At 64.8% G+C, this 57,671-nt stretch carries 38 protein-coding genes and 1 pseudogene (2 of these 39 running past the window's edge); 25 read left to right on the top strand and 14 right to left on the bottom strand.

All coding sequences use genetic code 11. The annotated features are described in order from the left end of the window. Positions 1-278, bottom strand: partial view of a FadR/GntR family transcriptional regulator gene (locus tag MTR66_RS02665; RefSeq protein ID WP_243917664.1) — the 5' portion only. The gene continues 436 nt to the left of window position 1, outside the view; the window shows 278 of its 714 coding nt (coding positions 1-278); it begins with the start codon at positions 276-278; its stop codon lies off the left edge, out of view. Between the two features lie 153 nt (positions 279-431). Here MTR66_RS02665 and MTR66_RS02670 point away from each other — a divergent pair, with 153 nt between their 5' ends. The 6 genes from MTR66_RS02670 (at position 432) to MTR66_RS02695 (ending at position 6,562) form a co-directional block, all read left to right on the top strand. After that, a complete protein-coding gene (locus MTR66_RS02670; RefSeq protein ID WP_243917665.1) occupies positions 432-1,904 on the top strand; it encodes an aldehyde dehydrogenase family protein in 1,473 nt (490 codons plus the stop codon). A gap of 12 nt (positions 1,905-1,916) precedes the next feature. Continuing rightward, the gene (locus tag MTR66_RS02675; protein WP_243917666.1) at positions 1,917-2,702 is read left to right on the top strand and encodes a carboxymuconolactone decarboxylase family protein; all 786 of its coding nucleotides are present in this window, start codon (positions 1,917-1,919) and stop codon (positions 2,700-2,702) included. A 13-nt stretch (positions 2,703-2,715) separates the two neighbouring features. Further along, complete coding sequence (locus tag MTR66_RS02680; protein ID WP_243917667.1) at positions 2,716-3,471, top strand: SDR family NAD(P)-dependent oxidoreductase; 756 nt, start codon at positions 2,716-2,718, stop codon at positions 3,469-3,471. Between the two features lie 13 nt (positions 3,472-3,484). Further along, positions 3,485-4,270: an SDR family oxidoreductase gene (locus tag MTR66_RS02685; protein ID WP_243917668.1), complete on the top strand. Its 786-nt coding sequence runs from the start codon at positions 3,485-3,487 to the stop codon at positions 4,268-4,270. 121 nt (positions 4,271-4,391) lie between these two features. Next, on the top strand, positions 4,392-5,978 hold the full coding sequence (locus MTR66_RS02690) for an ATP-binding protein (protein ID WP_243917670.1): 1,587 nt from the start codon (positions 4,392-4,394) through the stop codon (positions 5,976-5,978). After that, a complete protein-coding gene (locus tag MTR66_RS02695) occupies positions 5,975-6,562 on the top strand; it encodes a response regulator transcription factor (protein WP_243917672.1) in 588 nt (195 codons plus the stop codon). The genes MTR66_RS02690 and MTR66_RS02695 overlap by 4 nt, the downstream gene beginning before the upstream one ends. Before the next feature lie 403 nt (positions 6,563-6,965). Here the strand turns inward: MTR66_RS02695 and MTR66_RS02700 are convergent. The 3 genes and pseudogenes from MTR66_RS02700 to MTR66_RS02710 form a co-directional block, all read right to left on the bottom strand. Beyond that, a pseudogene (locus MTR66_RS02700) lies at positions 6,966-7,221 on the bottom strand (transposase); the annotation flags it as partial. A 4-nt stretch (positions 7,222-7,225) separates the two neighbouring features. Continuing rightward, positions 7,226-8,410 carry an acetate/propionate family kinase gene (locus MTR66_RS02705; RefSeq protein WP_243917675.1) on the bottom strand — a complete coding sequence of 395 codons (1,185 nt, stop codon included), beginning with the start codon at positions 8,408-8,410 and terminating at the stop codon, positions 7,226-7,228. Further along, a complete protein-coding gene (locus tag MTR66_RS02710) occupies positions 8,407-9,774 on the bottom strand; it encodes a bifunctional enoyl-CoA hydratase/phosphate acetyltransferase (RefSeq protein ID WP_243917676.1) in 1,368 nt (455 codons plus the stop codon). Before MTR66_RS02710 ends, MTR66_RS02705 begins: the two co-directional genes overlap by 4 nt. Before the next feature lie 379 nt (positions 9,775-10,153). On the opposite strand from MTR66_RS02710, the gene MTR66_RS02715 reads away from it, so the two are divergent. Then, on the top strand, positions 10,154-10,855 hold the full coding sequence (locus tag MTR66_RS02715) for a 2OG-Fe dioxygenase family protein (RefSeq protein ID WP_243917677.1): 702 nt from the start codon (positions 10,154-10,156) through the stop codon (positions 10,853-10,855). Positions 10,856-10,924: 69 nt separating this feature from the next. On the opposite strand, the gene MTR66_RS02720 is transcribed toward MTR66_RS02715, so the two are convergent. Then, positions 10,925-11,764: a PhzF family phenazine biosynthesis protein gene (locus tag MTR66_RS02720; RefSeq protein ID WP_243917678.1), complete on the bottom strand. Its 840-nt coding sequence runs from the start codon at positions 11,762-11,764 to the stop codon at positions 10,925-10,927. Between the two features lie 15 nt (positions 11,765-11,779). Next, positions 11,780-12,109 (bottom strand): UrcA family protein, encoded by a 330-nt coding sequence (locus MTR66_RS02725; protein WP_243917679.1) that lies wholly within the window; start codon positions 12,107-12,109, stop codon positions 11,780-11,782. Between the two features lie 100 nt (positions 12,110-12,209). Here MTR66_RS02725 and MTR66_RS02730 point away from each other — a divergent pair, with 100 nt between their 5' ends. From MTR66_RS02730 to MTR66_RS02760, 7 genes are all read left to right on the top strand, one after another. After that, complete coding sequence (locus MTR66_RS02730) at positions 12,210-13,619, top strand: aminotransferase-like domain-containing protein (RefSeq protein WP_327194469.1); 1,410 nt, start codon at positions 12,210-12,212, stop codon at positions 13,617-13,619. Positions 13,620-13,722: 103 nt separating this feature from the next. Continuing rightward, the gene (locus MTR66_RS02735) at positions 13,723-15,588 is read left to right on the top strand and encodes a putative bifunctional diguanylate cyclase/phosphodiesterase (RefSeq protein ID WP_243917681.1); all 1,866 of its coding nucleotides are present in this window, start codon (positions 13,723-13,725) and stop codon (positions 15,586-15,588) included. A 1-nt stretch (position 15,589) separates the two neighbouring features. After that, the gene (locus MTR66_RS02740; RefSeq protein ID WP_243917683.1) at positions 15,590-17,458 is read left to right on the top strand and encodes a sensor histidine kinase; all 1,869 of its coding nucleotides are present in this window, start codon (positions 15,590-15,592) and stop codon (positions 17,456-17,458) included. A gap of 261 nt (positions 17,459-17,719) precedes the next feature. After that, positions 17,720-19,234 (top strand): efflux transporter outer membrane subunit, encoded by a 1,515-nt coding sequence (locus MTR66_RS02745; protein WP_327194470.1) that lies wholly within the window; start codon positions 17,720-17,722, stop codon positions 19,232-19,234. Further along, positions 19,231-20,307 (top strand): HlyD family secretion protein, encoded by a 1,077-nt coding sequence (locus tag MTR66_RS02750; protein ID WP_243917685.1) that lies wholly within the window; start codon positions 19,231-19,233, stop codon positions 20,305-20,307. Before MTR66_RS02745 ends, MTR66_RS02750 begins: the two co-directional genes overlap by 4 nt. 4 nt (positions 20,308-20,311) lie before the next feature. Continuing rightward, the gene (rbbA, locus tag MTR66_RS02755) at positions 20,312-23,077 is read left to right on the top strand and encodes a ribosome-associated ATPase/putative transporter RbbA (RefSeq protein ID WP_243917687.1); all 2,766 of its coding nucleotides are present in this window, start codon (positions 20,312-20,314) and stop codon (positions 23,075-23,077) included. A 2-nt stretch (positions 23,078-23,079) separates the two neighbouring features. Then, entirely contained in the window at positions 23,080-24,207 is a 1,128-nt protein-coding gene (locus MTR66_RS02760) for an ABC transporter permease (RefSeq protein WP_243917689.1), read from the top strand. Positions 24,208-24,255: 48 nt separating this feature from the next. Here MTR66_RS02760 and MTR66_RS02765 read toward each other — a convergent pair whose 3' ends face one another. Then, complete coding sequence (locus MTR66_RS02765; protein WP_243917690.1) at positions 24,256-25,293, bottom strand: AraC family transcriptional regulator; 1,038 nt, start codon at positions 25,291-25,293, stop codon at positions 24,256-24,258. A 241-nt stretch (positions 25,294-25,534) separates the two neighbouring features. Here MTR66_RS02765 and MTR66_RS02770 point away from each other — a divergent pair, with 241 nt between their 5' ends. Genes MTR66_RS02770 through MTR66_RS02780 form a run of 3 tightly spaced genes read left to right on the top strand, consistent with a single transcriptional unit; the run spans position 25,535 to position 29,346 of the window. Then, positions 25,535-27,871, top strand: a complete 2,337-nt coding sequence (locus MTR66_RS02770; protein ID WP_243917691.1) for a TonB-dependent receptor — start codon at positions 25,535-25,537, stop codon at positions 27,869-27,871. Positions 27,872-27,920: 49 nt separating this feature from the next. Further along, positions 27,921-28,319, top strand: a complete 399-nt coding sequence (locus MTR66_RS02775) for a nuclear transport factor 2 family protein (protein WP_243917692.1) — start codon at positions 27,921-27,923, stop codon at positions 28,317-28,319. Between the two features lie 40 nt (positions 28,320-28,359). Further along, entirely contained in the window at positions 28,360-29,346 is a 987-nt protein-coding gene (locus tag MTR66_RS02780; protein ID WP_243917693.1) for a phosphotriesterase family protein, read from the top strand. Between the two features lie 8 nt (positions 29,347-29,354). Here MTR66_RS02780 and soxR read toward each other — a convergent pair whose 3' ends face one another. Then, a complete protein-coding gene (soxR, locus tag MTR66_RS02785) occupies positions 29,355-29,741 on the bottom strand; it encodes a redox-sensitive transcriptional activator SoxR (protein ID WP_407673020.1) in 387 nt (128 codons plus the stop codon). Positions 29,742-30,050: 309 nt separating this feature from the next. On the opposite strand from soxR, the gene MTR66_RS02790 reads away from it, so the two are divergent. Genes MTR66_RS02790 through MTR66_RS02800 form a run of 3 tightly spaced genes read left to right on the top strand, consistent with a single transcriptional unit; the run spans position 30,051 to position 35,722 of the window. Further along, positions 30,051-31,184, top strand: a complete 1,134-nt coding sequence (locus MTR66_RS02790; RefSeq protein WP_243917695.1) for an efflux RND transporter periplasmic adaptor subunit — start codon at positions 30,051-30,053, stop codon at positions 31,182-31,184. A 1-nt stretch (position 31,185) separates the two neighbouring features. After that, positions 31,186-34,269 (top strand): efflux RND transporter permease subunit, encoded by a 3,084-nt coding sequence (locus MTR66_RS02795; protein WP_243917698.1) that lies wholly within the window; start codon positions 31,186-31,188, stop codon positions 34,267-34,269. Next, on the top strand, positions 34,262-35,722 hold the full coding sequence (locus MTR66_RS02800; RefSeq protein ID WP_243917700.1) for an efflux transporter outer membrane subunit: 1,461 nt from the start codon (positions 34,262-34,264) through the stop codon (positions 35,720-35,722). The genes MTR66_RS02795 and MTR66_RS02800 overlap by 8 nt, the downstream gene beginning before the upstream one ends. A gap of 98 nt (positions 35,723-35,820) precedes the next feature. On the opposite strand, the gene MTR66_RS02805 is transcribed toward MTR66_RS02800, so the two are convergent. From MTR66_RS02805 to MTR66_RS02830, 6 genes are all read right to left on the bottom strand, one after another. Beyond that, complete coding sequence (locus MTR66_RS02805; protein WP_243917701.1) at positions 35,821-38,607, bottom strand: M14 family metallopeptidase; 2,787 nt, start codon at positions 38,605-38,607, stop codon at positions 35,821-35,823. 60 nt (positions 38,608-38,667) lie between these two features. Continuing rightward, complete coding sequence (locus MTR66_RS02810; protein WP_243917702.1) at positions 38,668-40,476, bottom strand: CIA30 family protein; 1,809 nt, start codon at positions 40,474-40,476, stop codon at positions 38,668-38,670. Beyond that, entirely contained in the window at positions 40,476-42,995 is a 2,520-nt protein-coding gene (locus tag MTR66_RS02815; protein ID WP_243917703.1) for a zinc-dependent metalloprotease, read from the bottom strand. Before MTR66_RS02815 ends, MTR66_RS02810 begins: the two co-directional genes overlap by 1 nt. 229 nt (positions 42,996-43,224) lie before the next feature. Next, a complete protein-coding gene (locus MTR66_RS02820; protein ID WP_243917704.1) occupies positions 43,225-44,547 on the bottom strand; it encodes an MFS transporter in 1,323 nt (440 codons plus the stop codon). Positions 44,548-44,604: 57 nt separating this feature from the next. Continuing rightward, the gene (locus MTR66_RS02825; RefSeq protein WP_243917705.1) at positions 44,605-45,624 is read right to left on the bottom strand and encodes a FecR family protein; all 1,020 of its coding nucleotides are present in this window, start codon (positions 45,622-45,624) and stop codon (positions 44,605-44,607) included. Further along, on the bottom strand, positions 45,554-46,141 hold the full coding sequence (locus MTR66_RS02830; RefSeq protein ID WP_243917706.1) for a sigma-70 family RNA polymerase sigma factor: 588 nt from the start codon (positions 46,139-46,141) through the stop codon (positions 45,554-45,556). The genes MTR66_RS02825 and MTR66_RS02830 overlap by 71 nt, the downstream gene beginning before the upstream one ends. Before the next feature lie 195 nt (positions 46,142-46,336). Here MTR66_RS02830 and MTR66_RS02835 point away from each other — a divergent pair, with 195 nt between their 5' ends. The 5 genes from MTR66_RS02835 to MTR66_RS02855 all read left to right on the top strand — a co-directional run. Further along, positions 46,337-49,174 carry a TonB-dependent receptor gene (locus tag MTR66_RS02835; RefSeq protein ID WP_243917707.1) on the top strand — a complete coding sequence of 946 codons (2,838 nt, stop codon included), beginning with the start codon at positions 46,337-46,339 and terminating at the stop codon, positions 49,172-49,174. Between the two features lie 58 nt (positions 49,175-49,232). Next, positions 49,233-51,353 carry an acylase gene (locus MTR66_RS02840; protein ID WP_243917709.1) on the top strand — a complete coding sequence of 707 codons (2,121 nt, stop codon included), beginning with the start codon at positions 49,233-49,235 and terminating at the stop codon, positions 51,351-51,353. A gap of 35 nt (positions 51,354-51,388) precedes the next feature. After that, on the top strand, positions 51,389-52,894 hold the full coding sequence (locus MTR66_RS02845; protein ID WP_243917711.1) for a CRTAC1 family protein: 1,506 nt from the start codon (positions 51,389-51,391) through the stop codon (positions 52,892-52,894). Positions 52,895-53,144: 250 nt separating this feature from the next. Further along, positions 53,145-56,228 carry a TonB-dependent receptor plug domain-containing protein gene (locus MTR66_RS02850; protein WP_243917713.1) on the top strand — a complete coding sequence of 1,028 codons (3,084 nt, stop codon included), beginning with the start codon at positions 53,145-53,147 and terminating at the stop codon, positions 56,226-56,228. Between the two features lie 113 nt (positions 56,229-56,341). Beyond that, a protein-coding gene (locus tag MTR66_RS02855; RefSeq protein WP_243917714.1) for an amidohydrolase crosses the window boundary here: on the top strand, positions 56,342-57,671 show its 5' portion. 116 nt of this gene lie beyond the right edge of the window; the window shows 1,330 of its 1,446 coding nt (coding positions 1-1,330); its start codon is at positions 56,342-56,344; its stop codon lies beyond the right edge, outside the window.

The following is a 57,671-nucleotide window of genomic DNA, read 5'->3' on the forward strand; positions in this document are numbered from 1 at the left end:
TAGGCATCGAACGCACGCTCCAGCGCGGCATCGTCGGGCCGCGCGCCGTAGTAGCCGCCGCCGGGGCCGCGCCGCACTTCCAGCAGGCCTTCGTGTTCGAGCACGCGCGCGGCCTGCTGCAAGGTGACGATGCCCACTTCCAGCCGGTACGCCAGATCGTGCAGCGAACCGATCAGCGCCCCGGGCTCCAGCGCGAAGATATGTTCGCGCAGCACCTCCGCCGTCGCCACGACAAGGTTCAACCCGCGCCGCCGCGGCACTTTGGTCAGACTAGGCATGGAGGTAATAATATGCCTATTATTGCCACAAGGACAATGGAAATTCGACCATAAAGTGCATTTCAAATCGGTTGATTGCCTATTTCAATGCACATAGTTTTACAGGCGAGAAGCGGAGCGGAAGTGCCGCCTGCCCGAAATGGAGAGAGGAACATGGGTTTTCTCAGTCCGGATCGTTCGATCCTGCCACAGCACGCCCTCGTCATCGGCGACAAGGCCGAAACGGGCGGCAGCGGTGCCCTTTACGAGCATGTCTACCCCGGCACCGGCGAAGTGACGCGCGAGATCGCGCTGGCCAATGCCGCCGATGTCGATCGCGCCGTTGCTGCGGCCCACGCCGCCTTCCCGGACTGGCGCGCCATGCCCGGAGACAAACGCCGCGACCTGCTGCTGCGCCTCGCCGCCCTGATCGACGAGAAGACGGCGGAAATGTCGCCGCTGCTGGCAATCGAGAACGGCTCGATCCTGGTCGCCTCGCCTTACATGAGCGCCGATGCCTCGCAGAAGTTCCGCTATTTCGGCGGCTGGGCGGACAAGATCGAAGGCCGCACCATCTCCACCTGGGGCGGCCCCGCACACGATTATGTGAGCTACGAACCCTATGGCACGGTAGGCATTATCGTGCCGTGGAACGGTCCGCTCTACGCAGCGACAATGTGCATGGCCCCGGCGCTGGCGACGGGCAACTGCGTGGTGCTGAAAGCGCCCGAGAATGCGCCGTGGTCGCTGATGAAGCTGATGGAGATCATCCAACTCGCCGGGTTCCCGCCGGGCGTGGTCAATCTCGTTACCGGCGGCCCCGATGTGGGTGAGGCGATGGTCTCGCACCCAGGGATCGGCAAGATCGAATTCATCGGCTCGGGCGGGACCGCGCGCAAAATCCTCGCCAATGCCTCGCAGAGCCTCAAGCCCGTGGGGCTGGAACTGGGCGGCAAGTCGGCAGTGATCGTCTTTGCCGACGCGGACCTGCAGGCCGCCGCCAAGCGCGGCCTGTCCGGCGCGGTCAGCGCCAATGGGCAGGGCTGCGTCAACGGCACCCGCCTGCTGGTCGAGCGATCGATCTACGAGCCCTATCTGCAGATGCTGCAGGGCATGGCGGGCTACGTGAAAGTCGGCGATCCGCTGGCGATGGACACGTTCATGGGCCCGGTCATCTCCGAAGCCGCGCTGAACCGCATTCAGGGCATGGTCGAAGGCGGCGTGGCCGACGGCGGCCGCGTGGTCTGCGGCGGCGAGCGCATGGGCGGAGACTACGCCTCGGGCTTCTTCCTTCCGGTCACCGTGCTGGCGGACGTCGATCCCAGCAGCACCATCGCGAAGAACGAAGTGTTCGGCCCGGTTCTGGTCGTCACGCCTTTCGATACCGAGGAAGAGGCCGTCGCGCTGGCGAACGACTCCGACTACGGGCTCGGCGCCTATATCCACACCACCAGCCTTGCCCGCGCGCATCGCGTCGCCAACCAGATGATGGCGGGACAGGTTCAGGTGAACGGCGCGGGCGAGGCGATGACGCCCTGCGTGCCCTTCGGCGGCATGAAGCACTCCGGCCACGGCCGCCTCGGCGGGATCGAGGGGCTGCGCGAGTTCCAGCAGGTGCGCAACGTCTGGATCAACCTGCAGGACTGAGGAGCAAGTTCCATGACACTTCTCGATCCCAAGGACCGCAACGCCGCCGGCCTCGCCTGCGAGGCGGAATCGACCGGCCGCCCGGCAAAAGAACCCGCAACGCTGCTGGAGGAGAGCTGGCGCGATTTCATCTGGGCCGAAGTCTGGACCCGGCCGGGCCTGCCCCGGCGCGCCCGCTATCTCGTCGCCATGGCCACCGCCGCGACCTGTGGGCTGGAGGACAGCCAGATCGACGATTTCGTGCGCGGCGCTCTCGCCAACCGGGAGCTGACGCTGGAAGAGCTGCGCGAAGGCGCGCTGCATCTGGCGGTCTATTCGGGCTGGGGCAACGGCGGCAGGCTGGACCGGGCGATCACCCGCGTCGCCGGGGAACTGGACCTGCCGCCCGCGGAACTGCCGCCGATCTGCCCCGAACCGTGGGACCCGCAAGTGCGCAACGACCGGGGCCACGCCGAGTTCGACAAGGTAATGACCTTCCCGCCGGGGCCGCCCAAGACGCCTTACCTCGAAGGCATCAACAACTTCGTCTTCGGCGAGATGTGGTGCCGCCGCACGCTGGACGAACCCTCCCGCCGCTGGATCACGCTTGTCGGCGTGTGCGAATCCGGGGCCGAAATCCCGATCCGCAGCCACATCCACGCGGCCATGGCCAGCGGCAACTGCAAGCCGGAGGAAATGCTCGAATTCGTGCTGCAATACGGCACCCACGCGGGCTGGCCCAAGGCCTCGCGAATGCAGGGCGTCATTCTGGAAATGATCGACAAGGTGGCCAAGGGGCTGCCCTGGCACGCCAAGTAAAGGGGCAAATCCCATGAACACCGATATGACCGGCAAGGCCGCTCTCATCACCGGCGCAGCCTCGGGCCTGGGCCGGGCCGCCGCACTCAAGTTCGCCGAAGCAGGCGCCAAACTCTGGCTGGTGGACGTCAATGCCGCCGGGCTGGCCGAGACCGTGGCCATGCTGGCCGATAGCGGCTGCGAGACCGGCCACGAAACCGTGGACCTGTCCGACCCGGAAGCCTGCACGCAGGCGGTGACGGCAGCGGTTTCCCGCTTCGGGCGGCTCGACGCGCTGTGCAATGTCGCCGGGCTGATCTACCTCGCCAACACGCCGCAGATGCCGCTCGACCAGTACCGGCGCACGATCGACGTCAACCTTTCGGCTCCGTTCCATCTCTCGCAGGCGGCCATCCCGCACCTGCTCGAGACCGATGGCGCGATCGTCAATGTCGCCTCTTCCGCCGCGCATATCGGCGAGGCCTATGCCGCTGCCTATTGCGCCAGCAAGTGGGGCATTCTGGGCATGACCAAGGCCATGGCGATGGAATTCCAGAAAGCTCCGATCCGCATCAACGCCGTCGCCCCCGGCGGCATGATCACCAACATCGCCGCCAATTTCGTGCCCCCCGAAGGCTGCGACTTCGACCTGATCAAGCGCTTTTCCGGCATGCGCGGCACGGTCGAGGTGGAAGACGTCGCGGACATGATCCTGATGCTCGCGTCCGAAGCCGGGCGCGGCTTTCACGGAACCTGCATCGATATCGACGCCGGCATCACCGCCGGTTGAGGGAGAACCAGCCATGACATTCACACTCGATCAGTTCCGCCTCGACGGCAAAGTAGCCATCGTCACCGGCGCGGGCGGACGCGGCAATTCGATCGGCCGCGCCTATGCGCTCGGCCTTGCCGAAGCGGGCGCCGCGGTCGTCGTTGCCGACCTCAATGGCGAAGGCGCGCAAGCCGTGGCCGAAGAAATCACCGCAGCGGGCGGCAAGGCGGCCGCCGTGCAGGTCGACGTTTCGGACGAGGCCTCCACGCTTGCCATGGGCGCTGCCGCTATCGAGGCCTTCGGCGGGATCGACATCCTCGTCAACAACGCCGCGCTGATGGTCGATATCAGCTACGACAATTGCGAGACGATCAGCCTCGACGCCTGGAACAAGGCCTTTTCGGTAAACCTCAACGGTGCGCTGCTCTGCGCCCGCGCGGTGCTCCCCTCGATGCGCGAACGGGGCGGCGGGCGCATCATCAACCAGACCAGCGGCGGCGCCTTCCCGGCCATCGGCCTCTACGGCATTTCCAAGCTGGCACTGGTCGGCCTTACCACCACGCTGGCCAAGCAGTTCGGCAAGGACGGCATCACCTGCAACGCCATAGCCCCGGGCAATGTGAAATCCGATGCGGGCAAGCTGCTGGTGCCGGACGATTCCCCGTTCATCAAGTTCCTGGAAATGTCCTGCGCCCTGCGCCCCCGCGGCGAGCCGGACGAGCTGGTGGGTACGCTGCTGCTGCTGTGCTCGGAAGCGGGCCAGTGGATCTCCGGCCAGACGATCCATGTGGACGGAGGCTGGGTCATGCGTCCGTAAGGGCGCGGTCCGGCTGTCCGGCTGTCCGGCTGTCCGGCCGCGTGGCAAATCCCGGCATCTGAGGCATCCCGGAAAATTTCCGGGTTCCTTCGCCGCGACAAAGCGGCCAGACCGTCAGATGATGACCGCGCAGGACAAGAACGCCGTTTTACAACAAGGACTTGCCCTGCGCCTGTCCGATGTGCCGCTGCTGGGCATCTATGCCCTGGCCTTCGGCCTGTTGCACTGGGCCGCACAGCCTTGGGGCGGCGCAGGGTTCTTTTCGCTGTGGTATCCGGCCGCCGGGCTGCGCTTCGCAGTGCTGTGGCAGCGCGGTGCAAGGCTGGCGCCCTGGCTCATGGCGAGCGAACTCTGCGTCCACTGGATCACCGGCGCGCTACCGTTGAGCGGGCCCAATGTGCTGCCTGAAGCCATCGGCGGCATGCGCCCCGCCTTTGCCTATGGGCTGGCGGTTGCCGGGGTACGCTGGCTCACCAACCGGGGCACCGGGGCCCTGACCATGCCTCCCATGCCTCTCGGCCTTGCGGCGCTGGCCGCTCCGGTCCTCGCCGCGCTGTTCATCATCCCGCTGGCCTTGCTGCGTCCGGATCTGCCGGGCACTGGCATTCACGTCAGCCTGGTCATCTCCCTCACCGGTTTCGCGGTAGGCGACATGCTGGGCGTGCTGGTGGTGGCCCCTCCGCTGCTCTGGTTTTCCGGATCGGGCAGCGTTCCCCGCAATGCCCCTCTCCCTCGCCCGGCGGCGCTCATCGCGGACGGCGCTATTCTCATGGCCTGCCTTCTCCTGACGGTAGCGCTGTGGCGAGCCGGGCTGGGCCTTCAACCGATCCCCTCGGTACTGGCCGGGGCGTGGATCGGCCTGCGTCATGGGCGCATTGCCGCATGGTTCGCGATCCTCGCCGAAGTGGCCCTGTTTCTGCCTTACACGGCCGGGCCGGTGGGAGATGCCACGCGGCTGGAACTGCATCTGGGCATCGCCGCCGTGGTCATCGTCACCTGGCTTGCGGGAAGCTTTGCCGACGCGCAGGAAGCCGCCCGCACCGCGCTGGACAAGCGCAACCGCCTGCTCTTTCAGGCCGAACGCCTCAAGACCTTGCGTGCAATGTCGGTCGCGGTAATCCATGAAATCAGCCAGCCGCTATCGACACTGGCCATCGAGGCCAGCCACCTGAAAGACCGTACCGCCGCTCTGCCCCCCGACATCGCGGAAAGCGCGGCACTGATCGACCGCAAGGCGCGGACGCTGTCCGAACTGGTCCGCCGCCTGCGCCGCTTCGGCGGCCGCAATGCGGACGCGCCTTCCGCGCTGCCCGTCACCATGCTGCTGCAGACCGCCGGACAAATGCTGGCCCCCGAACTCCGCGAACATGCGTGCCTGCTGCAGTTGGTGCCTGCACCGCCCGATCTCATCGTCACCGCGCAGGAAATCGAATTGACACAGGCCCTGGTCAACCTGGCCCGCAACGCAATCGCCGCCAGCGCCGATCATCGCGTGCAGATCAGCGCGACCGCTGCTGGGGATGAGGTCCGTATCGAGGTCTCCAACCGCATCGCCAACACGCCGCCACAGGAAGGGGCAGGTATGGGCGTGGGCCTGATCATCGCCCGAACCATCGCAGAAGCGCATGGCGGCACTCTGACACGCAACGACGAGGCTGACCTGGTCCGCTTCGCGCTCACGCTGCCGCTGGCCGGAGTCGAGACATGAATACAGCCCTGACCGCCGTCCTCGACGATGACGAGGACCTGGGCCAAACCGTTGCGCGCCTGCTGATGCGCCAAGGACTTGCCGCAAAGGCCTTTGTCGCTCCGGATGACGTTCTCGATGCCCTCCCCTCTCTGTCCATCGGATGCATCGTCAGCGACATCCAGATGGGGGAAATGGACGGATTTGCTTTTGCAGACGCCCTGCGCGCCCGCGATCCTGCCGTCGCGCTCGTGTTCATGACCGCCTGGCCAACAACCGCGCATGCCGTGGATGCCGTGCGCCGCCATGGCGGACTCGACTACCTGGAAAAACCGATCGACGAGGCACGGCTTCTGTCCGCCGTCACCGAAGGGCTTGCCTGGTCCCGGCGGCAGCGCCGCATCGCCGGGGCCACCAGTGCCTTCACCCGGCGCGAGCGCGAGGTTTTCGAACTTCTTGTGCGCGGCCACAGCAACAAGGAAATCGCCGACTTGCTGACCATTTCACCCCGTACCGTGGAAGACCACCGCGCCGCCATCGTCGCCAAGACGCGCACCAACGGCCTGGCCCAGCTTATCGCGCTGAGCCGCGGCGGCGATGACTGAACCCCATATTAGCGGACTGGCGAGTAAGGATTAACATTTTGAAAGGCACATTCTTTTCCATATCGACAGCCTCCAGTTACCGGCTAAAAGCTATGGTCAAAATGCAGGCAGATTTTCCATCGTCGAAGCCTGAAAGCTGCGCCCCGATCCGAAGCCTCCGGATACACCGCTCCAGCAATTTCAGGTTCGATCAGATCCCGGTTCCAGAGGCGACCCGAAGGGCATCCGCAACGGCTGGATGACTTCGATCCCTAGTCGGCGGGGCGAATTAGTTTACGTCCCGCCGGCCTTTTTGGCAACGAATTGGCTGAAGCTCATAGCCGACGTGACTGTTGCTTGAACACAAATCCCGTTCGTCCAAGATCAATCCACGACGAATCATTCGATAGCATCACTTGGTGATTTACATCACGAGACGTTTACACCGTTGCTGAATGACTGACCGGTAGGGACTGAAGGCATCCTTGTGGGTAAGTCGATCAAGATGCCGCATAATGATGTCATCGGTAATTTTGCCGGATGTGGACGAAAAGTAGCCGCGCTGCCAGAAGTGTTGCCCCCAGTTGCGCTTGCGGACGTGCTCGAACTCCTGCTCGATTTTGCGAGAAGATCGCCACCTTGGCACGGCAGACTAAGTCGTTCACCGACACTTGAGCGGGACCACTATGCCGCCTTGCCAAGCAAGGTGAGGCAATGGCGGGCGATCATACGGTCTTCGTCGGTGGGAATGACCAGGGCTGGCACAGCACTGCCTTCCGCCGTGATTTTCGGGCCATGCGCGGCATTGGCCGCCTCGTCCAGCGCCAACCCAAGCCATGCCATCTGGCGGCAGACGGCAGCGCGCACCGGCGCGGCGTGTTCGCCGATCCCTCCAGTGAAGACGAGCGCGTCGAGCCCGCCCAGCGCCGCTGCCAGCGATCCCAGCTCGCGCACGATGCGATAGACGAACAGGTCCACCGCCTCGCGCGCCTCAAGGGCGGGACTGGCCAGAAGCGCCTGCATGTCGTTGCTGATACCCGAAACGCCAAGCAGCCCGCTGCGGTGATAGAGCATCTCGCTCACGTCCTGCGCGCTCATGCTCTTTTCCTGCATCAGATAGAGCAGGACGCCGGGATCTATCGAACCACAGCGGGTGCCCATCATCAGCCCGTCGAGCGCAGTAAAGCCCATGGTCGTCGCCACACTGCGGCCACGGTGCATCGCGCACAGGCTCGCCCCGTTGCCGAGATGCGCGATGACCACGCGCTCCTCCGCCGCATCGCCCAGATAGTCCGGCAGGCAACTGGCGATATATTCGTAGGAAATGCCGTGAAAGCCGTAACGGCGCACGCCCTGCCCGGTGAGTTCGCGGGGAATGCCGAATGTGGTTGCCAGCAGCGAATTGTCCGCGTGAAAGCCGGTGTCAAAACAGGCGAACTGGGGAAGACCGGGAAAGTCGCGCGCCAGCACCCGGACCGGTGCAAGGTTGTGCGGCTGGTGCAGCGGCGCCAGCGGCACCAGCGTGGCCAGTTCCTCCACCAGACCGGACGTAATCCGGCACGGCGCATGAAAGCGCGGCCCGCCGTGCACTACACGGTGCCCTGCTGCCGCGAGTGTGCCGCCAAAGTGACTTTCGACCCAAGCCAGCAAATCCTGCAGAACAGCGCCTTCATCCGCGTCCCCGGCATAGTCGCGGGAGAGCAGGCACGCTCCGCCCCCGTCATGCACGGCAAGGTTCGTTCCTGCGGACCCGATATTGACTGCCTTGCCTTCCGCCACCGCGCGGCCTTCATCGTGCCCATTCGCCGAAAAAATCGCGAACTTGATGCTCGATGAGCCGGCATTGATCGTCAGGATCAGCCGGTTCATGCCCTGGCTCCGGCACGCGCCGCATGCAGCAGAACCGCCACCGCGCAGGATACAAGGCGGCTTTGCGCGGTATCCGCCCGGCTGGTGAGGATCACCGGCACCCGCGCGCCCAAGACGACACCCGCCGCCTCGCTCGCCGCCAGATATTCAAGCTGCTTGGCAATCATATTGCCCGCATCGAGATCGGGCGCGACAAGGATGTCCGCCTGCCCGGCAACCGGCGAGCGGATATGCTTGATCCGCGCCGCGGCGGGCGAGACCGCGTTGTCGAACGCCAGAGGCCCGTCGACGATCCCGCCCGTGATCTGTCCGCGCTCCGCCATCTTCGAAAGAGCCGCTGCATCGAGCGTGGAGGATATCGACGGATTGACCGTCTCCACGGCCGAAAGCAGCGCCACACGCGGGGTTTCCACGCCCAGCGCATGGGCCATGCCAATCGCGTTCTGAACGATATCCACTTTAGCTGCGAGATCAGGCGCGATGTTGATCGCCCCATCGGTGATGAACAGCAGCCGGTCGTAGCTCGGAACGTCCATCAGGAACACATGGCTCAGCCGGTGCTCGGTCCGCAGCGCGTTTTCCGCCGCGAGGATCGGATGCAGGAATTCATCCGAATGCAGGCTGCCCTTGAGCAGAGCGTGGACTTTGCCCTCATGCGCCAGCCGCGCGGCCAGTTCGGCTGCGGCATGGGAATGTTCGGTGGAGGAGAGATCGTAGGGGGAAAGGTCCAGCCCAGCCTCGGCGGCGGCAGCTTCTATCTTCGCCTGCGGGCCAATGAAGTGCGGAACGATAAGCCCGGCCTTAGCCGCATCGACAGCGCCTGCGATGGCATTGGCCTCTACCGGATGGACAATGGCAGTAACGATCGGATCGAACGCCTCCGCCTTGCCTATCAGCGCACGAAACTTCGCCCCGCGCTCTCCCACCACGATATCGGGCAAGTCGGCCCTTGCCCGGCGTAGCTTTTCGAGCGGCGCGAGAACACGCGCCGTGCCTTGCGCCAGAAGCGTGCCATCCGCAGCGGTGCAATCGCAATCGAACGTCACCGTGTGCGACGCCGCGTCTTTGGCTCGCGCCGTCACCGTTATCGTGATCTCCCCGCCAAGCCGGACCGGCGCGGCATAGGTCATCTCCTGCGCCGTGAGCACCGTTCCCAGCCCCGGCAAGACAGTGCGCAGCACGGCTCCGGTCAACAATGCAGCCCAAGTGCCCGATGCGACATCCCGGCCCGCCAGGTCCACATCCCCCGAAACGGCGGCCAGCATTTCCATGTCGCGCAAGGTCAAGCTGTGAACAGCACTGGCGCTCTCTCCAATCGCGATTTCGCCAAACGTGCGGTTCTCGACCGCATCATCGAATCCCATGAGCACCTCCAGAGGCAGATCCCCAGCCATAGGTAAATTGGCGTAACACCGGATCTTTCTCCCGGCAGGTTGGATTCTTTGCGGAAAGTAAGCACCCGAAGAGGCAATGCTGCTATTGCGAATACCAGACGGCCGCACCGATGGCAAAGCGGGCGGATGGGACAAATTGTCTCAACCCGCCTCCCGGCACCGGAGAAAGGTACGAAAGCGGCAGGCCCCGGGCAATAGCGCAAGTCCTGCCTTGCAAACCTTGTCCGTCCCCGCCGCCTTCGCTACACGCTTGGCAAGCATGCATTACCCCCTGACAATATCATCCCGCATCGAACCGCAAAAGCGGCGGACAGCACAGGGATGCTCCCGTCTTCCGGAACGCTAAGGAATGAACACGCCTTCAGGTTGCCTCGCCGCACCGGGGCCGCTGCTGCTTTCGCCCGGGAAACTGGCGGGGCCCGGCACGCCGGGCTGGCAGGCCTTCGTGCGGGGCTGGGAAGACATGCCGCAGGACACGTGGATGGCCGATGGCGGCACGTACCGGCGCAGGCGCTATGGAGCGTTTCAGGTTGAAGGGGACCAGTTCGAGCGGCTGCCCCACCGCCCGCACTATCAGGAACGCGATTACAATCCGCTCAACGGCGGGGTGGAACGCTGGTTCGCGCCCATGGCCGAAGACTGGGCCGCATCCCCGCTGTTTCGTGATCTGGTGCTGCAAACAGCCGCACTGATAGAGCAGGCCGCATCCATCGCCCCACGGCGGTGGATGGTCGAGGCTCACCAGTTCCGCATCGAGGCGCAGCCCGATCAGCCGGGCCTGCCGACGCCGGAAGGCATACACTGCGACGGGCGCGACTGGGTTCTGATTCTTCTGGCGGGCGGTGCCGGTTTCACCGGGGCAGAGACTTGTGTCGAGGGTTCTGCCGGGCAGACCCTGCTGACGCACAGACTGTCCGATCCCGGCGAAGCGCTTTTGCTCAATGACCGGGCGGTGCGCCATGGCACGTCGCCCGTCCAGGCCGCCCATCCCGGCGCGCCCGCCTGGCGCGACACGCTGGTCCTCACATTCGCCGAGGCGCCCGCGCCCTGACCAAACGTCAGGACCGGACGCCTTCGGACTTCCTGCGCCAGACCGGCAACCGGTCCGGAGCCACTTCTGTTATTGCGTTTGGCCGGAAAGCAACGTGCATGTCCGCCCGCCGACCCAGACTTGCCCGCTCTCGTCCTGCGTGACGTTGATCCTGCCGGTCCGGTCCAGCCGCGTGCCTTGTGCAGCCACGTAGTGGCCCTGCGCCCGGCCGCTGGCGAACAGCCATTGTCCGATCGAGGCATTGAGGCTTCCGGTCACCGGATCCTCGATCATGGTCCCGCCCGGCCCGCTGAAAATCGCGCGCAGTTCGAACGCGGCCTCGCTGCCGGGCGGGTAAGCCCCGACCAGCCCGATATCGAGATGGCCGGAATAGTGCCCTGCCGGTTCGACCGCGAGCACCTCTTCCGCCGATGCCAGCATCACTGCAATCCAGCTTGGTCCGTTAGCCGCCCACTGCACATCGACAATGGCATCGCGCTCGATCCGGAGCACTTTGACGACTTCGGCAATATCGTCCTCGTCCGGGGCACCCGTGCGGATCAGCGGCGGCGCGGCGAAGGCAAGCCCGTTCTCGCCCTGCCGGATCTGGACCAGCCCGGCCCCGCATTCCTGCACGACAACGCCTTCGCGTTTGGGCTTGCCGCCGGCTTCGAGCCAGGCATGGCACGAGCCGAGCGTGGGATGGCCAGCGAAGGGCAGTTCATGCGTGAGCGTGAAAATGCGCACACGGTAATCGGCCTCTTCATGCTCGGCAGGCAGCAGAAAGGCGGTTTCCGACAGGTTCAGCCAGCGAGTGATGCGCTGCATCTCTTCCGTGGTGAGCCCTTCGGCACTGCTGATCACGGCCAGCGGGTTGCCCGTGTAAGGACCGGTGCCGAACACATCGACGAGTTGGAAAGGACGGTTCATGCGATTTCCTCCGGGTCAATACTTGCTGCTGTAGGCCTGGGTAAGCAGCGGATTGCCGATACGCGCCACGGTTTCGGCTACACTGTCACGCCAGCAGGCGGAATGGCGAACTGACCGCTGCACTTCGCGCAGGCTGAACGGCGATGCGCCGCAGACTGCGAACGCCGCCTTCTCGATATGGATCAGCATGCGCCGGGCCGCTTCCGGCGTGTCCGGATTCCGGTCCGCCGCCTTCAAAGCGACGGCATAGCTGTTGGGACCAATCCGTTCCTGCGCGGCGGCGGGGGATGCCATCGCAAGACCAAGCGCGGAAACGGCAAGCGACAGAGTGAGCGTGTTCTTCATCTTGACCTCCTGTGCCTCCCCTATCCGCACAAAAGACTGGTCATGATAGGAACAAACCGGTACAATTTTAAAAAACCGTACCGGTCAGGAAATCAGTACAGTGGCAACAATCCATCTCACCCGCACCGAACACGTCATGCAATTGGTCCAGGATCGCATCGAACGGCGAGTGTTGACGCCGGGCTCGCGTCTGCCTTCGGTACGGGCCATGGCCGAAACCACCGGCTATTCGAAATCGACCGTAGTCGAAGCTTATGACCGGCTTGCGGCGGATGGCGCGATCCGCTCTCGCCCCGGCGCCGGGTTTTACGTCTCGGCGCCGCTTTCGCCCCTGTCGCTGGACCGGATCGGCACACCTGTCGAGCGCGAGGTCGATCCCCTGTGGATGCTGCGCCAATCGCTTTCCCATCGCCCTGGGGCGCTGAAACCCGGCTGTGGCTGGCTGCCGGATGACTGGCTGAACAGCGCCCATATCCGCAAGGCCCTGCGTGCGGCGGCCCGCAGCAAGGCTGACGCGCCTTTGATGGGCTATGCCTCGCTGCTCGGATCGCCGCCGCTGCGGGCCCTGCTCGCCCGGCGGCTGGAAGAGCAAGGCACGGCCGCCGCCCCGGACCAGATCCTGCTGACCGAAAGCAGCACCCATGCCCTCGATCTCGTCAGCCGCTTCCTGCTCGAACCCGGAGACACGGTGCTGGTGGACGATCCGTGCTACTTCAATTTCCTGGCCTTGCTGCGCGCGCACCGGGCGAAAGTCATCGGCATCCCGATGACGCCCAACGGGCCGGACATGGCCGCTTTCGCCGCGGCGCTGACGGAACACCGCCCCCGTTTCTACATCACCAATTCGGCCTGCCACAATCCGACCGGGGCAACACTGTCCGCCGCCACCGCGCACCAGTTGCTGAAGCTGGCCGATGCGCACGATCTGGTGATCGTGGAAGACGATGTCTTCGCCGATTTCGAGTACACGCCCTCCCCCCGGCTTGCCGCGTTCGACGGGCTTGACCGGGTGATCCGGATCGGCAGCTTTTCCAAATCGGTAACGGCGGCGATCCGCTGCGGGCACATCGCCGCCCGCCCGGACTGGATCGAGGCACTGGCGGACCTGCGTGTGGCGACCTCCATGTCGGGCAATCCGCTCTCGGCGGAAATTCTCCACGCAGTGCTGACGGACAGCGGATACCGCCGCCAGATCGAGGGTATCCGCACGCGTCTGGCCCGCGCCATGGCGCGAACCACGGCACGGCTGCGCGACGCCGGGATCACGCCCTGGATCGAACCGGCCGCCGGTCTGTTCATCTGGGCACGGCTGCCAGACGGGCTCGATGCCGCGCAACTGGCCCGCGACGCACTGGCCGAGAACATCGTGCTGGCCCCCGGTAACGTCTTCAGCACCAATGGCATGTGGAGCAATTACTTGCGCTTCAACGTGGCGATGAGCGACGATGACCGCGTCAGCGGCTTCCTGACCAGAGCCTGCCGCCAGCCCGCTCCGGCGCGGAATTACTGACGAACGGGGTTAACAGAGAACGCGGCGGCTAGGCTGGAAACAAGAAAATCTTAGCGAATGCCAGTTACCATGATTGCCGGTCTTAGTTCTGGCAGGCACAAGAATGAAAATATTGGTCGTAGACGATGAAGAGGCCGTCCGGGAGGCCTATCGTCATGTCTTGGCCGAACGGAGGGACTTTCCGCCCGCCGGTGGCTTGACGGCCATGGCCCGGGACCTGTTCGGAGAGGATGTCCTGGCCGGTGAGGATGCTCCGGCCGCCGCGCATCCCGTATTCGACGTCCATTTCGCATCGCAAGGCCTGGATGCCGTTGCCATGGTCCAGAATGCACTGGACCGGAACGACCCGTTCAAGGCCGCCTTCATCGACGTGCGCATGCCGCCGGGGATCGACGGGCGGGAAACCGCGCGGCGCATCCGCGCGATCGACAGCGACATCAACCTCGTGATCGTCACCGCCTATTCCGACCATTCCGCCACCGACATTGCCACTGTCGCAGGCCCGGCGGACAAGATCTTCTACATCAGCAAGCCCTTTTCCAGCGAGGAAATCCGGCAGATGGCGCTCGCGCTGTGCCAGCGGTGGGACAACGATACCGGGCAACTGGAACTGCTGCGGCAGAAAGTGGCCGAACTGGCAACCAGCGAGGCGCGGGCCCGCCATGCAGCGCTGCACGATTCCCTGACCGGCGCGGCCAACCGGATGGCCTTTCTTCAGGAACTGTCCTGCCGCATCACCCGTGGCGATACCGGCTTTGCTCTCGCCATCATCGATCTCGACCGCTTCAAGCATGTGAACGACACATTCGGGCACGGCGCGGGCGACGATCTGCTGATCGCTGTTTACGACATTCTGCACGAACAAGTGCCCCCGCACAGCATGGTCGCCCGTCTGGGCGGAGACGAGTTCGGCCTGCTTCTGCCTGCCGATCAACTGGAAGAAGCACAAGCGATCTGCGCGCATCTTGTCGAAAGCTGTTCCCGCAGTTTCTCGGTCTTTGGCAATTCGGCGCGGATCGGCGCCTCCTGCGGACTGATGATGCCGAAAGAGCAGCCCTACCGGGATGCCAGCGAATTGATGCGCTTTGCCGATCTGGCGCTTTTCGCGGCCAAGCGCGACGGGCGCGAGAGAGTCTGCGTGTTCGATGGTGCGATGGATGAAAGCCAGCGCTTCCGCCAGGTCATTGAAGGGGGGCTGCGCCGCGCCATCGCGGAAGGCGAACTGTCCCTCCACTATCAACCGATCGTGGAACGCGACGACCTCAAGACCGTGGGCTTCGAAGCGCTGCTGCGCTGGAACAGCCCGGAAAGCGGGCCGATCTCCCCCGCCATCTTCATCCCCATTGCCGAAGAAAGCGGCCTGATCGACGATCTGGGCGAATGGGTCGTGGACCATGCTCTGAAAGACTGCGCCGGCTGGCCGGACCTGTTCGTGTCCATCAACTTCTCGCCGCGCCAGTTCAAACGGGCGAACTTCGTCGAATGGCTGGATGCGCGCGTGGCCCATGCCCAAGTCGCCCCCCGGAACGTGCAGATCGAAATCACCGAAACGGCGATCTTCGAAGACACCAGCTGGGCCGCGGACGTGCTGCGCGAACTGCAGGCCAAGGGCTACCGCATTGCGCTCGACGATTTCGGCACGGGCTATTCCAGCCTGTTCAACATCAAGAACTTCTCCCTCAACTGCCTGAAGATAGACAAGAGCTTCATCGAAGGGCTGGGGCACGACAGGCACAGTGCCGCGATCGTCAGCTCCGTGATCCATCTCGCGCGGGCACTAGGCCTCTATATCATCGCCGAAGGGGTCGAAACCGACGAGCAGTGTCAGGTCCTGCGCCTGACCGGCTGCTCCCACATGCAGGGCTTCCTGTTCGGCAAGCCGGCCAATGCCGCCGAAACGGCAGACCAGGTGCAGAGCCTCCCGGAGGTGCCGGAGCCCGGACAGCGCCCCGCTGCGATCGGGGGGTAACGTGGCCTGGCGCCTGCCCTGGACACGCAACCGCGACGGCCGGTTACGCAATACCCTGCTGTTCAACCTGGCTCTTATCGGCCTGATCGCGGCGGCTGCGCTGTTCGTCCTGCTGGGCTCTTCCATCCAGAAGAGCTTCTCGTCGCTGGAACAACGCGAATTGGAGGGGCATCTCGGCCGGATCTCCGACTTCCAGAAAACCGGCACGGGGTTCCTGCTGGCGCGCGCAAAGGACTGGGGAGTCTGGGACGACAGCTACGTCTACGCCCAGAAATTTGATGCCAGCTATGAAGCCAACAACGTCAACATAGAGTCGTTTCGGAATGCCCGCGTCGATGGCCTTGCCATTGTCCGCCTCCGCGACGGCACAGGCCGCGGTTTTGCCTTCGACCGCACGAAAGGCACGAAACAGCCGGGGCTGGCGCGCGCCCTTCTGGCAGAAGTCACCCGCCCGGATTTCATGGCATACATGCGCGGCAGGGAAGACGCGCAGAGCTTCGCCGTTCTGGATGGCCAGCTATACACCATTGCCAGCGTGCAGATCCACAAGAGCAACGGCGGCAGCGCTCCTCCCGGCTTTCTCACGTTCGTCCAGAAAGTTACGGCGCAAATGGCGGAAGACGCCTTGCAGGTGCCGGCCGGGATCGATCTGAAGTCCCGGATTACAACAACGCAAATCGTCCGCGCCCCCAATACCATCGAGATCGCCGTGCCGTTCAAAGGGCGGAACGGAAAAACCGTCGCAGCCATCCAGCTTCATATGAAGCGGCCACTGACGCAAGCAGCCCATGAACTCCTGCTCATCACCTTTGCAGGCGTTTTCTCGCTGATCGCGCTGCTGCTGACCGTGCTCAACCGGCGCGTCAAAACGCTTGTGCTCGATCCTGTCGAGCGGCTGCACAAGCACGTCAGCCGCATACGCGAATCCAGGGAACTGCAGGCCATCAACACGCCCGCTCCCGCCAACGAGTTCGGGGCCCTGCAGGCCGAATTCAACCGGATGACCGCCGAACTGCTGCAATTGCGCGCGCAGCTGGAATCGCAATCATTCACGCTGGGAAAATCGCAAAGCGCGATGGGCCTCATACACAATCTGCGCAACGGCCTGAGCCCGGTCCGAGTCATCCTGGAAACACTGGATCAGAACTGCCGGAACACTTTCCCTCCGCAAATGCAGCGGGCACTGGACGAACTGTCGGACGGCACGCTCGATCAAGAGCGGCGCGACAAGCTCATCAGCTTCCTTACGGCTGCGCATGAACATGCCGCCGCTACGAATTCCGTTGCGAGGCAGCAAGTCCGTGAGGCGGCGCGCAACCTGATGAATGCCATCAATGCCATCGATGCGGCCGCGCAGAATGGGCGCGACATCCATTTCGACGAACGCTGCGATCTTTCCGGCCTCCTCAGCCATTCGGCCAACATCGCCCGCTATGCCGACAATATCGCGATTGCCGCCGATGTTCAGTGCAACGGCCATATCGCTGTGTCCGGCAACCGCGTCCTGCTCAGCCAGGTCCTGGAAAACCTAGTCACGAACGCACTGGAAGCCATCCGCGAAAGCGGACGGCAGGATGGAGCGATCTCACTGCAGGCCGCGCAGAACCGCAAGACGGGAATCTGCACGATAACCGTGGCCGACAACGGCGCCGGTTTCGCTCCCGAAACCGCCCCCCGGTTGTTCGAACGCGGATTTTCGACGCGCACATCGAAATCGGGCGGCCTCGGCCTGCACTGGTGCGCGAACACCGTGCAGGCGATGAACGGCGAACTGCAGCTGGAAAGCCGCGGCAAAGGCAGGGGCGCCCGGGCCATCATTCGCCTTCCCTTGTGGCAGAATCGGGCCGGTGGAAACAAAAACGCGGCCTGACGCTCCCCCTATTCTTTCAAAACCGCCTTGCACAGGAAGCTGTTGGCGAGATTACCAATATCGGCCATAAATGTATGTCACTATGCGCGAGCACCTGCCGCAGCGCAGACAGGACCGCGACGCGTGCAATGATACGCCGGATCAATCAATTATGCGTCTGATCAATGTTATGCATCGTCCGGGTATGACATGCATCTGCCGCGTTCGTTCGGCAGGGCCGATTTTGATCGCTGGACACGGGGTCGCGAAAGGAAAGGCATATTGACCGAATGGCCATGGACCGCACCGGCCGCCGGTACTGCGGAGACGCAGGCATCCAGGCGGACCCGTCTGGCTGGAAACTGCAAGCGCATGGCCGCCGGCCTGCTGCTTCTGAGCCTGTCCGCCTGCTCCTTCGCCCCGGACTATGCGCGCCCCGCACCGCTCGTGCCTGCAACCTATCAGGCACCGGAAACACCCGGCGTTTCCATCGGCAATCTGGGCTGGCACGACTTCTTCCGGCGCCCCGAGCTACAGCGGCTGATCGGGGAAGCGCTGGCACACAACCGCGACATCCGCATCGCCAGCGCGCGCGTGGCCGAAGCGCGCGCGGCGTGGCGGATCGAGGGGGCCTCGCTCTATCCGCAGCTTGATGCCGTGGGCACCGGCACGCGCGGGCGCAGCCTGTTCAATCTGCCCGGCGCGGGCACCACGCCTATCGACACCAAGCAGGTCAGCGCGCAGTTGAGCGCGAGCTGGGAGATCGATTTCTGGGGCCGCCTGCGCAACTTGCGCGATGCCGCGCGCTGGCAATATCTGGCAAGCGAGGAGGCCCGCCGCGCCGTGGCAACCAGCCTCGTCGCACAAGTGGCGAATGGCTATCTGCTGGAGCGCGAGTATGAAGAGCGCGCCAAGCTCGCCCGCAGCTCGATCCAGACGCGCGAGGAATCGCTGCGGATCATGCGGCGGCGCTACGAAGTCGGCGCGGGCTCCAAGCTCGATATGACGCAGGCGCAGACCCTGCTGGCGCAGGCGCGCATGACCTTGCAGGCGCTGGAACAGGATCAGGCGGTCAACCGCAATGCCATGGCCCTTCTGGTCGGCCATCCGGTAACGATCGCGCCAGGCACGCTCACGCTGCTCGATGCCCCCGAGCACCCGCCGCTGCCCGTGGGCCTGCCATCGGAATTACTGATCAACCGGCCCGACATCGCCGAGGCTGAAAACCAGTTGCGCGCCGCCAATGCCAATATCGGCGCGGCGCGGGCGGCGTTCTTTCCCAGCATCAGCCTCACCGGCGCCTACGGCACGATGAGCGACGCGCTCGACGGCCTGTTCTCGAAGGGCAGCGAGGCCTGGAGCTTCACCCCCACCATCCGCCTGCCGCTGTTCAATGCGGGCCGGCTCAAGGGCAATCTCGACGTGGCGAAAGCCCGGCGCGAACGGGCGGTGGCCGAATACGAAAAGGCCATCCAGTCCGCCTTTCGCGATGTGTCCGACGCGCTGGTACGGCGCCGCCAGCTCCAGCTGCAGATCGACACCACGAAAGAGATGCTCGACGCCCAGCGCGAACGCGCGCGGCTGGCGCAATTGCGGTTCGACAACGGGCGCTCGGCCTATCTCGAAGTGCTCGATGCCCAGCGCGACCTGTTCGATGCAGAACAGTCGCTGGTCCAGCTGCGCCGCGCCGAACTGGCCAGCGTCGTGGCGCTCTATTCCGCGCTCGGCGGCGGCTTTGCCGATGACCGGGCTTTCGAAACGGCACCATCAGGCAACAACAGGGAACAGACGCGATGACGCAGGCGGACAGAAAAACCTGGATCGTCAGGGGCGCGATTATCGCTGCCGTCGTAGTCGCCGGCATGGCACTGTGGTCGTTCCTCAAGCCCTCTGGCCTTCCCGAGGGGATCGTCAGCGGCAACGGCCGGATCGAGGCCACGGAAATCGATATCTCGGCCAAGACGCCGGGGCGCATCAAGGACATCATCGCCGAGGAAGGCCAGCTGGTGAAAGCGGGCGATGTCGTCGCGCATATGGATACAGACAGCCTGCACGCGCAGCTTTCCGAAGCCGAAGCCCAGCTGGCGCAGGCCACCAACGCCATCCGGATCGCCGAGGCGCAAGTCGTCCAGCGCCAGAGCGAACGGTCCGCCGCACAGGCCACCGTGCGCCAGCGCGAGGCGGAACTGAGCGCGGCCCGCAAGCGCTTCCGCCGCTCAGAAACCCTTGCACAGGAAGGCGCGACCCCGGTGCAGGAGCGGGACGACAACGAGGCCGCCGTCGAAGGCGCGCAGGCGGCGGTGGAAGCCGCGCGTGCGCAGTTCGCCTCGGCCAATGCAGGCATTGCCGCCGCGCGCAGCCAGGTTATCGGCGCGCGCTCCAATGTCGATGCCGCACGCGCGACGATCGCTCGCATCAAGGTCGATATCGACGATTCCGATCTGCGCGCGCCGCGCGGCGGGCGCATCCAGTACCGCGTCGCTCAGCCGGGCGAAGTGGTGGCGGCAGGCGGCCGGGTGATGAACCTCGTCGATCTCTCCGACGTCTACATGACTTTCTTCCTGCCCGAGACGGTGGCCGGCCGCGTGCGCATCGGCAGCGAGGCGCGGCTGGTGCTCGATGCCCTGCCCGGCCGCGTGATCCCCGCGAAGATCAGCTTCGTCGCCGATGTCGCCCAGTTCACGCCGAAAACGGTGGAGACCGAAAGCGAGCGGCAGAAACTGATGTTCCGCGTGCGGGCACGGATCGATCCCGCGCTGCTCGAACGCCACATTTCGGTCGTCAAGACCGGGCTGCCCGGCATGGCGTACGTGCGCGTCGATCCCAAGGCGGCCTGGCCCGAAAACCTCGCGAACCCCGTGAAGGAATAAGACGATGGCCTCCGCCCAGCCACCCGGCGGCGGAACTCCCGTCGTCAAGATTGCCGGTGTCTCGCTGCACTATGGCAAGAAGGCGGCGCTGCGCGATCTCAATCTGACGGTGCCCGAAGGCCGCATGGTCGGGCTGATCGGGCCGGACGGCGTGGGCAAGTCCAGCCTCCTGGCACTGGCCTCCGGCGCCCGCGCGGTGCAGGACGGCGAAGTCGAAGTGCTGGGCGGCGACATGCGCCTGCGCCGCCACCGCGAGGCTGTGTGCCCGCGCATCGCCTATATGCCGCAAGGGCTCGGCAAGAACCTCTATCCGACGCTTTCGGTGGAGGAGAACCTGCAATTCTTCGCCCGGCTGTTCGGCCACGATGCCGCCGAACGCCGCCGCCGCATCGATGCCCTGACCCGCTCCACCGGCCTTTACGATTTCCTCTCGCGCCCGGCGGGTAAATTGTCGGGCGGCATGAAGCAGAAGCTCGGCCTGTGCTGCGCGCTGATCCACGATCCCGATCTACTGATCCTCGACGAACCGACCACCGGCGTCGATCCGCTGGCGCGCGCGCAGTTCTGGGATCTGATCGGGCGCATCCGCGAGGAACGGCCCAGCATGAGCGTGATTGTCGCCACCGCCTATATGGACGAGGCGCAGCGCTTCGACTGGCTGGTGGCTATGGACGACGGCGCCGTGCTCGCCACCGGAACCCCGGCGCAGCTGCTCGAACGCACTGGCACCACCTCGCTCGAAGCCGCTTTCGCCGAACTGCTCCCGGAGGAACGCAAGCGCGGCCATGCCCCGGTGGTAATTCCGCCGCTGGAAGGCGATCACGACGATATCGCCATCGAGGCGAAAGACCTCACCATGCGCTTCGGCGATTTCGTCGCGGTCGATCACGTCAGCTTTCGCATCCGGCGCGGCGAGATCTTCGGCTTCCTCGGCTCCAACGGCTGCGGCAAGACGACGACGATGAAAATGCTCACCGGGCTGCTTCCGGCAAGCGAAGGCGAGGCCTGGTTGTTCGGAAACCCCGTCGATCCGCGCGATATCTCCACCCGCCGCCGGGTCGGCTATATGAGCCAGGCCTTCTCGCTCTACGGCGAACTGACGGTGCGCCAGAACCTCGATCTGCACGCGCGGCTGTTCCACGTTCCCGAAGACGAGATCGCCCCACGCGTGACGGAAATGGTCGAGCGCTTCTCGCTGGAGCAGGTGCTCGACGATCTGCCCGGACGCATTCCGCTCGGCATGCGCCAGCGCCTCTCGCTCGCCGTCGCCATGGTGCACAAGCCCGAACTGCTGATCCTCGACGAGCCGACCTCGGGCGTCGATCCGGTCGCGCGCGATGCGTTCTGGCGGCTGCTCGCCGAACTCTCGCGCCGCGACAAGGTGACGATCTTCATCTCCACCCATTTCATGAACGAGGCCGAGCGCTGCGACCGCATGTCGATGATGCATGCAGGCCAGGTGCTCGACAGCGATGCCCCCGCCCGGCTGGTCGAGAAACGCGGGGCGAAGACGCTGGAAGAAGCGTTCATCGGCTACCTTCTCGACGCCGAAGGGAACGGGGAAAGCGGCAACGGGGGACCGGCACCGCAAAATCCAGTAACGGTCGAACAGGCGTCCGCGCCCAAGGCCGCGAAAGCCCGCGTGCGTTTCAGCCTGCAGCGCATGCTCAGCTACGTCTGGCGCGAGGCGCTCGAATTGCAGCGCGATCCGGTGCGCGGCACGCTGGCGCTGGCGGGATCGGTGATCCTGCTGCTGGTGATGGGCTACGGCATCAGCCTTGACGTCAACGACTTGCGCTACGCCGTGCTCGACCGCGATCACAGCAGCGTCAGCGAGCGCTACAAGCTCGACATCGCCGGATCGCGCTATTTCATCGAACAGCCACCAATCACCAGTTACGACGATCTCGACCGGCGCCTGAAAAGCGGCGACATCGCGCTCGCCATAGAGATCCCGCCGCATTTCGGGCGCGATCTGCTGCACGGCAGACAGGTTGCCGTGGGCGCCTGGTTCGACGGCTCGATGCCGCAACGGGCAGAGACGGTGCAGGGCTATATCCAGGGGCTGCACCAGCACTGGCTGCAAGACCAGATGCGCATGTCGGGCCGTTCCGCTGCCAGCAGCAATGTCTCCATCGAAAACCGCTATCGCTACAATCCCGAAGTGGAAAGCCTGCCCGCCATGGTGCCGAGCGTGATCCCGCTGCTGCTGCTGATGCTGCCCGCCATGCTGACCGCGCTTGCCGTGGTGCGCGAGAAGGAGCGCGGCTCGATCATCAACCTCTACGTGACGCCGGTGACGCGCTCCGAATTCCTGCTGGGCAAGCAGATTCCCTATGTGGCGCTGGCCATGGTCAATTTCGCCGTGATGCTGGCGATGGCCGTGTTCCTGTTCGACGTGCCGCCGACGGGCAATGTGCTGGCGCTGATCGTCGCGGTGCTGATCTTCTCGATCATCGCCACCGGCATGGGCCTGCTCGCCTCGGCCGTGACCAAGAGCCAGATCGCCGCGTTGTTCCTCGCCATGGTCGGCACGATGATCCCGGCAGTGACCTATGGCGGCATGACCGATCCGGTCTCCTCGCTCGAAGGCTCGGGGCGGATCATCGGCAGCATCTATCCGGCCAGCCACATGTTCACCATCAGCCGGGGCGTGTTCAGCAAGGCACTGGGCTTTTCGGACCTCACCGGCTCGGTCTGGCCGCTGATCGTGACCGCGCCGGTGATCACCGGGCTGGCGATCGCCTTTCTCCGCAAGCAGGAGCAATAGCGATGCGGCAGAATATCTCGAACATCTACCGGCTGGGCATCAAGGAACTGTGGAGCCTGCGGCGCGATCCGATCATGCTGGTGCTGATCGTCTTCACTTTCACCTTCGCCGTCTATTCGTCGGCCGCGTCGATGCCGGAAACGATGAACCGCGCAGCGATCGCAGTGGTGGACGAGGACAATTCGCCGCTTTCGCACCGTATCATTTCCGCGTTCTACCCGCCCCAGTTCCAAGCACCGAAGCTCATTTCCGCTTCGCAGATAGACCCTGGAATGGATGCGGGGATTTACACGTTCGTGCTGCACATCCCCGTCAATTTCCAGCGCGACGTACTGGCCGGGCGCCCTGCCGAAATCCAGCTCAATACCGATGCCACGCGCATGACGCAGGCCTTTTCCGGCAGCGGCTACATCCAGCAGATCGTGATGGGCGAGGTGAACGAGTTTCTGTCCCACTACCGGGCGCAGGCTGCGCCGCCAGTGGATCTGGAGCTGCGCGCACGGTTCAATCCCACGCTGAACAAGACCTGGTTCGGCGGGCTGTCACAGATCATCAACCAGATCACCATGCTGTCTATCATCCTGACCGGCGCGGCGCTGATCCGCGAACGCGAGCACGGCACGATCGAGCACTTGCTGGTCATGCCCGTCACGCCGCTGGAGATCATGGTCAGCAAGGTCTGGTCGATGGGGCTGGTCGTGCTGGTGGCCGCCTTCGTCTCGCTCAATGTCGTCGTGCGCGGTTCGCTGGGGGTTCCTGTCGCGGGCTCCATCCCGCTCTTCTTCGCCGGGGCGGCGCTGGTGCTTTTCGCCACGACCTCGCTCGGCATCTTCATGGCCACTATCGCGCGCAACATGCCGCAGTTCGGCATGCTCACCGTGCTGGTTCTGCTGCCGCTGCAGATGCTCTCGGGCGGGACCACCCCGCGCGAGAGCATGCCGGTGCTGGTGCAGGACGTGATGCTGGCCGCGCCCACAACCCATTTCGTCCAGCTCGGGCAGGCGATCCTGTTCCGGGGCGCGGGCTTCAGCGTCGTGTGGCCCAATTTCCTGGCCGTCGCGATCATCGGCGCGGTGTTCTTCACGATCGCCCTGTCCCGCTTCCGCAAGACCGTTGCCACGATGGCGTGATTTTGGGGCGTGATTTGGGGCCTGATTTTGGGGCGTGAACCGGCGCCCTCAGGTCCCCGCCGCCTCCCGCCGGAACTGGCTGGGCGAACGGCCGAACCAGCGGCGGCAGTTGCGGCTGAGAATGGATTGTTCGGCAAAGCCCAGCTTTTCCGAAATGCTGCGGAAATCGAGGTTCGTCCGCTCCAGATAATACTGCGTCAGTTCGCGCCGCACCTGATCCTTCACTTCCTGAAAACCCGTGTTCTCGCGGTGCAAGTGGCGGCGCAGGGTGCGAAGGTGCAGGTTCATGGCCCGGGCGACCTCGCCAATCGAACAATCGCCTTGCTCCAGCCTGCGGATGATCAACCCGCGCACTTCAGCATGCACCGGCAAACGCTCACGCGGGAAGCTGCGTTCGATATAAGCGGCCATTTCCCGGTGGATCTGGCTGCTCTGGTGCAAAACCGGGCAATCAAGGTCAGCGGCAGAGAATGTCAGCCCGTCCACTGCCTCGCCAAAGCGGACTTCGCAGCCGAAGTTGCGGCGGTATTGGCCCGGATCGGACACCGGCTCGTGACGGAAGTGAACGCAGCGCGCCCGGGCATAGCCGCCGGTCATTTCCATCGCTTCCAGGTGCCCGACAAGCAGGACTTGCTCGATAACCTGCGCCCGGTTGGCGATGCTGCCTACCAGCAGCTCATGCGCGGCGAAAACGGCGCTTTCATCGGGGAGCGCGCGCACCCACATCCGTGCCGCGCGGCTATGGGCATCGCTGTGCTTGCAGGCGAAGCGCAAGGCGTCGCCGAATGTCCGCGAATTGCGCATGACCTGCCCAAGCGGGCCGAAAATGCTCCCGCCGCTCTGCCGCCGCGCCAGCCGCATCCCCAGGTCCGGACAGCCAAGGGCCCGCGCGGACGTTTCCAGAAGCGCGATGGTCTGCGGATAGGAAAGCGCGCCGCTGCCACCGGCGAATTCCTCTTCTCCAATCCCCGCCTGCCGCAGCAGGTCCGGCAGACTGCCGCCCAGATCGTGCACCAGTGCCGCAAAGTGGCGTAAAAGGCGGGCATTGAGCTTTTCGAAATCCTGCGCGTTTGCCTCAACCGGCACAGTCCTGCCCCCTCTGCCTTGCCCCGCCGTATCCGCCCTCCGGCGCGCCATTCCACGCTGGTGCGATACATCGTCTGCGAGACCAACTTTGTCCGCATTAGTCAAGTATTGGCAAAATATCCCGGGAAGGACGATCTTGGCAGGAGAGGAAGAACATGCGCCGCCAAAGAAGCGGACACCGGGTCAGGCAACCCTTTTCCCATTCTGCGTGATGGACCTGCAATTGAAGGGGAAAAGATCCATGGTCGCTTCGTTCACCAAATCCTCGGCTTCCGCGCTGGCGCTGGCAGCCTCTCTGCTCGGGAGTCCGGCCCTGGCGCAGGGCGTTGACGCTGCCTCACAACCTTCCGACGAGATCATCGTCACCGCGCAGCGCCGTTCGGAGGCATCGCGCGACGTTCCCATCACAGTCACCACACTGGGCGAGGACCAGTTGTCGACCGCCAACGTGAAACAGCTTTCCGATACCGCGAAGCTGACGCCCGGCCTGCGCTTCGACAGCCAGGGCCCCGCCGTCCAGCCGACGATCCGCGGTGTAGGCACCGCCATTACCACATCGGGCGGCGGACCCAACGTGGGCATCTATGTCGACGGGTTCTTTCAGGCGAACACCTATCTGTCGGACTTTGATCTGCTCAACGTCCGCAACATCCAGGTTCTGAAAGGGCCGCAGGGCACGCTGTTCGGCCGCAACACCACCGGCGGCGCGATCATCGTCACGACTGCGGAGCCCAGCACCGAAAGCAGTGCGCAGGCCAAGATCAGCTATGGCCGCTTCAACACGCTCAAGGCGCAGGCCTATGCCACATACGGCATCAGCGACCGCGTCGCGGTCGATGTGGAGGGGCTCTACCGCCGGGGCGACGGCTACTTCACCAATGTCAGCAACAATGACGACAAGGTGGGTCAGTACGAAAACTGGTCGGTGCGGCTGGGTCTGAAAGCGGACCTGACCGACGACGTGTCGCTGCTGCTGCGCTGGGTCCACGCCGAAACCGACGATCCCACGACCCAGCTCGTCAACGCCTATGTAGACAGCTCGGGCAAGGCCGGGTTCTTCGACAAGGTCTCCGCCGCCGGACAGGCCGCATACGGTACTGCGAGTTCGAAAGGGCTGCCGCTGGTCATCTATGGCGCACCCTCGTCTACTTATGCCACCAAGCCAGGGCAGGTCCTGCTCAATCCACCGCAGAGCTTCCGGACCAATTCCGATGCCTTGCAGGCGACCCTCAAGGCCGATCTCGGCTTTGCCGACCTCACGTCCTACACCCAATACCGCAAGGACCTCTCGCCTTACTACGGCGACCTCGATGCGACCGCGATCCCGGTCTTCAACATCTTCGTGGGCGTGAACGACGAGACCTGGAGCCAGGAATTCCTGCTCAATTCCAAGCCGGGTGGGCCGCTGCAGTGGACGGCTGGGCTCAACTATTTCCAGATTCGCGACACTTGGGACATCGGCGCCTCGCTGGGCGGCGCTGGCTTCGGCCCCTTTGGCGGATCGAGCACGACGACCAAGTCCTACGCGGCCTTCCTCGATGCGACCTATGCCTTCAACGACAAGTTCTTCCTGACGCTGGGCGGCCGCTACAGCCACGACGTGGTGGCCGACGGCTATTTCACAACGAACTTCACCACCGCACTGACAGGCTATACGGGCCCGGATGGCGAGAACGTGCCCTTCACCGGTCAAGCCGGGGAACGGATTCCCGTCGACACGCTCAAGAACGACAGCTTCACCCCGCGCGTGGTGCTGCGTTACAAGCCGAGCGAGGATTCCAGCATCTATGCCTCCTACACGAAGGGCTACAAGGCAGGCATTCTCAACGTGGGCGGCTATTCGCAGCAGCCGGTAAAGCCTGAGAAGATCAATGCCTTCGAAGTCGGCTACAAATACGACAACCGCGTGTTCCAGGCCGATCTCGCGGCGTTCTATTACGACTACAAGAACCTGCAGGTCTCCAGCTTCCAGAATGGCGCGGCGCAGATCCGCAATGCTGCCAGCTCGGAAATCTACGGTGCGGAAGCACAGCTTCGCTACAAGGTCTCGTCCGATTTCACCGTCAATGGCGGCGTGGCCTGGACTCATGCGCGGTACAAGAGCTTCCCCAATGCGCCTTATTACAGCTATTGCGATCCATCGGTTGCCGCGACCGACTTCGCCAATCCGCTGAACTGCTATGTCTACAGCGGCACGCAGTCGCCAGGCGGCATTGTCCAGACATCGACCGATGCTTCGGGCTACAAGATGCAGCGCGCGCCCGAATTCACCGGCAATATCGGGGCGAGCTATGGCCTCGATCTGGGGGGCGGCAGGCTGATGCTCTCGGGCAACCTGTACTACACCTCCAGCTTCTATTTCGATCCGGAAGAGCAGTTCAAGCAGAAGGGATACGAAGTCCTCTCCCTGCGTGCGCAGTGGACGGACCCGAGCGAAACCTTCACGGTGGCCGCCTTCGGCGACAACATCACCAACAAGCGGTACCGCACGCAGGTGCTGTTCAACACGCTGGGCACGGGCTCTGTGTGGAACTCACCCATCACTTATGGTGTGGAACTGGGCGTCAAGTTCCGCTGAGCCACGGCCGGAAACCATCGGGCCAGAAACCATCCGGCAGGAGAAAGGCATGACCGGGACAAACGCCGAGAACCTGGTGCATGCCTTCTTCACCGCCGTTGCGGCCGGTGACCTGCCGGACAGCCTGCTCACGCCGGACATGACAGGCTGGATCACCACGCAAGGCGCCATGGACAAGGCCTCGTACCAGGGCCTTATCCGGCTCCTTGCGCGGATGACCAATGGTCCGCTGCATTTCGTGGTGGACTCCATCACGGCCCAGGAAGACCGGATCGTGGCCGAGGCCCGCTCCACGGGGCGGCTGATCGACGGCACGGACTATGCGCAGACTTACGTCTATGTGTTCCGTGTGAGAGAAGGCCGCATCGCTTCAGTGGCAGAACACTACAATGCCCTGATTGCGCAGGAAAAGCTGCTGCCGTTGATGAAGGCCTTGCGCGAAACGTGACAGCAGAACGGGCCGCCGGGCCCGGTGCAGGAGGTTCGGGATGAGCATGATCGAAACCGCACGCGGCGCAGTCCCGCTCGACGAGCTGGGCCGGGTTCTGATCCATGAGCACATCTTCCTGATGGACATGGAATATACCTGCAATTACCGGCCGGACTTCTTCACCGGCAAGACCATCGACGATGCCGTGGCCCGCCTCGATGCGCTCAAGGCCAGCGGCGTGGACACGATCATAGACCTGACCGTGCTCGGCCTTGGGCGGCACATGCCCAGCCTGGCACGCGCGGCCGCGAAGACCGGCCTCAACATCATCGTTTCGACCGGGGCATATACATTCGATGCCGTGCCCTCTCCGTTCCAGTTTTGGGGCCCCGGCCTGCTCAAGGATGCCAAGACGGAGCCCATGGTGGACCACTTCCTGGCGGACATCACGCAAGGGATCGCGGGAACGGGCGTGCGTGCCGGGATGCTCAAGTGCGCGATCGACGAGCCCGGCCTCACGCCCGGCGTGGAACGGGTGATGCGGGCCGTCGCCCGCACGCACACCCTCACCGGCACGCCCATCACGGTGCACACAGCCCCACGGCAGGAAACCGGCCTTGTGGTCCAGCAGATCCTGGAGGAGGAAGGCGCCGATCTTGAGCACGTCGTCATCGGCCATTGCGGGGATACCACCGACATCGACTACCTCATGCGCCTGGCGGACCGGGGATCGCTGCTGGGGATGGACCGTTTCGGCGTGGACTTCGCACTGTCCACGCAAGAGCGCATCGCCACGATCGCACAGCTGGTCCGGCGCGGGTATGCAGGCCAGCTCACGCTAAGCCACGATTGCTGCTGCTGGTCCGACTACTTCCCTGACATCGCCGACTATCACGCGGCCATGCCCCACCATCATTATCTGCACATCCACAACGATGTCGTTCCCGCCCTGCTCGAAGCGGGCGTTTCGCAGGCCGACATAGACCGCATGTTCACCGATAACCCGCGCCGCCTTTTCAACACGGCGTCAAAGGCGGTTTCATAAACGGCGGATCAATCCACCAGCAGCATCGCGCCTGAGCCTTCTTCGGCCAGAACGTCGTCCGGATTACGCAACGGGCAGTCCTCCAGAGACAGGCAGCCACATCCGATGCAGGTGCCCAGCTGATCGCGCAATTGCGTCAGGGCCACGATCCGGTCCTGAAGCATGTCATGCCAGTCCTGGCTCAGCTTGGCCCATTCCTTGGCCGTGATCGTGCCCCTCGGGAAGCGGTCCAGATGCTCCTTGACCTTGGCGAGCGGCACACCGGCGCGCTGGGCCACCCGGATAATGGCGACTCGCCGCAGCATCTGCCGCCCATAGCGGCGCTGATTTCCCGTCGTGCGCCAGCCTTCGATCAACCCTTTTTTCTCGTAAAAGTGGATTGTCGAGATCGCCACGCCGCAGCGCTGCGCCAGCTCTCCGACGGTTAAAGACTTGTTTTTGTTAATCCCTACAGCCACGCCCGACCCCCAACCTTGTCCAATGCTCAGGTTTAACTGGGGGGTCTGTTACATCTCTGCAAGCCTGCAGATTCCCCTTGACCTCAACTATGGTTCAGGTTGTATTGATGCTGTCGGCTTGCTTCCGCAAGTACCCGTTTGTGCGCAGTTCACACCCACCGGAGCCGACATGATCCCGTTTCCCTCGTCCCTGACTCAACAGGCAGCCGCCGAAGCCTTTCTTCGCACCTCCCGCGCGGTGACGGCATGACAGAGTCGGGCTTGCAGGGGGATGAACAGCAGCGCCCCACTATCGCGCAAGTTCGCACGATCGTTATTACGATCTGCGTCCTCGTGGTCCTGCTCGGCGGTCTGTTCGCCTGGCGCACGTGGCGCGCGGGTTCAGGCCAGGCATGGCCGCAGCAAGCGGTTCCCGTTGCCGCAACGGTGCTGACACCGCGAGAGGTGCCCGCTTCACTCGATGCTGTCGGCACGCTCAGCGGCGTTCGCCAGGTCACGCTTTCTCCGGAAGCGGCCGGGCGTGTTTCCGCGATCCGCTTCAAGGCGGGCGCGCATGTCGGCGCGGGCGCGCTGCTGGTCCAGATCAACGACGGTCCCGAACGGGCGGACCGGCGCGCCGCGGCGGCCAAGGCCGAATTCGCGCGCATCCAGCTCAAACGCTCGGAAGAACTCGCCCCCACCGGCGCCGAACCGCGCGAACTGCTGCAGCAGCGCCGCGCCGAATACGATCAGGCCAGGGCCGCCGTGAACCAGATCGATGCCCGGATCGCACAGAAAGCGGTCAGGGCGCCGTTCTCCGGCGAAGTCGGCATCCGCCAGGTAAACCTCGGCCAGTATCTCAATCCCGGCGATCCGGTCGCCACGCTGACCGCGCTCGACCGGCTCTATGTCGATTTCGCCCTGCCGCAGCAGGACTTGGCGCGGCTGCATCGCGGCGCCAGCGTGAACGTCACCAGCGATGCCTTTCCGGGCCGCACCTTCTCGGCCAAGGTCAACGCGATCGAGCCGCAGATCGGCGAGGATACGCGCAATGTCTCGGTGCAGGCGGTGATGCCCAACCCCGGCCGCGAACTGCGCCCCGGCATGTACGTGACGGCCTCTTTCGTGCTGCCGCCGCACAAGGACGCGCTCGTCCTGCCGATCACTGCCGTCCAGACCTCGGCGCAGGGTGACAGCGTGATCGTCATTCGCGGCAAGAACGCCCGCAAGGGCGGCAAGGCGGAAATCGTGCCCGTCCAGACCGGCCAGCGCATGGGCGAGGAAGTCGTCGTGACCGGCGCTTTGAAGCCCGGCGACGTCGTGGTGGCCGACGGGCAGTTGCGCGTCCAGCCCGGCGCCGAGGTGAAGGTCTCGCGTATCGTCCCGCAGAAAGGACGCTGACGTGCATTTCACAGACCTGTTCATCCGCCGCCCGATCCTGGCGATCGTGGTCAGCCTGCTCATCCTGCTCGTCGGGCTGAGCGCGGTCTTCAGCCTCCCCATCCGCCAGTACCCGCGCATGGAAAGCGCGACGATCACGATCGACACCGCTTTCCCCGGCGCCACGCAGGACGTGATGCAGGGCTTCGTGACGACGCCGATCTCGCAGGCCATCGCCACCGCCAACGGCATCGAATACCTCACTTCCAGCTCGACCCAGGGCAAGAGCCACATCGCCGCCAAGCTGGTGCTCAATGCCAATGCCGACCGCGCGATGACCGAGGTCCTGGCCAAAGTGCAGCAGGTAAAATACCGCCTGCCCCAGGGCGTGACCGACCCGGTGATCGCCAAGATCACCGATGGCGCTTCGGCCGTGCAGTATCTGGGCTTCGTCAGCGAGACGATGCCGCCCTCGGCGATCGTCGATTTCGTCAACCGCGTCGCCCGCCCGATGATCACGTCGGTGCCCGGGGTCGCTTCGGCCGATATCTCCGGCGGCGCCTCGCCCGCGATGCGCATCTGGGTCGATCCCGCCAAGCTTGCCGGCCGGGGGCTCACCGCCAGCGACGTGGCCAATGCCCTGCGCGCCAACAACGTGCAGGCCGCGCCCGGCCAGCTCAAGGGAGACAGCACCGCCATCAACATCACTGCGGGCACCGACCTGCGGGACGTCGATTCCTTCCGCAAGATGGTGCTCAAGACCGGCAAGAACAGCCTCGTCCGGCTGGGCGACGTCGCCACGGTAGAACTCGGCAGCAAGAACTATGACGACAAGGCCTATGCCGATGGCCGCCCGGCCGTCCTGCTAGCCATCACGCCTACGCCCGACGGCAATCCGCTGGAGATCGTCGCGGGCATCAACAAGCTTCTCCCGCAGCTCCAGCGGGTCGCGCCTCCCGGTGTCAAAGTTCAGAACATGTTCGACCGGGCCCGCTTCGTCGATGCCTCGATCGAGGAAGTGGAACATACGCTGACCGAGGCGGTCGTGATCGTGATCGCGGTAATCTTCCTGTTCCTCGGCACCTTCCGCGCCGTCATCATCCCGGTCGTGACCATCCCGCTTTCGCTGCTGGGCACGACGGCGCTGATGCTGATGTTCGGGTTCTCGTTCAACCTGCTGACGCTGCTGGCCATGGTGCTGGCGATCGGTCTGGTCGTCGACGATGCGATCGTCGTGGTCGAGAACATCCACCGCCATATCGAGGAAGGCCATTCCCCCATCAACGCGGCTCTGGCCGGCGCGCGCGAGATTATCGGCCCGGTCATCGCCATGACCATCACCCTCGCCGCCGTCTATGCGCCGATCGGCCTGATGGGCGGCCTCACCGGCGCGCTGTTCCGCGAATTCGCCTTCACCCTGGCCGGATCGGTGATCGTCTCGGGCGTCATCGCGCTTACCCTGTCCCCGATGATGAGCAGCCGGCTGCTGCACACCAATATCGGCGAAGGGCGGCTGGAAAAGGCCCTGGAGCGCGTCATGCACGGCCTCACCACCCGCTACGAGCGGATGCTGGGCTTCACCCTGCGAGCGCGCCCGGCAGTGCTCCTCGCGGGCGTGCTCATTCTCGGCACCACCGTGGTGTTCTTCACCGGCGCCAAGCGCGAACTCGCCCCGCCGGAGGACATGGGCTACGTCTTCGTCCAGACCAAGGCGCCGCAATACGCCAATGTCGACTACACCGCCCGCTTCAGCCGCCAGGTGGAAAGCCTGTTCCACAAAGTGCCGGAATTCGCAGGCAGCTTCTTCACCGTGGGCGGCACCAACGGCGCCAATGTCGGTTTCGGCGGCATCATCCTCGACGTCTGGGGAGACCGCGAACGGACCGCCGATCAGGTGCAGGGGCAGATCACGGCCTCCACCGCGGGCGTGACCGGCGTCTATGCCACCGCCTTCCAGGACAGCCCGCTCCCGGCGGGAAGCGGCGGCTTGCCGGTGCAGATGGTGCTGCGCTCCGCCGATGACTTCTCGCAGCTCTACAAGACGCTCGAAGCGGTCAAGGGCGCGGCCTGGGGCAGCGGCCTGTTCGCCTTCGTCGACGCCGATCTCGCGTTCGACAGCCAGGAAGCGCACATCACCATCGACCGTGCGAAAGCGGGCGAACTGGGCGTAGGCATGTCCGAAATCGCCGATACGCTGGCGCTGCTGGTGGGCGAAAACTACGTGAACCGCTTCAACTGGCACGACCGCTCCTACGACGTGATCACGCAGGCCCCGCAGGCCAAGCGCCTGACTCCGGACAATCTCAGCCAGTACTACGTCCGCACCGGTTCGGGCCGGCTGGTGCCGCTCTCGACCGTCGTGAGCATCAAGATCAGCCCGCAGCCCAACGGACTGCCGCAGTTCAACCAGATGAACTCGGCGACGATCTCGGCCGTGCTGATGCCCGGCGTGACGATGGGCCAGGCGGTGGACTTCCTGCAGCAGCAGAAACTGCCCGAAGGCACGTCGGTGGACTGGCTCTCGAACAGCCGCCAGTACGTGCACGAGGGCAACCAGCTCACGATCTCCTTCGCCTTCGCGCTGATCGTGATCTTCCTGGTGCTGGCGGCGCAGTTCGAAAGCTTCCGCGATCCGCTGGTCATTCTGGTGACGGTGCCGCTCGCGGTGTCGGGCGCGCTGGCGCCGCTCTACCTCGGCTTCACCACGCTCAACATCTATACGCAGATCGGCCTCGTCACCCTGATCGGGCTGATCTCCAAGCATGGTATCCTGATGGTGTCCTTCGCCAACGAGATGCAGCACAAGAACGGGTGGAACCGCACCGAAGCGATCCGCCACGCCGCTGCCGTGCGTATGCGCCCGGTGCTGATGACCACGGCCGCGATGGTCGCGGGCCTCGTGCCGCTGATCTTCGCAAGCGGCGCGGGGGCGGCCAGCCGCTATGCCATCGGCATCGTGGTGGTCATGGGCATGCTGATCGGCACGCTCTTCACCCTCTTCGTGCTGCCCACGATCTACACGTTCGTGGCGGACGACCACCGCGGACCGACGGAAGAAGAAGAAACCGATGAAGAAGCGAAGATCGGGGAGATCGCCCATGCGTAAGGCCCGCCTCTCCGCCCTTCTCGTCTCGCTGCTGGCCACCGCCGGCTGCGCCGTGGGCCCGGACTATCGCCCGCCGGAAACGCCCTCAGCCTCCGCAGGCGCTTTCGTTACCAAAACGGCCCAAGCGGACCCGGCGGCGGCACTGCCGGACGACTGGTGGAAGCTCTACAACGATCCGGTGCTCAACGGCCTGATCGAACAGGCACTCTCCGCCAATACCGACTTGCGCGTGGCTTCGGCCAATCTCGCCAGGGCCCGTGCGGTGCTGAGCGAAGCGCGTTCCGGGCGCCTGCCGTCCACCACCCTGTCGGGCGGCGGCTCCTATGGCGATGCCGCGCAGATCGGCGGCAGCGGGGGCGGCGGCTTCGTCAGCCTCGACGATACGCAGTGGTCCACCAACGCCTCGGCAGCCGTCTCCTGGGAAGCGGACCTGTTCGGACGGGTCAGCCGCTCGATCCAGGCCGCCCGCGCCGATACCGAGGCCGTGGAAGCCGCAAGGGACGGCGTGCGCGTGCTGGTCGCGGCGGAAACCACCCGCGCCTATCTCAACGCCTGCTCTTATGCTTACGCTCTCGATACCGCGCGCGAGTCCTACCAGACCAGCGAAGAGAGCCTGAAACTGATTACCGCGCAGGAACGCGCCGGGTCGGCCGCCAAGCTCGATGTAGAGCGGGCAGGCGCGGCTGCGGCCACAGCCCGCGCGGCCGTGCCCGCCCTCGAAGGAGAGCGGAAAGTAGCCCTATTCGAACTGGCGGCCTTGCTCGGCAAGACGCCGGATTCGATCCCTAAGGGAGCGCAGGGGTGTACCCGCCCCAAATCCCCCACCTCTGCGCTTCCGGTCGGTGACGGCGCCGCATTATTGCGGCGCCGCCCCGACCTCCGCGAGGCGGAACGGCAACTGGCGGCGGACACCGCGCGGATCGGCGTGGCGACAGCAGACCTTTACCCCCGCATCAGCCTCGGTGGGTCCGGCAACTTCTTCCGCAACGATCAGGTCAAAGGCAGCGATTCCTTCTCGTTCTCGCTTGGCCCGCTGATCTCGTGGAGTTTCCCGAACATCACCGTGGCCCGGGCACGCGTTCGCCAGGCCAAGGCACAGGCCGATGCTGCCCTCGCCACGTTTGACGGCAAGGTGCTCACGGCCCTCAAGGAAGTCGAGCAGGCGCTGACGCGCGTTGCCACCGGGCAGCGCCGGCTCGACGCCTTGCAGGAAGCCAGGGACCGCTCGGAACGCGCCTGGCACTTGGCCGATCAGCGCTACCGGGCAGGATCGATCTCCTATCTGGACGTGCTGGTGGCGCAGACCGAGATGCTCAATGCCCGCTCCGCTTATGCGGACGGGATGCGCTCCCTGTCTTCCGACCGGGTCGACCTGTTCAAGGCGCTCGGCGGCGGCTGGCAAGCGCCCGAACAGGGCGATGCCTCAGCCACCCCGGCTGACGCGGCACAGTAACGCAGCACAAAAGCCCCCGGCAGTGAACCATCGCTGCCGGGAGCCTTGCTTCGCGACGGGCGGAACCTGAATTCTGACGCCGGAAATCCCGGCGAGGATCAGCGTTCCACCCCGCCCAGCAGCAGTCCGTTGAACAGAAACTTGAACGTCCCATAAGGTTGCGCGCGCTGTGCGACGGACGGCGCCATGACCATCAGCCGCCCTTCGCCCACCGGGATATCGGCCACCGCAAAAGTGCCTGCCAGCTTTTCCTGACCGATCGCCCAGCCGCTGCGCAGCACATCGCGCCCCTCGAACCACGCCACCGGCGCGATCGCCGCGCTTCCATCCGGCACGAAAGTCTGCGCGCGGTTGAAGAACACATCCGCTTGCGATGGCATGCCATAGGCAAGCGGCTGGCGGTTATCGACCCGCGCCTTGAGGATGGAGCCGGGAATGTAGAAATCGCGGGTGGAAAGCGCTTGTTCTTCCCCGTCGACTTGCCGGACCAATGCAGGCTTGAGCGGCGTGTGGAACAGTTCGGTGAACCGCGCCGATCCGCCGATGGCGACGACCGAGCCGCCGTGGGTCACGAAATCCTTTACTGCAGGCACACTGGTCGTGTCAGTCACCTGCCCCAGCTGGCTGCGGTATTCGCGCGGCGTATCCTTTTCAGCAGGCTGCCTTGACGCCCAGCCCCGGCCCCATGCGCCCTGCCCCGGCAAAGCGCCGTCCGCGAAAACTAGCACATCGAAATCCTTGTTCAGGTTCCCGGCGTCGAGCCGTTCGGGGAAAACCCGCTCATAGGGAAACTCGAACTGTTCCAGCAGCCAGCGCGTCCATCCGGCGGTCATGAGGCCACCATAACGGTCCACCACGCCAATGCGGACGGGCTTTAGCGTCATCAGCCCGGTCTGCGGTGCCTGCTCCACGGCGTGGGCCGTGATGCCGAGTTCGCGGACGGCCTTTGCAATGATGGTCTCTGCCGCTGCGGACTGGGGAATCCAGATCGCCCCCGGCGCCAGATCGGCCCCGTCCGCCCGGACGGCGCCAGTCAGCCACGAAGGCTTGAGGCCCGCCGCCAGCAGCCGGTTGGTGAGGATGAAGCTGTTGTTGGTTTCATGGCTGACGATCCAGCCCGCACCGCCCTGCCCGTCGATACGCCCCGGCGGCGGCGTCAGTTCACCCGGCACCGTGCTGAAACGCCCTTCGAAGCCATCCAGCACGCGGTCGAAGCGAACACCCATCTGGTACGCCAGCGTATAGCCGGTGATGTCGTAGGGCGCCTTGGGCGGTCCGCCGGGATACTCGGTGTCGTGCGGATGGTCCTGAGGCTCGAACATGTCGAGCACATGCGGGCGATAGGCCTGCGCCGTGCGAACAAGGTAGGTTCCGGCGGGATATGTCTTGCCGCCTGCCGTGAACCCGGCCTGTGCCTGCTCCACTTCCACCCCGGCCCGGATCAGCGCATTGAGGAAGGCAATGGCGGTCGGCATGTCGGCCTGCACGGGATCGATCACATAAGCGCGCGGATCGCGCTCGGCCGGAACCTCGATCAGCGTCTTGTAGAGTGCGGGATCGATCTTCTTCGGCCCGCCCGCGCGGGGCCGGTTGTATTCGTCGGACCCCTTCGCTCCCAGCGGTGCGGCGCCCAGCAGGCGGTCCACTTTGGCGGGCGTCACAGTCCAGCTATCCTTGCTGCCCCGCGCGATCGCGTTGGCGCCCATGCGCCAGATATTGAACAGCAGCCGCTCGCGGTTGCGCGAGGCGTAATCCAGCACCGCGCGGTTGAGCGACCACTGGTAATCGAGCGAATCCTGCAAATGCCAGTCGCGCGGAGCAATCGGCATCATCTCGTCCCCGCGCGGAAGCTGCGTGTCCGGCACCAGCGGGATTTTCGCAGGCGTGGGGCCGCCGATGATCTCCGTCAGCAGGCCGATGGCATTGTGGAAGTAGGAGACCGAACGCTCCATGCCGTTATGCCATGTGGAGTAACGCGCGGCGCTGCGCGTGCCCGATCCGGCCTTGCCTTCCGAAATCAGCCGCGAGTGCATCGCAAAACCGACTTCGTTGAGCTGGGCCATCACGATCGGATCGTAATTGAAATTGAAGGGATCGCGGAACGGCGGCACGAACACCACCATGCCCGCCGGGCCGGTCTGGTGCTGGTTGTAGATAATCTGCGGATACCATTCACGGAACAGCATCCGGTTGATGTTCCGCGTTTCCTTCATCGCGGACATGAAGCTGTCGCGGTTGTTATCGTGCCCGACATACTTCTGATAAAGCCGCGGCAGGGTCGAGAATTCGCGCGCCTTGGGATCGGCCTTGCGCATGTACCAGTTGCTGACCAGTTCCATGCCGTCCGGATTGTCATGCGCGAACAGGATGATGCAATCGTCCAGCTCGCGCAGGGTTTCCGGATCGTTCTGGCTGAGCAGGCGGTAAAGCACCTGAATCTGGCCTTGCGATGTGACTGTCTCGGTCGCGTGCATGCCCGCATCGATCCACACGACCGCCTTGCCCATGGCGGCCAGCCGGGCCGCCTCCTTCTCGTCCACGCCCCTTGCCCGCGCGAGCTTGCGGGCAATCTCGCGGTACTCCTCCAGCCGCGCGATGTTGGCGGGCGAGGATACGGCGGCGACCCATTGGGTGCGCCCTTCCGATGTCTTGCCGATATCGATCAGCCTGATCCGGTCAGACTGGCTGGCGAGCCGTTTGAGATAGGCCTCGTACTGGGTGTAATTGGCCAGAAAGTAATCGGAACCCGGGCGCTGCGGGAAGGCCTGCTCCGGAGGCGTGATCGCCTCGGCAGGCGCTGCGGCCTCGGGCGGCGACTGGGCCTGCGCCGTTGCGAGGGGCTGAAGCAGCAGCGTTGCGGAAAGCAGCAGCCAGGTGCGTTTCATGCGAGGGCTCCGAAATCGTAACGTGGGAAGAAGGGCACGAACGGACATCACCCGTCCGGATCAGTAAAAGCGGATGTTGTCTGCCTGAAGCCACAGCCGCTGTCCGGCGGCACGCGAACCGCCGATCTCGACCTGAGTCAGGCCGTCGCCAGTATAGGCCGCCCCTTCCTTGCCCCGGCGCGCAACCGGGCTGAGGGCCGTGAACGGCAGTTCCACCGTGGTCCAGCCCGGCTTGGCCGTGACTCTGGCTTCCCAGCTTCCGGCCACGCCGTTGAGGCGCACCAGATATTCGCCTTCGCCCCTGATATCGAAACGCAGGCCCTTGTAGCCGCGAAGATCGACCGGCGTGACCGAACCGCGCGTAAGCGGCACCGCGAAGCCGGCATAGGCCCCCTCCTTCACCGCCATCCGGGCCGAGAGGCTGAGCGCCCTGCCGCCACCTTCGCGCGGCACCGTCTGCGTGATCTCCACCGTGCGGTCCATACCACCGTCTCCGGTCTCCAGACGCAGCGTATCGAGCGTGGAGCGGCGGTCCATGCGCTCGAAATCGTCGACCAGCGCGGGCACTGTCACCGATGGCAGCCAATCAGCCTTATTGGCGGCGGGAAGCGGCGGCGCGCCCTGCCCGCTGACGAGCTTGCCGTCGATATAGACCTGATAGGTCTTGTAGACATCGGTGATGTCGATCCACGGCTTGCCGCTGATCAGGACGAGATCGGCCCGCTTGCCCTTGGCGATAGTGCCGCGGTCCTGATCGAGCCGCATGATCCGCGCACTCGTCCGGGTTCCGGCGACGAGCGCCTGGCTGGGGGTGAGCCCGGCCTTCACCAGCAACTCCATCTCATGCAGGGTGGACGTGCCATGCGGGGTGGCGAACATCCCGGCATCGGTGCCCAGCGCGATCGGCACGCCCGCGTCGAACAGCGCTTTCACATTGTGCAGCGCATTGCCGAACCGGGCGACGGACTGCTTGTAGCGCGGATCTTCGGGATCGTCAGAGCGGCGGCCCGGCTTGTAGGGATCGTAGACGGCAAGTGTCGGCGCCATGCCCATGCCGCTGGCGGCGATGACTTTCACTTCTTCCGGGGTCAGCGGGCGATCCTGCAGGCCGTGAGCCAGCGAATCCACGTGACCGCGCGCCGCCACCAGCCCGCGCTCGACGGCCACCGTGTGCGTCAGTACCGGCCAGCCATGCGCATGTGCGGCATCGGACAGGGCCTTCAGGGTCCATTCGTCCATGCTGGTATTGTCGGGCGACATGCCATAGCGCCAGCCGTCGGTGAACGCCTTGATGAGATCGGGCTGGTAGGCTTCAAGCCCCTTGATCGCGGCCTTGGCCGCCTCGGGCGTGTTGATCCAGATCGTCGTCGCCTGATCGGCCCAGTCCGCCCCGTGCCCGCCGGGCGTGCTGATGCGCGCGGCGAAGTTCACATGCGGCGCCACCAGCGTTTTCAGCCATGCCCGGCGCGGCGCATAGGATTCGGGCTGTTCGTGGAAATCGTTGACCGTGGTCACGCCCGCCTTGGCATAGGCAGCGGCGATTTTCGGAGTGGCCGCGGGCTCTCCCGCCGGGGTCCAGTGGGTGTGGAGATCGAAGAAGCCGGGCAGCAGCGCCTTGCCCTTGGCATTCACGACTTTCGCGCCGCGCGGGACTTTCACATCGGGCCCAGCCGCGACGATGCGATCGCCCTTGATGAGCACGGTTTCGACCATGGGCGCCGCCCCCGTCCCGTCGAACACCGTCGCGCCGACCAGCGCCACAGTCGTATCTCCGGACTTTGCGGCAAGGTTGCCTGCCGGAAACGTGATCACGCCCGTCAGGACGACGGCGATCAGGCCTTTGCGCATGAAGTTGTCCCCTATTCTCATCAGTTGTGTCCCTTGCCCGGCGCAAGGGCGGATGTGGCGCAGAACCAGCAGTCTTCGTTGCTGCCGATCGGTGCGCCGGGCGGAATTTCGGGCGGCGGCGCCACGGGTTCGGCCAGCTTCGCGCGGGCATCCGGGGCGGCGGTGAGCAAGGCTGCGAGGTAACGGCAGTGATCCCCTTCGATCCCGCCCTTGCCGCAACGCTGAAGCCGCCTGGCGAAATGCGCCATTTCCGCCTCGACCACGGCCATCGCCGTGGAAGACAGGCGCTTGTCCTGCGTCAGGGCGATCAGCCTCAGCCCATAGCGCGCCCGCACATGCCGCCGGATTTCCGCCTGCCTCTCACTGGCGGCCGGTTGTTCCATCACCGCGTTCTCGATCCGGCCCAGCATTTCGGTGAGCGAAAGCTGCGCGGGATCGGCTGCGGACTGCTGAACAAGGCGGTTGAGCCGCTCCGGCGCCAGCAAGGCAGCATAAGTGCCATCGGCAGCCACTTCGGCCGCGCGGCCCCAGTCAAAGGCCGCAGCCGTGCGGCCGGGCAGCAGCTCGATTTCGAACTGGCGGTCCGGCGTGCCGGACTGGACCGAGGAAAGCAGCGGGATCAGCCTGTCCGGCAGATCCAGGACAGCCGGATCAAGCGTTCCCACCAGGGCTTCAAGCGCCGCTCGCTGACGTTCCGCCGGAACCACGGAAGCCAGCTCGTGGCCGTCTCCCTTAACGGCATAGCTGTAATCGACGCCGCCCACGAGTTTGGAGGCCGCCGTCACTTCATAACGATGGAACAGATAGACCGGAACCAGCATCCGCTGCAGACCGGCCGCCGCCGCGCCATCGGGCAGGTTGTCCAGCCCGAAGCGCTCCAGCGCGATGCGGCGGACTTGCAGGACATGCTCCAGCCCCGCAACCGCATCCGTGCCATCATCCCACATTGCGCCCCACGGCTGCGCATCGCCGTCTCCGCGGGTATCGCCATCGGCCACGAAGCGGTAGCCCTTCGCCTGCGCTTCGCGGGCCAGAGCATCGAGCGCGGATGCTTCATCCGTCCCCGGCGCGAACTCGCCATAGAGCCACTGGACCGCGAAACGGTCCCACGCACCGACGCCGGTGGCATAGGCATCCGAGAAATCGAGCTTGCCATCGGTGATGCCGATGCGCGGTGCCGGATAATCCATCACCGAAGCGCGGTTGGCGAAAGTGCTTCCCGCAAAGTTGTGCGACAGGCCCAGCGCATGGCCAACTTCGTGGACGGCAAGCTGGCGCAGACGGGCGCGCACCAGTTCGACCGGATCGTCCGCCGCCCCGGTGCCTTCATGCGCGGCGCCCGCCAGCCCCTCGAAGATCAGCTTGTCCTGCCAGGCCCGCAGTGACCCAAGCTGCACGACACCGCGCACGATCTCTCCGGTGCGCGGATCAACGATGGTCGAGCCGGTAGACCAAGCCCGCGTCTCGCGATGGACCCAGGCGATCACGTTGTAGCGCGCATCCATGGGATTGGCGCCTTCGGGCAGCAGCTTCACCTGAAAGGCATCGATGAACCCGGCCGCATCGAACGCCTGCGCCCACCATTGGGCGCCTTCCATCAGCGCCGTGCGGATCGGCCCCGGAGCCGCGCGATCGACATAGAAGACAATCGGCTTCTTCACGCGCGAGCGGGCTGCGGCAGGGTCGATCTTCTCCAGCCGGAACCGGCGCGCGAGACGAGTTACGACCGGCTGATCGACATCGGCGGAATAGTCATTGCGGATGACCTGCACCGAGGTGCCGGTGCGCGGATCGTGCGGGCGCGGATGAAAACCGGCATCGGGCAGGCGGATGAAGCTGTGGTGCATGCGGACCGTCAGCGCCCGCCCGTCCGGCACCACGCGCTGCAGATCGCGCCCCGGGTCCGCGCTGGTGAACGTCAGCGCGGCTTCGAACTCCACATTGCCGGGGAAGGCCATGCTCTGGCCGCGGTCGATATAGCTGAGCTTGGGATCGATCCTGAAAGCCCCCGCCTGCGCCGCCTTGAGCCTGCCCGCGACATTGAAGGCATCCCGCATGACAAAGCCGCCCAGGTCCACCACGATGCCCTGGGCGTTCTCCTCAACGATGTCCCCGCTCCAGACCGGCGAGTTGGAAAACGAACGCCGGACGGCCTGTTCCTCCCCCGCATCGCCGCTGAGGGCACGGAAGCGCAAGTTCTCGAACTCGGCGAAGACCCGGTTCCCCACCTTGCGGAACAGCAGGATCTGGGTCTGCCCCAGCCGTGCCCGGTCGAGGCCGATGCTCGGCGCCCCCAGCCCGCCCGCGATCGAGGGGGTGTAGAGATAGCGCGCGATGACACCGTCCGGTCCTGCCGCGGGCAAACGGACAGGCAGTCCGCCTTTGCCCGCCGGCAGCAGCGTGAAAAGCGCCGGTTCCTGCACCGCCCGCGGCACGGACGCGGGCGGCTGGGCGGAAACCGCCGGGCCTGCACTGCCTGCGGCGAGCCCAAGGCTCAGAAGAAGAGCGGCCGAAGCTCGCCCCCGGAAAGATACAGCCACGCCTGAAAGACTGAGGAGCCTGACCGGCCTCTTCCACCGGCCTTGCAATGCGCCCATGTTCCGTTCCCCTGTATCGCCGGACCGCACGAAGTCCGCGCCTGTGACGAAGCGGAACGGAAAACCCGTCATCCGCTCTTCCTATCTGTGAAACGGACAAGACGGCCAATTCCGCCTGTCGGAATTGCCGGGAACCGGAAAAAGGGGTTCATCCTCAACGGTACAGCCCGGATCAGCGCACCGGTTCCCCAAAGCCGTCCACTTGCGTGCGGGACGACCTGTCGATCCACAGGAAGACAATCATCGACATCCCGATCATCGCGGCCACATACCAGTAGAACCCGCTTTCGAAGCCCTTTTCCTTGAACGAAAGGGCCACGTATTCCGCCGTGCCGCCAAACAGGGTGTTGGCCAGCGCATAAGGCAGCGCCACGCCGAGCGCACGGATCTTGGCCGGGAACAGCTCCGCCTTCACCACGGCATTGATCGAGGTATAGCCCGTCACGATCACCAGCGCAGCGAGCACCAGCAGGAAGGCATGAAACGATGATGCCGCTTGCTTGAGCTGTTCGAAGATCGGAACCGTCAGCAGCATTCCGGCGATACCGAAGGAAATCAGCAGCGGCTTGCGCCCCAGCCGGTCTGACAGCCACCCGGCCAGCGGCTGCAGCAGCATGTAGATGAACAGCGCCGCCGCCATGATCCCGGTGGAGGTCTCCCGGCTGAACCCGGCACTGTTGACGAGGAATTTCTGCATGTAAGTGGAATAGGCATAGAACGCGAGCGTCCCGCCCGCCGTCAGCGCCACGACCACCGCAAACTGGCGGGGATGATAGCGCATCAGCGCCAGACCGCTCGACTTGCGCGCGTCCTTGTCCGCATGCGCGGCTTCGAAATCGGCCGTCTCCGCCATGGAGCGCCGGATGTAGAAGACGCTGAAGGCCAGCACGCTGCCCATGGCGAAGGGAATGCGCCAGCCCCAGGCCTCAAGCTGGGCTTCCGTCAAGACCGCCTGCAGCACCAGCAGCACGCAAAGCGCCAGCAATTGCCCGGCGATCAAGGTCACATACTGAAAGCTGGAAAAGAACCCGCGCAGCTCGCGCTGGGCCATTTCGGACAAGTAAGTAGCGCTGGCACCATATTCGCCGCCGACCGAGAGCCCCTGCATGAGCCGGGCCAGCAGCAGCAGCGCGGAGGCCCAGGGGCCGATCTGCGCGTAACCGGGCGTGCAGGCGACCAGCAGCGAGCCCGATCCCATCAGGATCACCGAAAAGGTCAGGCCAGCCTTGCGCCCGCGCCGGTCCGCATACATCCCCATCAGCCACGCCCCCAGCGGGCGCATGAGAAAGCCGACCGCGAAAATGGCCGCCGCATTGAGCAACTGGGCCGTGGCATCCACCTGGGGAAAGAACACCGGGGCGAAATAGAGTGTGAAAGCCGAATAGACGTACCAGTCGTACCATTCGACGAGATTGCCCAGTGCCCCGCCGAAAATCGATTTCAGCGGAGACCGGTTCTCCTTGCGGCTTGCCTCCAGGCTGTTCGGGCTATGCATATTCCCCCATAACGAACGGCACTGGCCAATCTGCCAGCCCACCCCCATGATTTCGCATCAGTTTCCGGAACCGCCCGGGCTTTCCGGCGCGGCCTGCGCGCCCGGCGATGCCTTGCCCGGCAGGATCATCACGCTGTCCTTGCCCGGCACCGCGCGAATGCCGAAAGTCGCCCCCAGCGAGCGGATGAAGGTATCGGAGTCGCGCGTGTGAACCGTGCCTCCCACGCGCAGCGAGGCGATCTGCGGCGATCCGATGACAAGCGGCTTCGCGCGATAGCGGTTCAGCTCCGCCACCGCCTGTTCCAGCGTTTCCCCATCGAAAGTGATGATGCCCTCGCTCCAGGCGGTGCGCCGCGCCATCTCGCTGCCGGTGAGCGTGGAAACCCCCACCTGCCCGCCGCTGACGACGGCGTAGTCCCCCGCATCGACAACCGCCTTGCGCTTGCCCTTGTTATCGACCCCGACCCGTCCGGACATTACCGTCAGCGCCGTCACGCCATCGTGCCTGCGCACGTCAAAGACAGTGCCAAGCGCCCGGAACGAGATATCGCCCGCATCCACCACGAACGGCCGCTTGCTTTCATGCGCCACGTTGAAGCGCGCCTCTCCCTGCAGGAGGCGGACGAGGCGGACATCCTTGCGCAGGGCCACCTCGACGGAACTGTCCGTATTGAGCTTCAGCACGCTGCCGTCGGCCAGATCGATTTCACGCTCCCCGCCAACCGGGGTGCTGTACCGCCGCACTTCCATCCACTTCTGGATGGAAACGGCGCCTGCCGTGCCGATCAGCGCGGCGCAGACGATCCCCACGAAGGCGCGGCGGCTGAACAGCGCTTCGAAACGGCCCGCCGGGCCTGCCACGTCTTCGGGGACTTCGGGCAGATAGGCATTGTCCAGCTGCCCGGACAGTTCCCAGCTCGTCTCGGCCTTGGCGAAGGCATAGCCATGGGCCGGATCCTGCTCCACCCATGCGTAGGCGGCATCCCAATCGCCGCTTTGCTGGGCTTCAAGATACAGCCGGGCCGCTTCGGCTTCGATCGCCGACCAGTCTCTGGCTGCTTCCCCGCGACGATCCAAATCCGAAACCCTCATGCTTGCCGATCGCCTGCATGACCTTCAGGGCCGCACGCGCGATATGCTTGTCTACAGTAGAAACGGACAAGCCCATCTCTTCTGCTATTTCTTTCACCGGTCTACCGTGCAGACGGCGCAAAATAAATGCCCGGCGGCATTGGATCGGCAGCGAGTCTATGATCGTCTCAAGACGGCGCAGTTCATCGCGGGCCTGCAGTTTCCGCTCCGCGGACATGTCATCCGCGATCAGATCGAGATCGGCGATCACTTCGTAGGAAACGACCTTCGCGCGCCGGGCTTCGTCGATAACAAGGTTGCGCGCGATCGTAAAAAGGTAGCTGCGTCCGTTGGTAACGCGCCGGTAGTCCTCGACCGCGAACGCGCGGGCCATGGTTTCCGAAACCATGTCGTCCAGTTCGCTCGAATGGGGAAGCACGCGGCGCAGGCGCCCGCGCAGAGCGGCTTCGTGCGGCAGAATGGTCTGCTTGAACCAATCGAGTTTGCTTCTTGCCGGATGCACGCGCCACCCCCGTTATCGCCGCCCTTCCGCTGAAGGTACGGGACATTCCTGTCACCTTTCTGTCACGGCCGGTCCGGCCGGGAGCGGGCTGCGGACAATGGCCTGCAATTAATTTGCGAAAGCCGTTGGCAGATTTTCGGGAGCACTTCGTTTCACCTCCATGACACCCACACTGAAAACCCGGGAGCTGCCTCCATGAAGTCCCGTAAACGAACCGCTTTGGAACTCGGCTGTGTTGCTGCCTCGGCGCTGGCCGCCTGCAGTATCCCCTTCACCGCTCACGCAAGCACGATCGGATCGGCGTCCACGCCGGGGCAGTCCGCCATGGACTTCGCCATTCCGTCGCAGACACTCAAGACGGCCATGGCGGTCTTCTCGCGCCAGTCGGGCTATCAGGTGCTGTTTCCCTACGACAAGGTTCAGGGCATGCGCACAAAGGCGGTTTCCGGACGCATGACGCCGGACGAGGCCTTGCAGCGCATGCTCGCTGGCACGGGCCTCAAGGTCAATCACGCCGGGCCGCGCGGCATCGCCCTCTCCTTCGCAGACATGGAGCGTCCGGCCCGGGGCTCCGTCCAGCTTGCGGGCAGCGAAAGCGCGGGCAGCGCAGCCTTTCCCCTGACCGGGCAGGCCACCGCCGCCGCGGCGCCCTATGAAGCCGGGAACACCAAGGAAGATGTGCCGGTCGACATCGTCGTCACCGGCTCGCGCGGCATGCCGCGCACCGTGGCGGACAGCCCCACCCCCGTCGACGTGATTTCCGCCAAGGATCTGGAGAAAACCGGCAAGCCGGGCCTGCTGGCGGCGCTGAACACGCTCGTCCCCTCCTTCAATGTGCCGACGCGCGCAGGCGGCGGCACTTCCACAGTGATCTCCACTGGCGGCCTGCGCGGGCTCAATCCCGATCAGACGCTGATCCTTGTCAACGGCAAGCGCCGCCACAAGACCTCGCTGATCAATGCGGTGTCCTCGCTCTACAACGGCTCGGTGCCGGTCGATCTCGATCTGATCCCCACCTCGGCCGTGGACCATATCGAAGTCCTGCGCGACGGTGCGGCGGCGCAATACGGCTCCGATGCCATTGCCGGCGTCATCAACATCATCCTCAAGGACAAGACCTCGGGCGGATCGGCCAGCTTCACGGCGGGCCAGAACATGGACCGCAGCGACGGCGAGACTTATCTCGCCGATGCCAGTCTGGGCGTGGCGCTGGGCGATGCCGGTTTTGCGGATGTCTTCGTCAGCGCGAAGAAGCAGTCCGCTTCCAACCGCGCCCGCCCGATCGCGGACACGGTGCAGCTCTACACACCGATCGACGGCGAGACCGACCCGCGCGAGGCCACGGCGGACCGCCTGATCACCCGCAACTACGGCGGCTTCCCGGCGCAGGCCATCAACACCGGCTATAACGCCGCTTACGATTTCGGCGGCGTGGAACTCTATTCGTTCGGCACCTTCAGCCAGCGCAAGTCCGAGCTGGACTATACCTTCCGCTATCCCTCGAACCCCAATTCGCTGCCCGAACTCTACCCCAACGGCTTCCGCCCGCACCGCGACATTCGCGAGCAGGACTTCGAATTCACCGCCGGTCTGCGCGGCGAAGTGAGCGGATGGCACTGGGATCTCGCAACCGGCTTCGGCAAGAACCGCGCGCGGCAGACGGGTTCCAATACCCTCAACGCCTCGCTCGGCCCGACGAGCCCCACCAGCTTCTACATCGGCACGCTGGAATCGACCGAGTGGAAGAACACTTTTGACGTGACCAAGGGATACGCCGTGGGCGGCGGGAACCTGCAGGTCTCCGCCGGGCTGCAGTTCCGGCGCGAAACCTACAGCGTGATCCAGGGCGATGAAGCCAGTTCGGCGCTCGGGACTTACAGCTATATCGACAGCAATGGCGTGACGCGCGTTCCGGCCACGGGCGCGCAGGCAGCCAACGGCTTCACCGCCGACGATGCGGGCCATCTCGGCCGCAACAACCTCGGCGCCTATCTCGATCTTGCCTACGATCCCACCAGCGCGATCACCATCGGTGGCGCCGTGCGCTTCGAGCACTACGACGATTCCTCGGGCGATACGCTGATCGCCAAGCTCAACGGGCGCTATGCCGTAACCCCGTGGCTGGCGCTGCGCGGTGCGGTCAGCACCGGTTTCCGCGCGCCCGGCCTCGCGCAGCAGATCTACGCGACGACGACCGGCCAGTTCCGCATCATCGACGGCGAACAGGTCCGGCTCCAGATCAAGACCCTGCCGGTCAATTCGGCCGCTGCTATCGCGCTGGGATCGCAGCCCCTCAAACCGGAGAAGTCCACCAACTTCAGTGCCGGTTTCGTGCTGACCCCGATCGACCGGCTGACGCTGACCGTCGATGCCTACCAGATCAAGGTGAAGGACCGCATCGCCATCACCAGCACGCTCACCGGCGATGCGGTCTCGGCAATCCTCGTCGCCAATGGCCTCTCGCCCTATATCAGCGCGCAGTACTACACCAACGCGATCGATACCCGCACCCGGGGCATCGACGTGGTGGCGACCTACAGCCATCCGCTGGGAGACCTTGGCAAGATGGCGTGGAACATCGGGTACAATTACAACAAGAACATTATCACCCGCATTTCCGACAATCCCGCAGAGCTGGCCTCGCTGGGCCCGGACTACGTGCTGTTCGACAGGGTCTCGCAGGCCAATCTGACGAAGAACCTGCCCAAGACCAAGCTGATGCTCGGCAACACCACCACGATCGGCGATTTCACGCTCAACACGCGGGTGGTGCGCTACGGCACGCTTGCCTCGCTCCAGAACGACACCACGCGCGACCGCACGTTCGGTGCCAAGTGGATCACGGACGCCGAACTGGCCTGGCAGGCGACCGAAATGGTCCAGATCGCGGTGGGGGCCAACAACCTGTTCAACGTCTATCCGGACGAGAACGGCATCTACAGCGCCGCTTACGGCGCGGGCATGTACCCGACCACATCGCCCTACGGCTTCACCGGCGGTTACTACTACGGCCGCGTCGCTCTCTCGTTCTGAACCGCAGGCCGGTGCGTCCTGCTCAGGGCGCATCGGCCCTATGAAAGGAAGATCCGCCATGCGTTCAGCCGCGATCGGACTGGCCCTGACATTGGCCGCCGTTACCGGGACCAGTTCCCTCATGCCCCCCTCCGCTGCCGAAGCGGCCGCGCGCAAGACGGCCTTCGGCGGCGGGGAAATCCTGTGGGACAGCTTCGGCGTCCCGCACGTCTATGCCAAGACGGAAGCCGGTGCGTTCTATGGCTTCGGCTATGCCCAGGCGCAGAACCACGGCGACATCCTGCTGCACATGTACGGCGAATCCCGCGCCAAGGCCGCCGAGTACTGGGGCGAAAAGTTCGCCAAGCAGGACCGCTGGCTGATCGCCAACGGCGTGCCCCAGCGCGCCGCGCAGTGGTACAAGCTGCAAACCCCGCAGATGCGCCAGGATCTCGACGCTTTCGCCGCCGGGATCAACGCCTATGCCGAGGCGCACCGCGACAAGATCGACCCGGAAGTGCTGCAAGTGCTGCCGGTCAAAGGCGTCGATGTGATCGCCCATGCCCACCGGCTGATGAACTTCCTCTACATCGCGTCCGACCGCCGGGTGCTGGTCGAACCGAAGACCAACGAGGCGGGCGGGTCGAACGCCTGGGCGGTGGCGCCATCACGCTCGGCCAGCGGCCATTCCATGCTGCTCGCCAATCCGCACCTGCCTTGGGCGCCCAGCCTGCTCACCTATATGGAAGCCCAGATCAATGCCCCCGGCCTCAGCGTCTATGGCGCGACGCAAGTGGGCCTGCCGGTGCTGCGCTTCGCATTCAACAAGGATCTGGGGTTCACCAACACCGTGAACACCATGCTGGGCTACACCAGCTATGCCCTCACCCTGAAAAATGGTGGCTACCTGTTCGACGGCAAAGTCCGCCCGTTCCGCACCGAGACCAAGAGCTTCAAGGTCCGCCAGCCCGACGGCTCGATGAAAACGGAAACCTTCACCCAGCGCTACGCGGTGCAGGGCCCGGTCTTCGATCTGCCCGGCGGCAAAATGACAGTCGCGCTCAAGGTGGCGGGGCTGGACCGGCCCGGGGTGCTGCAACAGTACCTCGACATGGGCAAGGCGCATGACTGGGCCACGTTCAGCAAGGCCCTGCGCGAGATGCAGGTGGTGATGTTCAACATCGTCTATGCCGACCGAGACGGGCACATCCTCTATCTCGACAACGGCCTGCTGCCCAAGCACGAAAGCGGGGATGTCGCCTACTGGTCGAAGCCCGTGCCCGGCGATACCTCCAAGACGCTGTGGAGCGGCCTGCACAGCTTCGACGAGATGCCCAAAGTGCTCGATCCGGTCAGCGGCTTCGTGCAGAACGCCAACGATCCGCCATGGCTGAGCACCTGGCCGCGCCAGCTCGATCCGAAGGCGTTCCCGGCCTACGTGGCGCCCATCGGCCCGGAAAGCCAGCGCGCGCAGATGTCGGTCAAGCTGCTCGCCGATGGGCCGAAGCTGAGCTTCGACGATTTCGTCGCCAGGAAGCTGACCACCCGCTCGCTGATGGCGGACCGCCTGATCCCGGCGCTTGCGCAAGCGGCCGAAGGCAATACCGATCCGGACGTGCGCCAGGCGATCGCGCTGCTGTCGCAATGGGACCATCGCTTCGAGCCTGACAGCCGCGGCGCGCTGCTGTTCGAGACCTGGGCCGCGATCTTCGCGCCCGACAACTTCAAGGACCAGAGCAACTATGCGGTGAAATGGACGCCTGACGATCCGCTGGAAACCCCGCGCGGACTCAAGGATCCGGCCGCCGCGGTCGCCATGCTCAAACAGGCGGTGGCGAAGACCAAAGAGCTCTACGGCGCCATCGACCGTCCTTTCGGCGAAGTCTCGCGCTTTCACATCGGCGATGTCGATCTTCCCGGCAACGGCGGCTTCGGCAACACCGGCGTCTTCCGCACGATCACCTGGGGCAAGATGAAGAACGGCGAGCGCACGCCGCTCCATGGCGAGACCTGGGTCTCCATGGTCGAATTCGGCACCCCGATGAAGGCGGTGGGCCTGATGAGTTACGGCAATTCCAGCCAGCCCGGATCGCCCCATCGCGGCGACCAGCTCAAATACCTCTCGGACAAGACGTTCCGCACGCTGTGGCTCGATCGCGGCGAAGTGGAAAAGCATCTGGAAGACACGACCCCATTCTGACGCCCCGCACGTCACCGGGACGAAGGAGCACTTGCATGAAGTATCTGCCCCCCCTGCTTGCGGTGCTGGCCGCCGCAAGCCCTTTTATTCCCGCGCTGGCCGCCAGCGCTCAGGACGCCGCCCATCCTTTCGTGTCCGTCCAGCCCGATCTGTTCGGCGAGGCCGGTTCGCTGTCAAACGCATGGGCCGATTTCGATAACGACGGCGATCTCGACTTCGCGGTATCGCTCAAGAGCGGGGCGATCCGTCTCTACCGCAACGATGGCGGCCAGTTCACCAGCGTTGGCGAAGCATTGGGCCTGCCCGCTTCCGGCCCGGAGTTTCGCGGGCTGAGCTGGGGCGATTACGACGGCGACGGCTGGCTGGACCTGCTGGCAGGCGCCACCATGCCGGACAGCCTCACTGCCCTGTTCCACAACAACGGCGGCAAGGGTTTCACGAATGTCGCCGCCGAAGCCGGGCTGACGGTCCCCGGCCGGTCTTCCCGCCAGAACAACTGGGTCGATCTCGACGGGGACGGCGACCTCGATCTCTACGCGACCGACCGCATCGGCAAGAACCGCCTCTACCGCAACGATGGCGGCCGTTTCGCCCAGATTCTGGCCGATGCGCCACCAACCCTGTTCCGCTCGACCGTGGGCGCCTGCTGGTTCGATTATGACGAGGACGGCGATCTGGATCTCTATCTCGCCAACCAGTCGGGCAAGGCCGATGCCCTGCTGCGCAACGACGGCGGTGCCTTCACCGATGCCGCGCCCGCGCTCGGCATGGACCAGCCGGTGCGCGACAAGACCGAGGGCGGCGTCGGCTGCGCGGTGGGCGATTACGACAACGACGGGCATCTCGACATTTTCGTGCCCAACTACGGCCACAACGTGCTGTGGCACAATGACGGCAACGGGCGCTTCACCAACACCGCGCCCGCGCTGGGACTTGCAGTGGAGAACCACGCGGTCGGCGCGAGCTGGGGCGATTACGACAACGATGGGCGGCTCGATCTGTTCGTCACGTCCTATCACGGCCCGCGCGGCGAGCAGGTTCCCGCCGACGCGCTGTTCCACAACGAGGGCAAAAAAGGCTTCGTCAATGTGATTGCCGCCAACCCGCTGGTGAACAACGGCGATCACGGCGTGGAATGGGTGGACTTCGATGGCGACGGCGCGATCGATCTCAACATGACCCATGGCTACAGCGCAGTGGGCGGTCATTTCCTGTTCCGCAATGCCATGGCGCCCGGCGATGCGCACCGCTCGCTCCACGTGCTGGTGCGCGGGGCTGACGGGCGTCAGGCCCCTCCCGGCACCGAAATCCGCCTCTACGACAAGAAGGGACGCATCCTCGCCACACGGCTGGTCTCGACCGGCGGCGGCTATGGTGCGCAGAGTGTGACTCCGGTGCACTTCGGTCTTGCCACCATGAAGCCGGTTACTGTCGAAGTCACCTGGATCACCGGAACCGGCCGGATCAGCCAGAGGTTCCCGAATGTCGATCCGCGCGAATGGGCTGACCGGTCCTTCGTTGTCACCCGCACGCCGGGCTGAACCTTTAGACCCTGCCGCAGGGCTTGCGGCACATTCCCGAACCCACCTTACCCGATGGCCCTCCCAAGGGGCCATCGGGCTTTTGTTTGTCCCGCTCACTGCGCTGAATCACAATATTTTGCTTTCGCGATTGGCAGAATTCCCGGGCCTGTTCGTTTCATATGGCTGCAGCGGGTACCGCAGCTGCCGCATTTCCCCGCGGAGGGCGCGAGGGGCGGCGGCCCTGCGGCAACAGAGGGAACCAATGCACATGATCCACAATCATCACCGGCGAGCCTTGCTGCTCGCCGCGTCTCTGTTCAGTCTTGCCGCTTCGGAGGTTGTCCTGGCGCAAACTTCCGATGCGCCGGAGACCACGGCGCCGGACAGTACACCGCAGGGCGATATCATCGTGACCGGCACCCGGATCAGCGGGGCGAAGACCAGCCAGGCGCTGCCTGTCACCGTCGTCAGCGAAGAGCAGATCGCCGCCACCGGCGCCGTGTCGGGCGACGAGCTGTTCCGCTCGATCCCGCAGATGGGCGGCGTCTCGTTCAACAGCAGCCGGGGGCAGGTCAGCAGCAACTTCGCGCGCGGCGATATCGGCTCGGTCGACTTGCGCGGGCTGGGTGTCGGCAACACGCTTGTCCTGATCAACGGCCGCCGCGTGGTTCAGCACCCCTCCAGCCAGGCGAGCAACACGCTGGCCCCTGTCACCACCTACAACACCAACGCGATCCCCGTGTACGGCGTGCAGCGCGTCGAAGTGCTGCGTGACGGCGCGGCGGCGCTCTATGGCACCGATGCCGTCGCGGGCGTGGTCAACACCATCCTGCGCGACGATATCAGCGGCGGCGGCCTTACCGCGCAATACGGCGGCGCCGAAGGCACCGGCATGCGCGAATTCAGCGGCTCGGGCTATCTGGGCACGGACTTCGCGCAAGGGCGCGGCAATATCTCGATGCTGTTCAACTATGTGCACCGCAGCGCGCTCGATTCCACGGATCAGGATTTCACCGCCACATCGGATCACCGCTTCTTCAAGCCGTTCCTGGGCACCATCTTCGAAGGCTCCAACAGCCTGGATGACACCAGCACCAGCTCTCCGTGGGGCAACTTCACCACGCTGGGCGGCGTTCCCGTGTTTCAGGGGTCAACGCGCCTCACCACGGCCGGGGGCAGCTTTTCGATCCAGCCTACCGCCAACGGGGGCTGTGCCGCGGTTCTGCCCAACGATATCTGCATCGACGACGGCAACCGCGCGACGACCGGCGCGGACCGCAACACCCGCTGGGACGCGCAGGCCTATTTCCCGATCTCGATCATGCCCAAGCTGGACCGCGCGAATGTCTATGCCACCGGCCACTATGACCTGACCGACAACCTGACGCTGTTCGGCGAGGCCAGTTACTACTACGCCAAGACCCGCAGCGTGCAGAGCAGCGTCTTCACCATCGGCTCGATCCGGATGACAGTTCCCGCCTCCAACTACTGGAACCCCTTCGGCCCGGTGACGTTCGCGGATGGCTCCGCCAATCCCAACCGCCTGCCGGGCATCGATGCTCCCGCCGAAGGGCTGCCGGTCACGATCACCAACTACATCTTCAACGATGCGGGTCCGACGATCGTCAATGTCGAGAACAAACAGTCCCGCTTCCTGGCCGGTCTGCGCGGAGAAGCGCTGGGTTTCGACTGGGAAAGCGCCCTGCTCTATTCCGAAGCAAGCGTACGGGATTCGCAGGACGGCATCAGCGCCACCGCGCTCCAGCAAAGCCTCGCGCTCTCCACACCCGATGCCTACAACCCGTTCAACGGCGGCAATCCCAACGATCCGATGGGCATCGATTCCACGCCCAGCAGCCAGGCCGCGCTCGATTCCATCCGGGTAAAGAACGTGCGCAGGAACAAGTCCACGCTGGCCCAGTGGGACTTTCGCGCTTCGAAGTCTGACCTGTTCGCCCTGCCCGCAGGCAATGTCGGCATGGCTTTTGGCGCCGAGGCCCGCCGCGATACGCAGTACGACAATCGCGATCCCCGGGTGGATGGAACGCTGACCTGGACCGATACCGTAACCGGCATCAACCAGCCCAGCGAGCTGTTCGGCGTCAGCCCCACGCCGGATACGAAGGGCGGACGCACCGTCCTGTCTGCCTATGCCGAATTCGCCGTTCCCATCGTCTCGCAGGACATGGACGTGCCGCTGGTCCGCAGCCTCGAACTGCAACTGGCCGGGCGGTACGAGCACTATTCGGACTTCGGCAGCATCGCCAAGCCCAAGGTCGCGGCAGCCTGGGATCTGTTCGACGGGCTGCGGCTGCGCGGTTCCTGGGCGCAGGGTTTCCGGGCTCCGAACCTGGAGCAGACCAACGCCACGCTGGTGACGCGCGGTAACACGCGGACCGACTGGATCCGCTGCGAAGCCGATCTTCGCGCAGGCCGTATCTCCAACTTCAACCAGTGCTCGCAGCGTTACGTCGCGACCGAGCGGCGTGCGGGCAACCCGGATCTCAAGCCCGAAACCTCGGAAACCTGGACTGCCGGCGCCGTGGTGCAACCGCCGTTCATGAACACGAGCCGCGTGCGCACGACGTTCACCGTCGATTACTGGCAAGTGAAGCAGAAGGGCATCGTCGGCGTGTTCGGCGGGGGCAATGCCATGATCAGCGACTATCTGGCCCGCGTGCAGGGCAGCGCCGATCCCAACGTGAGCCGCAGGCCGGCCACAGCGGATGACATCGCCCTGTTCGCAGGCACCGGGATCGATCCGGTCGGCACCGTGCAATATGTCGAGGACAAGTACCGCAACCTGGAACCGCAAACGGTGCGCGGCATCGACTTCGGCTTCAACCTGTCGGTGCGCGATACCGGCATCGGCGATTTCAGCCTGGGGATCAACGCAGCTTATCTGCTCAAGTACTTCCGCAACGTCTCACCGGAAGTGCAGGCCCTGCTGGATGCCCGCTCCGCCGGGCAGATCGACGTCGATACCGTCATTCCCGAGGCCTCGGACCAGATCCGGCAAGGCGGCTTCCCGAAATGGCGGGGATCGACCTCGCTCACCTGGAACCTGGGGCAAGTCACGATGGGCGGCTTCGTCGATTACACCAGCAGCATCATGGATACCGCAATCACCGTGAGCGGCCAGAACCTGCGGCTAGACAGCTACACCACCGCCAACCTCTACGTGCAGTATGCCTTCAAGGACGGTGCGATGGATGGTGCCCGCGTGCGGGTGGGCGCCCGCAATCTCACCAACGCTCACCCGCCGCTCAACTCCAGCGGCTTTGGCTATGACGGCGCGCTGTATTCGCCCGTGCCGCGGTACTGGTACGTCAACGTCTCCAAGGAGTTCTGACCGGCGCTCCATCCCGGCGCCGCGAAGGGAGCGTTTCCGCATCGCGCGGGAACGCTCCTGGCGCAGGAGGCGGAGCCCCCTTGACCTTTCAATCCCACCTAAGGAACAGCCACGTGCCCCATGGATCATCAGCCCATCGTTTCGCCAAAGCCTTGCGGAAAGTGCCGGGGCGCGTGGCCATCATGACGGCCTTGCTGACAGTCCCCTTTCCGGCGTCCCCGGCTCTGGCGGGCAGCTCGGCCAAAGCCGGTCCTGGCGCGGAATACGGTTCCTATCCCAGCACTTACAAACCCCTTCCCTCCCGCGAGACCGCCATCGTCAATGCCTCGATCCTGACGGCGGCAGGCGCCCTCATCGAGCACGGCACGATCGTGATGCGGCAAGGCAGGATCCTCGCCGTCGGCAAGGATGTTCCGGTTCCGGCAGGTGCCGTCACCATCGACGGGACAGGCAAGTGGGTCACGCCCGGCGTCATCGATGCCCATTCCCATCTGGGCGTCTTTCCGGCCCCTGCGGTAAAAGGGCAGGTAGACCTCAACGAAAACGTCGCCCCCAACACCGCCGAAGTCTGGGCCGAACATGCCATCTGGCCGCAAGACCCCAATTTCGACCGGGTCCGCGCGGGCGGCGTTACCAGCATGCTGATCCTTCCCGGTTCCTCAAACCTGTTCGGGGGACGGGGCGTGGCGATCAAGAACGTCCCTGCCCTGACGGCGCAGGCAATGAAATTTCCCGGGGCGCCCTACGATCTCAAGATGGCCTGCGGTGAAAATCCGAAAAGCCGCTACGGCAGCCGGGGCCGGTCCCCCGCCACGCGCATGGGCAATGTCGCGGGCTACCGGAAGGCCTGGATCGACGCGGCGGACTATCTGCGCAAATGGGACGCCTACAACGAGAAGACCGCGCGCGGCGAGGACGCGGCACCGCCCAAGCGCGACCTCGCTCTCGAAACGCTGGCGGGCGTTCTCAAGGGCGAAATCCTCGTCCAGAACCACTGCTACCGCGCGGATGAAATGGCCACAATGATCGATCTGTCGAAGGAATTCGGGTACAGGATCACGGCCTTCCACCATGCAACGGAAGCCTACAAGGTTGCCGGACTGCTCGCTGCCAACGGCATCTGCGTGGCGACCTGGGCGGACCACTGGGGCTTCAAGATGGAAGCCTATGACGCGATCGAGGAAAACGCCGCAATCCTGGCCAAGGCCGGGGTCTGCGTGGTCATGCATTCGGACAGCGCGGAACGCGCGCAGCGGTTGAACGTACAGGCCGCCATCGCCTTGGCCGCAGGGCGCCGCGCCGGGATCGATATCCCCAAGACCGAAGCCGTCAAATGGTTCACCGCCTATCCCGCCAGGATCATGGGCGTGGCCGACAGGACCGGCACGCTGGAACCCGGCAAGATGGCCGATGTCGTGATGTGGAACCACGATCCCTTCAGCA

Origin of the sequence: Novosphingobium beihaiense (assembly GCF_022832375.1) — a bacterium.
GTDB classification, from domain to species: domain Bacteria; phylum Pseudomonadota; class Alphaproteobacteria; order Sphingomonadales; family Sphingomonadaceae; genus Novosphingobium; species Novosphingobium beihaiensis.

Excerpts from the sequence above, each read along its gene's own strand:
- MTR66_RS02670 (WP_243917665.1), top strand. The coding sequence starts at position 432 with ATGGGTTTTCTCAGTCCGGATCGTTCGATCCTGCCACAGCACGCCCTC.
- MTR66_RS02675 (WP_243917666.1), top strand. The coding sequence starts at position 1,917 with ATGACACTTCTCGATCCCAAGGACCGCAACGCCGCCGGCCTCGCCTGC.
- MTR66_RS02680 (WP_243917667.1), top strand. The coding sequence starts at position 2,716 with ATGAACACCGATATGACCGGCAAGGCCGCTCTCATCACCGGCGCAGCC.
- MTR66_RS02685 (WP_243917668.1), top strand. The coding sequence starts at position 3,485 with ATGACATTCACACTCGATCAGTTCCGCCTCGACGGCAAAGTAGCCATC.
- MTR66_RS02690 (WP_243917670.1), top strand. The coding sequence starts at position 4,392 with ATGACCGCGCAGGACAAGAACGCCGTTTTACAACAAGGACTTGCCCTG.
- MTR66_RS02695 (WP_243917672.1), top strand. The coding sequence starts at position 5,975 with ATGAATACAGCCCTGACCGCCGTCCTCGACGATGACGAGGACCTGGGC.
- MTR66_RS02705 (WP_243917675.1), bottom strand. The coding sequence starts at position 8,410 with ATGAACCGGCTGATCCTGACGATCAATGCCGGCTCATCGAGCATCAAG.
- MTR66_RS02710 (WP_243917676.1), bottom strand. The coding sequence starts at position 9,774 with ATGGGATTCGATGATGCGGTCGAGAACCGCACGTTTGGCGAAATCGCG.
- MTR66_RS02715 (WP_243917677.1), top strand. The coding sequence starts at position 10,154 with ATGAACACGCCTTCAGGTTGCCTCGCCGCACCGGGGCCGCTGCTGCTT.
- MTR66_RS02720 (WP_243917678.1), bottom strand. The coding sequence starts at position 11,764 with ATGAACCGTCCTTTCCAACTCGTCGATGTGTTCGGCACCGGTCCTTAC.
- MTR66_RS02725 (WP_243917679.1), bottom strand. The coding sequence starts at position 12,109 with ATGAAGAACACGCTCACTCTGTCGCTTGCCGTTTCCGCGCTTGGTCTT.
- MTR66_RS02735 (WP_243917681.1), top strand. The coding sequence starts at position 13,723 with ATGAAAATATTGGTCGTAGACGATGAAGAGGCCGTCCGGGAGGCCTAT.
- MTR66_RS02750 (WP_243917685.1), top strand. The coding sequence starts at position 19,231 with ATGACGCAGGCGGACAGAAAAACCTGGATCGTCAGGGGCGCGATTATC.
- rbbA (WP_243917687.1), top strand. The coding sequence starts at position 20,312 with ATGGCCTCCGCCCAGCCACCCGGCGGCGGAACTCCCGTCGTCAAGATT.
- MTR66_RS02760 (WP_243917689.1), top strand. The coding sequence starts at position 23,080 with ATGCGGCAGAATATCTCGAACATCTACCGGCTGGGCATCAAGGAACTG.
- MTR66_RS02770 (WP_243917691.1), top strand. The coding sequence starts at position 25,535 with ATGGTCGCTTCGTTCACCAAATCCTCGGCTTCCGCGCTGGCGCTGGCA.
- MTR66_RS02775 (WP_243917692.1), top strand. The coding sequence starts at position 27,921 with ATGACCGGGACAAACGCCGAGAACCTGGTGCATGCCTTCTTCACCGCC.
- MTR66_RS02780 (WP_243917693.1), top strand. The coding sequence starts at position 28,360 with ATGAGCATGATCGAAACCGCACGCGGCGCAGTCCCGCTCGACGAGCTG.
- MTR66_RS02790 (WP_243917695.1), top strand. The coding sequence starts at position 30,051 with ATGACAGAGTCGGGCTTGCAGGGGGATGAACAGCAGCGCCCCACTATC.
- MTR66_RS02800 (WP_243917700.1), top strand. The coding sequence starts at position 34,262 with ATGCGTAAGGCCCGCCTCTCCGCCCTTCTCGTCTCGCTGCTGGCCACC.
- MTR66_RS02805 (WP_243917701.1), bottom strand. The coding sequence starts at position 38,607 with ATGAAACGCACCTGGCTGCTGCTTTCCGCAACGCTGCTGCTTCAGCCC.
- MTR66_RS02810 (WP_243917702.1), bottom strand. The coding sequence starts at position 40,476 with ATGAGAATAGGGGACAACTTCATGCGCAAAGGCCTGATCGCCGTCGTC.
- MTR66_RS02820 (WP_243917704.1), bottom strand. The coding sequence starts at position 44,547 with ATGCATAGCCCGAACAGCCTGGAGGCAAGCCGCAAGGAGAACCGGTCT.
- MTR66_RS02835 (WP_243917707.1), top strand. The coding sequence starts at position 46,337 with ATGAAGTCCCGTAAACGAACCGCTTTGGAACTCGGCTGTGTTGCTGCC.
- MTR66_RS02840 (WP_243917709.1), top strand. The coding sequence starts at position 49,233 with ATGCGTTCAGCCGCGATCGGACTGGCCCTGACATTGGCCGCCGTTACC.
- MTR66_RS02845 (WP_243917711.1), top strand. The coding sequence starts at position 51,389 with ATGAAGTATCTGCCCCCCCTGCTTGCGGTGCTGGCCGCCGCAAGCCCT.
- MTR66_RS02850 (WP_243917713.1), top strand. The coding sequence starts at position 53,145 with ATGATCCACAATCATCACCGGCGAGCCTTGCTGCTCGCCGCGTCTCTG.